General features: G+C 69.4%; 55 protein-coding genes (1 of these 55 only partly in view). 24 read left to right on the top strand and 31 right to left on the bottom strand.

From position 1 onward, the window contains the following. The 3 genes from AC4FS2_RS00275 to AC4FS2_RS00265 form a co-directional block, all read right to left on the bottom strand. Positions 1 to 228: the beginning of a carbohydrate ABC transporter permease gene (locus tag AC4FS2_RS00275; protein ID WP_491175956.1), read on the bottom strand. It extends 657 nt beyond the left edge of the window; the window shows 228 of its 885 coding nt (coding positions 1-228); the start codon lies at positions 226 to 228; the stop codon falls past the left edge of the window. Next, a complete protein-coding gene (locus AC4FS2_RS00270) occupies positions 225 to 1166 on the bottom strand; it encodes a carbohydrate ABC transporter permease (RefSeq protein ID WP_491175954.1) in 942 nt (313 codons plus the stop codon). The genes AC4FS2_RS00275 and AC4FS2_RS00270 overlap by 4 nt, the downstream gene beginning before the upstream one ends. A 78-nt stretch (positions 1167 to 1244) precedes the next feature. Continuing rightward, complete coding sequence (locus AC4FS2_RS00265; protein WP_491154537.1) at positions 1245 to 2600, bottom strand: ABC transporter substrate-binding protein; 1356 nt, start codon at positions 2598 to 2600, stop codon at positions 1245 to 1247. 248 nt (positions 2601 to 2848) lie between these two features. On the opposite strand from AC4FS2_RS00265, the gene AC4FS2_RS00260 reads away from it, so the two are divergent. Next, complete coding sequence (locus AC4FS2_RS00260; protein WP_491175952.1) at positions 2849 to 3868, top strand: LacI family DNA-binding transcriptional regulator; 1020 nt, start codon at positions 2849 to 2851, stop codon at positions 3866 to 3868. Positions 3869 to 3880: 12 nt separating this feature from the next. Here AC4FS2_RS00260 and AC4FS2_RS00255 read toward each other — a convergent pair whose 3' ends face one another. Genes AC4FS2_RS00255 through xylA form a run of 4 tightly spaced genes read right to left on the bottom strand, consistent with a single transcriptional unit; the run spans position 3881 to position 8293 of the window. Further along, the gene (locus tag AC4FS2_RS00255; protein WP_491175949.1) at positions 3881 to 4990 is read right to left on the bottom strand and encodes a Gfo/Idh/MocA family protein; all 1110 of its coding nucleotides are present in this window, start codon (positions 4988 to 4990) and stop codon (positions 3881 to 3883) included. Next, positions 4969 to 5664 carry a ThuA domain-containing protein gene (locus AC4FS2_RS00250; protein WP_491175947.1) on the bottom strand — a complete coding sequence of 232 codons (696 nt, stop codon included), beginning with the start codon at positions 5662 to 5664 and terminating at the stop codon, positions 4969 to 4971. The genes AC4FS2_RS00255 and AC4FS2_RS00250 overlap by 22 nt, the downstream gene beginning before the upstream one ends. 41 nt (positions 5665 to 5705) lie before the next feature. Further along, the gene (xylB, locus tag AC4FS2_RS00245) at positions 5706 to 7103 is read right to left on the bottom strand and encodes a xylulokinase (RefSeq protein ID WP_491175945.1); all 1398 of its coding nucleotides are present in this window, start codon (positions 7101 to 7103) and stop codon (positions 5706 to 5708) included. Further along, a complete protein-coding gene (gene xylA, locus AC4FS2_RS00240) occupies positions 7103 to 8293 on the bottom strand; it encodes a xylose isomerase (RefSeq protein ID WP_491154544.1) in 1191 nt (396 codons plus the stop codon). The genes xylB and xylA overlap by 1 nt, the downstream gene beginning before the upstream one ends. A gap of 118 nt (positions 8294 to 8411) precedes the next feature. Between xylA and AC4FS2_RS00235 the strand changes: the two genes are divergently transcribed. Genes AC4FS2_RS00235 through AC4FS2_RS00225 form a run of 3 tightly spaced genes read left to right on the top strand, consistent with a single transcriptional unit; the run spans position 8412 to position 11300 of the window. Continuing rightward, a complete protein-coding gene (locus AC4FS2_RS00235) occupies positions 8412 to 9611 on the top strand; it encodes an ROK family transcriptional regulator (protein WP_491175943.1) in 1200 nt (399 codons plus the stop codon). 48 nt (positions 9612 to 9659) lie between these two features. Beyond that, positions 9660 to 9857, top strand: a complete 198-nt coding sequence (locus AC4FS2_RS00230; protein WP_491154547.1) for a hypothetical protein — start codon at positions 9660 to 9662, stop codon at positions 9855 to 9857. 42 nt (positions 9858 to 9899) lie between these two features. Beyond that, complete coding sequence (locus tag AC4FS2_RS00225) at positions 9900 to 11300, top strand: aspartate aminotransferase family protein (RefSeq protein ID WP_491154548.1); 1401 nt, start codon at positions 9900 to 9902, stop codon at positions 11298 to 11300. An 18-nt stretch (positions 11301 to 11318) separates the two neighbouring features. On the opposite strand, the gene AC4FS2_RS00220 is transcribed toward AC4FS2_RS00225, so the two are convergent. Next, on the bottom strand, positions 11319 to 11462 hold the full coding sequence (locus AC4FS2_RS00220) for a hypothetical protein (protein WP_491154550.1): 144 nt from the start codon (positions 11460 to 11462) through the stop codon (positions 11319 to 11321). A gap of 119 nt (positions 11463 to 11581) precedes the next feature. On the opposite strand from AC4FS2_RS00220, the gene AC4FS2_RS00215 reads away from it, so the two are divergent. After that, positions 11582 to 11911 carry a DUF7882 family protein gene (locus tag AC4FS2_RS00215; RefSeq protein WP_491154552.1) on the top strand — a complete coding sequence of 110 codons (330 nt, stop codon included), beginning with the start codon at positions 11582 to 11584 and terminating at the stop codon, positions 11909 to 11911. Positions 11912 to 11917: 6 nt separating this feature from the next. Here the strand turns inward: AC4FS2_RS00215 and AC4FS2_RS00210 are convergent, their stop codons facing one another. Next, positions 11918 to 12235, bottom strand: a complete 318-nt coding sequence (locus AC4FS2_RS00210) for a DUF7882 family protein (RefSeq protein ID WP_491154554.1) — start codon at positions 12233 to 12235, stop codon at positions 11918 to 11920. A 117-nt stretch (positions 12236 to 12352) separates the two neighbouring features. Between AC4FS2_RS00210 and AC4FS2_RS00205 the strand changes: the two genes are divergently transcribed. Then, on the top strand, positions 12353 to 12667 hold the full coding sequence (locus AC4FS2_RS00205) for a DUF7882 family protein (RefSeq protein WP_491154556.1): 315 nt from the start codon (positions 12353 to 12355) through the stop codon (positions 12665 to 12667). A gap of 1 nt (position 12668) precedes the next feature. On the opposite strand, the gene AC4FS2_RS00200 is transcribed toward AC4FS2_RS00205, so the two are convergent. Both AC4FS2_RS00200 and AC4FS2_RS00195 read right to left on the bottom strand, forming a co-directional pair. Beyond that, the gene (locus AC4FS2_RS00200; protein WP_491154558.1) at positions 12669 to 12920 is read right to left on the bottom strand and encodes a hypothetical protein; all 252 of its coding nucleotides are present in this window, start codon (positions 12918 to 12920) and stop codon (positions 12669 to 12671) included. 87 nt (positions 12921 to 13007) lie between these two features. Beyond that, the gene (locus AC4FS2_RS00195; RefSeq protein ID WP_491154560.1) at positions 13008 to 13553 is read right to left on the bottom strand and encodes a MarR family winged helix-turn-helix transcriptional regulator; all 546 of its coding nucleotides are present in this window, start codon (positions 13551 to 13553) and stop codon (positions 13008 to 13010) included. A gap of 165 nt (positions 13554 to 13718) precedes the next feature. Between AC4FS2_RS00195 and AC4FS2_RS00190 the strand changes: the two genes are divergently transcribed. Continuing rightward, positions 13719 to 14213, top strand: a complete 495-nt coding sequence (locus AC4FS2_RS00190; protein ID WP_491154561.1) for a MarR family winged helix-turn-helix transcriptional regulator — start codon at positions 13719 to 13721, stop codon at positions 14211 to 14213. A 100-nt stretch (positions 14214 to 14313) separates the two neighbouring features. Then, complete coding sequence (locus AC4FS2_RS00185; RefSeq protein WP_491154563.1) at positions 14314 to 15039, top strand: DUF72 domain-containing protein; 726 nt, start codon at positions 14314 to 14316, stop codon at positions 15037 to 15039. A 12-nt stretch (positions 15040 to 15051) separates the two neighbouring features. Here AC4FS2_RS00185 and AC4FS2_RS00180 read toward each other — a convergent pair whose 3' ends face one another. From AC4FS2_RS00180 to AC4FS2_RS00105, 16 genes are all read right to left on the bottom strand, one after another. Then, positions 15052 to 16236 carry an aminotransferase class I/II-fold pyridoxal phosphate-dependent enzyme gene (locus AC4FS2_RS00180; protein WP_491154565.1) on the bottom strand — a complete coding sequence of 395 codons (1185 nt, stop codon included), beginning with the start codon at positions 16234 to 16236 and terminating at the stop codon, positions 15052 to 15054. Positions 16237 to 16238: 2 nt separating this feature from the next. After that, positions 16239 to 16907 carry a methionine ABC transporter permease gene (locus AC4FS2_RS00175; RefSeq protein ID WP_491154567.1) on the bottom strand — a complete coding sequence of 223 codons (669 nt, stop codon included), beginning with the start codon at positions 16905 to 16907 and terminating at the stop codon, positions 16239 to 16241. After that, the gene (locus AC4FS2_RS00170) at positions 16904 to 17944 is read right to left on the bottom strand and encodes a methionine ABC transporter ATP-binding protein (RefSeq protein WP_491154569.1); all 1041 of its coding nucleotides are present in this window, start codon (positions 17942 to 17944) and stop codon (positions 16904 to 16906) included. Before AC4FS2_RS00170 ends, AC4FS2_RS00175 begins: the two co-directional genes overlap by 4 nt. Next, positions 17932 to 18774 (bottom strand): MetQ/NlpA family ABC transporter substrate-binding protein, encoded by an 843-nt coding sequence (locus AC4FS2_RS00165; RefSeq protein WP_491154571.1) that lies wholly within the window; start codon positions 18772 to 18774, stop codon positions 17932 to 17934. Before AC4FS2_RS00165 ends, AC4FS2_RS00170 begins: the two co-directional genes overlap by 13 nt. Positions 18775 to 18925: 151 nt before the next feature. Continuing rightward, complete coding sequence (locus AC4FS2_RS00160; protein ID WP_491154573.1) at positions 18926 to 19813, bottom strand: aminoglycoside phosphotransferase family protein; 888 nt, start codon at positions 19811 to 19813, stop codon at positions 18926 to 18928. After that, complete coding sequence (locus AC4FS2_RS00155) at positions 19810 to 20022, bottom strand: DUF3072 domain-containing protein (RefSeq protein ID WP_491155694.1); 213 nt, start codon at positions 20020 to 20022, stop codon at positions 19810 to 19812. The genes AC4FS2_RS00160 and AC4FS2_RS00155 overlap by 4 nt, the downstream gene beginning before the upstream one ends. Positions 20023 to 20187: 165 nt before the next feature. After that, positions 20188 to 21438 carry a D-arabinono-1,4-lactone oxidase gene (locus tag AC4FS2_RS00150; protein ID WP_491154574.1) on the bottom strand — a complete coding sequence of 417 codons (1251 nt, stop codon included), beginning with the start codon at positions 21436 to 21438 and terminating at the stop codon, positions 20188 to 20190. 3 nt (positions 21439 to 21441) lie between these two features. After that, a complete protein-coding gene (locus tag AC4FS2_RS00145) occupies positions 21442 to 22716 on the bottom strand; it encodes an endo-1,4-beta-xylanase (protein ID WP_491154576.1) in 1275 nt (424 codons plus the stop codon). Positions 22717 to 22860: 144 nt separating this feature from the next. Beyond that, positions 22861 to 23865 carry a Gfo/Idh/MocA family protein gene (locus tag AC4FS2_RS00140; protein ID WP_491154578.1) on the bottom strand — a complete coding sequence of 335 codons (1005 nt, stop codon included), beginning with the start codon at positions 23863 to 23865 and terminating at the stop codon, positions 22861 to 22863. Between the two features lie 46 nt (positions 23866 to 23911). After that, complete coding sequence (locus tag AC4FS2_RS00135) at positions 23912 to 24529, bottom strand: signal peptidase I (RefSeq protein ID WP_491154580.1); 618 nt, start codon at positions 24527 to 24529, stop codon at positions 23912 to 23914. Then, complete coding sequence (locus AC4FS2_RS00130) at positions 24526 to 25455, bottom strand: hypothetical protein (protein ID WP_491154581.1); 930 nt, start codon at positions 25453 to 25455, stop codon at positions 24526 to 24528. The genes AC4FS2_RS00135 and AC4FS2_RS00130 overlap by 4 nt, the downstream gene beginning before the upstream one ends. Beyond that, the gene (locus AC4FS2_RS00125) at positions 25452 to 26042 is read right to left on the bottom strand and encodes a hypothetical protein (protein ID WP_491154583.1); all 591 of its coding nucleotides are present in this window, start codon (positions 26040 to 26042) and stop codon (positions 25452 to 25454) included. The genes AC4FS2_RS00130 and AC4FS2_RS00125 overlap by 4 nt, the downstream gene beginning before the upstream one ends. Before the next feature lie 63 nt (positions 26043 to 26105). Further along, positions 26106 to 26678, bottom strand: a complete 573-nt coding sequence (locus tag AC4FS2_RS00120) for an alternate-type signal peptide domain-containing protein (RefSeq protein ID WP_491154584.1) — start codon at positions 26676 to 26678, stop codon at positions 26106 to 26108. Between the two features lie 388 nt (positions 26679 to 27066). Then, a complete protein-coding gene (locus AC4FS2_RS00115; protein ID WP_491154586.1) occupies positions 27067 to 28068 on the bottom strand; it encodes a sugar phosphate isomerase/epimerase family protein in 1002 nt (333 codons plus the stop codon). A 36-nt stretch (positions 28069 to 28104) separates the two neighbouring features. Next, positions 28105 to 29250: a Gfo/Idh/MocA family protein gene (locus AC4FS2_RS00110; RefSeq protein ID WP_491155695.1), complete on the bottom strand. Its 1146-nt coding sequence runs from the start codon at positions 29248 to 29250 to the stop codon at positions 28105 to 28107. 96 nt (positions 29251 to 29346) lie between these two features. Further along, positions 29347 to 30393, bottom strand: a complete 1047-nt coding sequence (locus AC4FS2_RS00105; protein WP_491154587.1) for a substrate-binding domain-containing protein — start codon at positions 30391 to 30393, stop codon at positions 29347 to 29349. Between the two features lie 322 nt (positions 30394 to 30715). On the opposite strand from AC4FS2_RS00105, the gene AC4FS2_RS00100 reads away from it, so the two are divergent. The 13 genes from AC4FS2_RS00100 to AC4FS2_RS00040 all read left to right on the top strand — a co-directional run bounded on the left by AC4FS2_RS00100 (position 30716) and on the right by AC4FS2_RS00040 (position 49684). Next, positions 30716 to 32191, top strand: coding sequence for a sugar ABC transporter ATP-binding protein (locus AC4FS2_RS00100; protein ID WP_491154588.1), 1476 nt, complete (start codon positions 30716 to 30718; stop codon positions 32189 to 32191). Beyond that, on the top strand, positions 32188 to 33249 hold the full coding sequence (locus AC4FS2_RS00095; RefSeq protein WP_491154590.1) for an ABC transporter permease: 1062 nt from the start codon (positions 32188 to 32190) through the stop codon (positions 33247 to 33249). Before AC4FS2_RS00100 ends, AC4FS2_RS00095 begins: the two co-directional genes overlap by 4 nt. Positions 33250 to 33368: 119 nt before the next feature. Then, the gene (locus AC4FS2_RS00090) at positions 33369 to 34547 is read left to right on the top strand and encodes an ROK family transcriptional regulator (RefSeq protein ID WP_491154592.1); all 1179 of its coding nucleotides are present in this window, start codon (positions 33369 to 33371) and stop codon (positions 34545 to 34547) included. Positions 34548 to 34953: 406 nt separating this feature from the next. Beyond that, positions 34954 to 36393, top strand: coding sequence for a serine hydrolase domain-containing protein (locus AC4FS2_RS00085; RefSeq protein ID WP_491154594.1), 1440 nt, complete (start codon positions 34954 to 34956; stop codon positions 36391 to 36393). Beyond that, positions 36390 to 37976 carry an ABC transporter substrate-binding protein gene (locus tag AC4FS2_RS00080; RefSeq protein ID WP_491154596.1) on the top strand — a complete coding sequence of 529 codons (1587 nt, stop codon included), beginning with the start codon at positions 36390 to 36392 and terminating at the stop codon, positions 37974 to 37976. The genes AC4FS2_RS00085 and AC4FS2_RS00080 overlap by 4 nt, the downstream gene beginning before the upstream one ends. 34 nt (positions 37977 to 38010) lie before the next feature. Continuing rightward, entirely contained in the window at positions 38011 to 39006 is a 996-nt protein-coding gene (locus tag AC4FS2_RS00075) for an ABC transporter permease (RefSeq protein WP_491154598.1), read from the top strand. A gap of 17 nt (positions 39007 to 39023) precedes the next feature. Continuing rightward, positions 39024 to 40820 carry a dipeptide/oligopeptide/nickel ABC transporter permease/ATP-binding protein gene (locus AC4FS2_RS00070; RefSeq protein ID WP_491175940.1) on the top strand — a complete coding sequence of 599 codons (1797 nt, stop codon included), beginning with the start codon at positions 39024 to 39026 and terminating at the stop codon, positions 40818 to 40820. Next, a complete protein-coding gene (locus tag AC4FS2_RS00065; protein ID WP_491154601.1) occupies positions 40817 to 41566 on the top strand; it encodes an ABC transporter ATP-binding protein in 750 nt (249 codons plus the stop codon). Before AC4FS2_RS00070 ends, AC4FS2_RS00065 begins: the two co-directional genes overlap by 4 nt. Positions 41567 to 41609: 43 nt before the next feature. Then, positions 41610 to 44969, top strand: coding sequence for a serine hydrolase (locus AC4FS2_RS00060; RefSeq protein ID WP_491154603.1), 3360 nt, complete (start codon positions 41610 to 41612; stop codon positions 44967 to 44969). Next, positions 44969 to 46117, top strand: coding sequence for a M20/M25/M40 family metallo-hydrolase (locus AC4FS2_RS00055; RefSeq protein WP_491154605.1), 1149 nt, complete (start codon positions 44969 to 44971; stop codon positions 46115 to 46117). The genes AC4FS2_RS00060 and AC4FS2_RS00055 overlap by 1 nt, the downstream gene beginning before the upstream one ends. Beyond that, positions 46105 to 46935 (top strand): GNAT family N-acetyltransferase, encoded by an 831-nt coding sequence (locus AC4FS2_RS00050; RefSeq protein WP_491154607.1) that lies wholly within the window; start codon positions 46105 to 46107, stop codon positions 46933 to 46935. Before AC4FS2_RS00055 ends, AC4FS2_RS00050 begins: the two co-directional genes overlap by 13 nt. After that, a complete protein-coding gene (gene menC / locus AC4FS2_RS00045; RefSeq protein ID WP_491154609.1) occupies positions 46932 to 48038 on the top strand; it encodes an o-succinylbenzoate synthase in 1107 nt (368 codons plus the stop codon). The genes AC4FS2_RS00050 and menC overlap by 4 nt, the downstream gene beginning before the upstream one ends. 17 nt (positions 48039 to 48055) lie before the next feature. Then, positions 48056 to 49684: a PucR family transcriptional regulator gene (locus AC4FS2_RS00040; protein ID WP_491154611.1), complete on the top strand. Its 1629-nt coding sequence runs from the start codon at positions 48056 to 48058 to the stop codon at positions 49682 to 49684. Between the two features lie 101 nt (positions 49685 to 49785). On the opposite strand, the gene AC4FS2_RS00035 is transcribed toward AC4FS2_RS00040, so the two are convergent. Continuing rightward, positions 49786 to 50718, bottom strand: coding sequence for an alpha/beta fold hydrolase (locus AC4FS2_RS00035; RefSeq protein WP_491154613.1), 933 nt, complete (start codon positions 50716 to 50718; stop codon positions 49786 to 49788). Positions 50719 to 50766: 48 nt separating this feature from the next. Between AC4FS2_RS00035 and AC4FS2_RS00030 the strand changes: the two genes are divergently transcribed. Next, positions 50767 to 51324 carry a TetR/AcrR family transcriptional regulator gene (locus tag AC4FS2_RS00030; protein ID WP_491154615.1) on the top strand — a complete coding sequence of 186 codons (558 nt, stop codon included), beginning with the start codon at positions 50767 to 50769 and terminating at the stop codon, positions 51322 to 51324. A 45-nt stretch (positions 51325 to 51369) separates the two neighbouring features. Here AC4FS2_RS00030 and AC4FS2_RS00025 read toward each other — a convergent pair whose 3' ends face one another. Then, a complete protein-coding gene (locus AC4FS2_RS00025; protein WP_491175938.1) occupies positions 51370 to 52320 on the bottom strand; it encodes a manganese catalase family protein in 951 nt (316 codons plus the stop codon). A gap of 240 nt (positions 52321 to 52560) precedes the next feature. Here AC4FS2_RS00025 and AC4FS2_RS00020 point away from each other — a divergent pair, with 240 nt between their 5' ends. After that, positions 52561 to 53892: an alpha-amylase family glycosyl hydrolase gene (locus tag AC4FS2_RS00020; RefSeq protein ID WP_491175936.1), complete on the top strand. Its 1332-nt coding sequence runs from the start codon at positions 52561 to 52563 to the stop codon at positions 53890 to 53892. Between the two features lie 20 nt (positions 53893 to 53912). Here AC4FS2_RS00020 and AC4FS2_RS00015 read toward each other — a convergent pair whose 3' ends face one another. After that, entirely contained in the window at positions 53913 to 54317 is a 405-nt protein-coding gene (locus AC4FS2_RS00015; RefSeq protein ID WP_491154619.1) for a hypothetical protein, read from the bottom strand. Positions 54318 to 54461: 144 nt separating this feature from the next. On the opposite strand from AC4FS2_RS00015, the gene AC4FS2_RS00010 reads away from it, so the two are divergent. After that, entirely contained in the window at positions 54462 to 54914 is a 453-nt protein-coding gene (locus AC4FS2_RS00010; RefSeq protein WP_491154621.1) for a hypothetical protein, read from the top strand. Between the two features lie 112 nt (positions 54915 to 55026). Here the strand turns inward: AC4FS2_RS00010 and AC4FS2_RS00005 are convergent. Continuing rightward, on the bottom strand, positions 55027 to 56100 hold a 1074-nt coding region (locus AC4FS2_RS00005), incomplete at its 5' end, for an acyl-CoA dehydrogenase family protein (RefSeq protein ID WP_491175934.1).

Here is a 56100-nt window from a genome sequence, read left to right as displayed (position 1 = left end):
GTCCTGGAACGTGAACAGCTGGGAGATGTTCCCGGCGTAGTCGATGACGTCGTCGAACCACAGCGCGCTCCCCCCGCCGAACAGGCCGGCCGCAGTCTTGGAGCTGTTGACGATCACCCACCAGAACGGGATGAGGAAGTAGACCACGAGGAAGCCGAGCAGGATCTGCAGCGGAAGGAATTGCCGGCGCGTGGCCGAGCGGCGTGATCGGTCGACTGCCGTGGTCATGAGAGAAAGCTCCCCCGCTTACGCGTGATGAACATGAAGAGGTACACGCATACGAACACCACGGCGCCCAGCGCGAACGAGATCGCCGAACCGTAGTTGTAGTTCGCCAGGGCGAAAGCCTGCTGATACGCGTACATGTTGGGGGTGAAGTCGGCGGAGATGGCTCCCGCCGCCAGGTAGCGGAGGATCTGTGGTTCATTGAAGAACTGCAACGTTCCGATGAGCGCGAACACCAGGATGAGCACCAGCGCCGGCGCGATGAGGGGGATCTTGATGCGCAGCACGATCTGCCACTGGCTTGCCCCGTCGATGCGCGCCGCCTCGTACAGAGTGGGGTCGATCCCCTGAAGCGCGGCGTAGAGGATGATCATGTAATAACCGGCCCACTGCCAGATGACGATGTTCAGCAGCCCGAAGAAGATCAGGTCGCGGCTGAGGAAATCGGGACCAGCGAGCCCGAACATCCCGAACAGCTCCGCCAGGGGACCGAAGCTCTTGCTATAGAGGAAGCCCCACATCAGCGCACCGATCACGGCGGGGATCGCGTAGGGGAGAAACACCATGAGCCGGGAGAACCGCGCGAACCGTCCGGTCACGATGTCGAGGATGAGCGCGACGGCCAGCGAGATGGCCATCTGCAGGGGGATCAGCACGAGCGAGAAGCGCAGGACGAACCAGATCCCGCCCAGGAAGCTGGCGTCCGTGAACGCCTTGACGTAGTTGCCGAACAGCACGAACCGGGTGCCCCCGATGAGCTGGTTCTGGAACAGGCTCAGGTACAGCGCGAAAAGCAGGGGCGCGACGAGGAACGCGAGGAAGACGATCGCGAACGGTCCGACGAAGCTCCAGCCGACGAGCGACTGCCGGCCTCGGCGTCGGGGACGCCGGGCGGGCGCGGGATCGGCACTGGTGGCGCTCTGCGCCAGATCAACGGTCATGGGATTCCTCCGGGGAAGCGGATGGACGCGACGCCGCGTGGGCGGGCCCGGTGTGCGGACCAGCCCACGCGGAGCGACTCACTCGACGGTGAAGCCCTGTTCCTCGGCGTAGGCGACGACATCCTCCTGCAGTTGGTCGGCGGCCTCCGAACCCGACACCGAGCCCTCGTTGATGGCCGCCAACTGCTCGGTGAAGGCGTCGAAGTAGTACTGACCGAACGGCGTGTAGGTCATGCCCTCGTAGGCGTTCGCCGCCGGCACATACACCTCCCTGTTCGCCTGCTGGCCCCCGAAGAACGGCACCTCGTAGTCCACGAACTCGGGGGAGTTGAGCGCGTTGAGGTTCAGCGGGAAGATGACCTGGTTCTGCCATCCGTCGGTGAGGGACGCCTCGTCGGCGTAGAGGCCGAAGGCGGCCTTCGCCGCCAGCTCGGGGTTGCTGGCCTGGCTGGTGACCGAGAAGGCCGATCCACCCCAGTTGACCGACACGGGATTGCTGGTGTCCCACTGCGGCAGCGGGGCGGTCTTCCAGACCCCCGCGTCCTGCCCCTCGCCGACACCCGCGCCGGTGAGGTATCCCGGCGCCCAGGCCGCCGAGATGTAGGTGGCGTAGTCGCCGCCGATGACACCGGAGATGTACTCGGGGGTGAACTGGTCCTGCGTGCCGACGAGGCCCTTCTCCACCAGCCCGGCCCAGTAGTCGAGCACCTTCTTCGACGCGTCGTCGTTGAGGGTGATGCCGATGGTCTCGGGCGAATCCGAGTCGTAGGTGAAGGGCTGGGCTCCGGCCTGGTACTGCAGCGCCATGAACGAAGCCGGGACGTTGGCACCCAGGTCGCCGAACAACGGTCCTCCGGCATCCTTGAGGGTCTGCGCGGCGGCTTCGTACTCGGCCCACGTGGTGGGCGGGGTGATCCCGTACTGATCGAAGACGTCGGCGCGGTAGATCATGCCCATCGGACCGCCGTCGACGGGAACGCCGTAGACCCCGTCACCGACGGAGACGTCCTTCCAGGCCCCCTCGCTGTAGTCGTCCTTGACGTCCTCGTAGCCGTAGTCGCTGATGTCGACGATCGCTTCCTGGATCTGGAAGGTCGGGATGCGATCCGCCTCGATCATGATGACGTCCGGGGCCCCCGTCTCGGCCGTGATCGCGGTCTGGAACTTGTCGTACTCGTCGCCGCCCTGACCGACGTTGGTCCAGCAGACCTGCACCTCGTCGTTCTGCTCGTTGAAGTTGTCGACGACGAGCTCCATGTTCGGGTACCAGGCCCACATCGTGACGACGGGCAGATCCTCTTTCGGGATCGTGTTGGTGCAGTTGGTGGCGTCGTTGCCGCCGGCGGTGTCGCCGTCTCCGCCACCGGTGCAGGAGACGAGGGCGGCCGCGAGCAGGACGGTGAAGCTGGCAGCAAAGACCGGCTTTGTCTTCACGGGATTTCCTTTCGGATGCTAAGACCTCTTTGTCAAGCAGGAACGCTCGTGCGCGAACGGCGTCCGGAATACCGGACATATACAACGTTGTAAGCAACGTTGTAGGAACACTATGGCGCGCCGCTCGCCAGTGTCAAGAGCCCGCTCGCATCGGCCGCGCACCGGCGGCCGGACGGTGATCGGGGGCCGTCACCGCAACCCATAGAGTGGGGATCTACAGGGCGTGAGGGGGATCGATGGGGTCGACGATGCATGACGTCGCCCGCCTCGCGGGGGTGTCCATCAAGACGGTGTCGAACGTCATCAACGACTACCCGCACGTCCGGCCCGCCACCCGCAGCCGCGTGGAGGCAGCCATCGAGCAGTTGGCATACCGGCCGAACGCCTCCGCCCAGGGCCTGCGCTCCGGACGGACGGGGATCATCGGCCTCGCCGTGCCAGCGCTCCGCGAGAACTATTTCGCGGAGCTGTCCGATTTCATCATCCGCGCCGCCGAAGCGCGAGGCCTCGGCGTCGTGGTGGAGCAGACGAACGGCGACCGCGAGGCGGAGCTGCTGGCGGTGTCCGGGGGGCGGCGCCGGTTCACCGACGGCCTGCTGCTCAGCCCGGTGCGCCTGGGTCAGGGCGATGCAGCCGTGCTGGACGTCGGCTACCCGCTCGTGCTCCTCGGCGATCGCATCTTCGGAGGTCCGACCGACCACGTCGCCATTCACAACACGGAGGCCGCGCGGGCGGGCGTGGAACACCTGCTGTCGATCGGCCGGCGTCGCATCGCCCTCCTGGGCGGCAGCGAGGACGCGGACGGGGAGCCCAGCTCGGCAAGCCTGCGTCTCCGCGGATACCGCGAGGCTCTCAGCTCCGCGGGAGTCGCGGAGGATCCCGCACTGATCCGGCCCGTCCTGCACTGGACCCGGGCCGCCGGTGCCGAAGCCGTGCACCAGATGATCGCCGACGGCGTGGCGTTCGACGCCGTCTTCGCCCTCAACGACACCCTCGGACTCGGTGCATTGCGCGCGCTCGCGGGCGAGAATCTGTCCGTCCCCGATGAGGTGGCGGTCTTGGGATTCGACAACATCGATGAAGCCCGCTTCTCGGTGCCGTCCCTCTCGAGCGTGGATGCGGGGAAGGAACGCATCGCGGAGATCGCCGTGGATCTGCTGCTCGAACGCATCGCCGAGAAGGGCCCGCGGCAATCGCCACGCACCGTGCAGCCGGAGTACACCGTCGTGGCGCGCGAGTCGACGGGCTTTCCGAGCGTCGACGCCTGAACGGCGCCGCTCCTAGGCGGGAACCGCCGACACGCCCCGCCATCGGTCCCGCGGGGTGAGCGGAACGAGAGCCGGCCGACGGACGGTGGAGGCGATGGCGATCCGTTCGCCGGATGCCGCCGAGCGGAGAAGGCCCTCCATCACCTCGAGGACGTGCATCGCCATGGCGCCGTGGGCCCGGGGGGTCTCGGTCGTGACGAAGTCGATGAGGCCGACCCCTCGCCCGGCCTCGGCGTACCCGGCGGACGGTGCCAGGTCGCTCCAGTCCGCGTCGCCGACGCGACGCAGCCGGACCACGCCGTCGAACAGATTGGGGTCGGGAACCTGGATCGATCCCTGCTCGCCGTGCACCTCGATCGGCGGGGCGGCGGTGCCGCCGCCGTCGAAGCTCATCACGACGGTGGAGACCGCTCCGCCGGCGTGCTGGAGGATGCCCGTCACGTGTGTGTCCACCGCAACGGGGATGGTCTCACCGGCACGGGAACCGGTGCGGATCGTCCGCTCGGCGCGCGTGCGGCTCGCGGCGCCCGTGACCGTGCTCACCGGCCCGAGCAGGTGCACCAGGCTCGTGAGGTAGTACGGACCCATGTCCAGGAGCGGGCCACCGCCGGGCGCGTAGTAGAAGTCGGGCGCTGGATGCCAGTGCTCGTGCCCGGGCGCCACCCAGGTGGCCGAGGCCGCCACGGGGCGGCCGATCGTCCCGGAGTCCACGGCCTCCCGGGCCGTCTGAATCCCGGTGCCGAGAACCGTGTCGGGGGCGCTGCCGAGCCGGCGTCCCGCGCGTGCGGCGGCATCCACCATGGTGCGGGCCTGCGCGACATCCACCGCAAGAGGCTTCTCGCCGTACACGTCCTTGCCGGCAGCGATCGCCTGGAGGGCGATGTCGGCGTGCGCGGCGGGGATCGTCAGGTTGAGCACGGTCTGCACCGACTCGTCGGCCATGAGGTCCCCGACCGAGAGGGCCTCGGCGCCGGCGACGGCCGCGGCGACGTCCTGCGCGCGGGCGGGGTCCAGGTCGGCCACGGCGGCGATCCGCACGGCGCCGCTTCCGGTGAGGGTCTCGAGGTACTGCCGCGAGATCACGCCGAGCCCGACGATGCCTACGCGGTGCGGGCTGCCCACAGCATCCCCCGTTCGATGATGGTGCGCACGTTCGGGTCGCGGAGCACATCGAGGCTGTGGCCGGGTGTGGCGACGAAGATCCGGCCGGCGCCCCACTCGCGCGTCCAGACCGCGGGACTCACGACGGGACGATGCCACGGGTGATAGGGGCGCACCGGATGCGTCGTGGTCGCGAGCACGTCGATCAGATCATCGTGCAGCACCCAGTACTGCTCGGTGTCGAGCGCGAAATCGTCGAGTCCTGCGGTGATCTCGTGCGCGCGACCCGCCGGGGTGATCTCCACCCGGTGCGGCAGGAAATTGTCGCGCTCGTCCCCCGGCCGTTCGTCCGGCCGTCGCCCCGGATGGGTGGCGAACTGACCGCCGATCAGGTGGAGGTAGTCGGTGGCGGCCCGGTAGGAGTCGGCGATTCCGCCGTGCCAGCCGGCGAGGCCTGTCCCGTTCTCGACCGCGGCGCGGAGCCCCCGGACGGCCTCATCGGAGATGGATGACATCGTCACGCACTGCACGACGAGATCGGTCTCGGCCATCGCATCGGCATCGGCGTAAACCTCGTTGCCCTCCTCCACGCGCACCTGGAAGCCCGACTTCTCGAGGAAGGGGAGGAAGAGTTCGGTGGCCTCGCGGGGATGATGCCCGTCCCATCCACCTCGGACGACCAGGGCGTTTCTCATGTCATTCCTCCTCCGCGGGGCCGTCCCCGGTGCGGCCGCCTTCAGCGCGCGTCGGCCGCGCGTGCCGCGGCGACGGCATCGTAGGCCGCGCGGACTTCGGGACGAGGATCGGATGCGGCGTCGCGCTCGAGGACGACCGGCCACGAGGGCCGGGTGCCCGTCAACGTCCACGCCGCCTGACGCGCCGCTCCCAGGGCGACATACTCCCCGGGAGCCGGTACGGCGACGGGAACATCGAAGACCTGCGCAGCGATACGGGCGACCGCTTCGCTGCGGGCCGCGCCCCCCACGAGGAGCACACGCTCGGCGGTGACGCCGAGCCCGCGAATCGCGTCCAGCCCGGTCGCGAGGCCGGCCAGCATCCCCTCGACAGCGGCACGGGCCAGGTTCTCGCGTGTGGTGTTGCCGAGCGACAGACCCGACATCGATGCGCGCGCATTCGGCAGGTTCGGGGTTCGTTCCCCCTCGAACCACGGGACGAGCACGACGCCGCCGGCGCCGGGTTCGGCCTGCAGGGCGAGGGCGGCGAGCTCCTCGTGCGACACACCGAGCAGGCGAGCGGTGACGTCGAGCACGCGCGCGGCGTTCAGCGTCGCAACCAGGGGCAGGTATCCGCCGGCGGCGTCCGCGAAGCCGGCGACCGTGCCGGTCGGATCGGCCACCGCGCGATCGGTGACGGCGAAGACCGTGCCGGAGGTGCCGATCGAGACGCCGACGTCGCCGGGCGCCGCATCCAGCCCGAGCGCCGCTCCGGCGTTGTCACCGGCACCGGGGCCGACGAGCACCCCGCCCGGCGTCGTTCCGGCGTTCTCGCCGGGCTCGAGCACCGTCGGCAGGACGGCATCGTGTCCGAGGGCGATGGCGAGCAGCTCACGGTCGTACCCGTCAGCGCCCCAATACGCCGTGCCCGAGGCGTCGGAGCGGTCGGTCGTCAGGGCGTCGAGCCGGGGATTCTCCGGCCCGAACCCGCGCAGGCGCCACGTGAGCCAGTCATGGGGCAACGCGACCGCGGCCACACGCGCCGCGTTGTCCGGCTCCGCATCCCGCAGCCACCGGAGCTTCGTCGCCGTGAAGGATGCCACGGGCACGATGCCCGTGCGCGCCGCATAGGCGTCCGGACCCACCTCGGCCACGAGGTCGGCGGCGGCCTGCGCGGAGCGCGTGTCATTCCACAGCAGAGCGGGCCGGATGACGCGCCCCGCCGCGTCGAGCGCCACCATCCCGTGCTGCTGCCCCGCGATCGACACCGCCGCGACGTCGTCGAATCCGCCCGCGTCCGCGATCGCAGTCTGGAGGGCGGTCCACCACGCTTCCGGATCGACTTCGGTGCCGTCGGGGTGTGCTGCCCGCCCTTCACGGACGAGCACCCCCGTGTCGGCATCGAGGATGACGACCTTGCACGACTGCGTCGAGGAGTCGACGCCCGCGACGAGGGGCATCAGCCCCGAGCGCCGAGGAGGTGCTCGGTCGCGAGCTGCTGCAGGCGCACGAACCCGCCGCCCTTGCCACCGAAGTACACCGACGCGTCGAAGTCCTCATAGGCGGAGCGGTCGGCGAGGAAGTCGTCGTAGCTCTCGCCCTCGTTGAGGGTCGGCGTCGACAGCTCGTCGACCTTGGCGGCGGCGAGCGCCTCCTGCACCTCGGGATCGGCACGGAACGCGGCGGCACGCTCCTTGAGGAGGAGGTAGGTGCGCATGTTGGCCGAGGCCGACTCCCACACGCCCTTCTCGTCCTCGGTGCGGGAGGGCTTGTAGTCGAAGTGACGGGGTCCGTCGTACGCGGGCACGCCGCCGGGACCGCCGTTTTCGAGGAGGTCCACGAGCGCGAACGCGTTGTGCAGATCGCCGTGGCCGAACACCAGGTCCTGGTCGTACTTGATGCCGCGCTGCCCGTTCAGGTCGATGTGGAAGAGCTTGCCGTGGTACAGCGCCTGGGCGATGCCGGCGGCGAAGTTCAGGCCTGCCATCTGCTCGTGACCGACCTCGGGGTTCACGCCCACCAGCTCGGGGCGCTCGAGCGAGTCGATGAAGGCGATCGCGTGGCCCAGCGTCGGCAGCAGGATGTCGCCGCGCGGCTCGTTCGGCTTCGGCTCGATGGCGAAGCGGATGTCGTAGCCCTTGTCGGTGACGTAGTCGCCGAGGAGGTTGACCGCTTCGCGGTAGCGCTCGAGGGCCTGACGGATGTCCTTGGACGAGTCGTACTCAGCGCCCTCGCGTCCCCCCCACATGACGAACGTCTTCGCACCCAGCTCGGCAGCCAGATCGAGCTGGCGGAACACCTTGCGGAGGGCGAACCGGCGCACCTGCCGGTCGTTGGCGGTGAAGCCGCCGTCCTTGAACACCGGCGCACTGAAGAGGTTCGTGGTGACCATCGGCACGATCAGTCCGGTGTCGGACAGCGCACCCTTGAGGCGATCGATCTCGGTCTGACGCTCCGCATCCGTGGAGCCGAAAGCGAAGAGGTCGTCATCGTGGAAGGTCAATCCGTAGGCGCCCAGCTCAGCGAGCTTCTCCACGGCGTGGACGACGTCGAGGGGAGGGCGCGTGGGGCCGCCGAAGGGATCGGTGCCGTTGTAGCCGACGGTCCAGAGACCGAAGGAGAACTTGTCCGCGGGGGTGGGGCTGGCCATGGGGTCGCTTTCGTCGTCGAAAAATGTTGCCGTACACAACCTATCGCCGCATCCTCGACCCGTCAACACACCTCGCGCGCCCCCTTTTACCGGCGCGGCAACAAACTACTCTGGTGCGATGACCACGCCGCGGACCGGGATCGAGCAGGTTCGTGCCGGCAATCTCGGTCGCCTTCTGCGGCGCGTGCACGTGAGCGGCCCCGCTTCGCGGGCCACCCTCACCGCGGAACTGGGCCTCAACCGCTCGACCATCGCCGACCTCGTGGGCGAACTGGTCGAACTCGGCCTCGTCCGCGAGGGCGCTCCCTCACCCGAACGCCGCGTCGGACGCCCGTCCCCCGTCGTCGAGACGCATCCCGATGTCGTCGCGGTCGCGGTGAACCCGGAAGTGGACGCGCTGGAGATCGCCGCCGTGCGGCTGGATCGCTCCATCCCGGTGCGCGAGCGCGTGGAGATGGACCACCCCCTCTCCCCCGAGGAGACCGCGAGCCTGGTGCGCGCGCACATCGAGCGATGGCTGTCCGGTCCGCTGGCAGGCGCCACGGTGAGTGCGGTGGGGGTCGCCGTACCGGGGCTCGTCCGTGAGGCGGACGGCGTCGTGCGCACCGCCCCCCACCTGGGGTGGACGGATGCGCCGCTGCGCTCCATGGTCTCCGAGGCGACCGGTCTCCCCGCGGTGGTGGGCAACGACGCGAGTCTGGGGGTTCTCGCCGAGCACCGGTTCGGGGCGGCGTACGGGATCGCCGACGTCGTCTACCTCAACGGTGGTGCCAGCGGCATCGGCGGCGGTCTGATCGTGCAGGGGATCGCCGTGTCCGGCGCAGGCGGATACGCGGGCGAATTCGGGCAGAATCGCCCCGGCATCGTCTCCGACGCCGACCGCCGGGCGCCTGCGGGCGTGCTGGAGGACGAGGTGAGTCGCGCCCGCCTCCTGGATGCGGTGGGGCTGGCCGCCGCGGATGAGCCCACGCTCGGCGCTGTGCTCGCCGCATCCACGGTGCCGGCCGTCGCGGACGAGGTCTCGCGCCAGCGCCGCATCCTCGCCACTGCGCTCGCCAATGCCGTCAATGTCCTCAACCCGTCGGTGATCGTGCTGGGCGGGTTCCTGGCAACGATCGCCGAGCTGGACTTCCCCGCCCTCACCCGGGCGGCTGCGGCACTGGCCATGCCCGCCAACGCCGAGGGCCTCGACATCCGCGTCGCCTCCCTCGCGGCCGATCGCCTTCTCATCGGAGCGGCCGAGGCGGCGTTCGAACCGCTCCTGGAAGATCCCGCGGCCGCAGCGTGGCGCGTCGCCGCCGCTACACCCCGCGGCTGAGCCCGGCAAGCCCTTCGCCCGCGGCATGCCCCGCGCCAGGCTGGAGGAATGAGCGATCCGAGCCTTCCCTCCTTGCCGCCCGACGTTCCGGCCTCGCCAGGCATCCCCGCCCCCGACGGTCCGGCCGAGCCGCTCGCCCCGTACCCTGACGAGCCCCTGGCCCCCTACCCCGACGAGCCCCTGGCTCCCTCGCCCGCGGAACCCACCCTCCCGCTCCCGGACGGCCCGAACCGTATCGCCGCGTAGCCGCGGCGCGGTAACGTCGCCGACAACGCCGAAGGGGGAGGCATGTCCACGACGACCGGAAACCAGCCGCGCACGGAGCACGACCTCCAGGCAGCCGCCCGAGACCACCTCTGGATGCATTTCGCCCGGCAATCGGTGATGACCGAAGGCCCGGGCGTCCCGATCATCGCCCGCGGCGAGGGCCACCACATCTGGGATGTGTCCGGCCGGCGCTTCATCGACGGACTGTCGGGGCTGTTCGTCGTGAACGCCGGGCATGGGCGGCGCCGTTTGGCCGAGGCCGCCGCCCGGCAGGCCGAGGAGCTGGCGTTCTTCCCGATCTGGTCGTACGCGCATCCCGCGGCGATCGAACTCGCCGAGCGTCTCGCGCACTATGCCCCGGGCGACCTCAATCGCGTCTTCTTCTCCACCGGCGGCGGCGAGGCCGTGGAGACGGCGTTCAAGCTGGCCAAGCAGTACTGGAAGCTGCGCGGGCGCCCCACCAAGCACAAGGTCATCTCGCGCGCCGTCGCCTACCACGGCACGCCCCACGGTGCGCTGGCCATCACCGGCCTCCCGGCGATGAAGGAGATGTTCGAGCCGGTGACCCCGGGCGGGTTCCGGGTGCCGAACACGAACTACTACCGCGCCCGCGACATGGGCTTCCCGGGATCGCTCGAGGAGTTCGGCGTCTGGGCGGCCGACCGCATCGAGGAGATGATCCTCTTCGAGGGGCCCGAGACGGTCGCGGCGGTGTTCCTGGAACCCGTGCAGAATTCCGGCGGATGCTTCCCGCCTCCGCCCGGTTACTTCGCCCGGGTACGCGAGATCTGCGACCGGCATGACGTACTCCTCGTCAGCGACGAGGTGATCTGCGCGTTCGGGCGGATCGGCGAGTGGTTCGCGTGCGACGCGTACGGGTACGTCCCCGACATGATCACGTGCGCCAAGGCGATGACGAGCGGCTACTCGCCCATCGGAGCCACGATCATCAGCGACCGCATCCACGAGCCGTTCGCGACCGGAACGGTGAGCTTTCCGCACGGCTACACATTCGCCGGCCACCCGGTCTCGGCCGCCGTCGCGCTGGAGAACCTCGACATCTTCGAGGAGGAAGACCTCAACGGACGCGTCCGTGAGTTCTCGCCCCTCTTCCGCGCGACCCTGGAGAAGCTGAACGACCTGCCGATCGTGGGCGATGTGCGCGGGGACGGGTACTTCTTCGGGATCGAGCTGGTCAAGGACAAGCAGACGCGTGAGACCTTCACCTCCGACGAGTCCGAGCGGCTCCTGCGCGGGTTCCTCTCCGGCGCTCTGCTGGATGCGGGGCTGTACTGCCGGGCGGATGACCGCGGCGACCCGGTCATCCAGCTGGCCCCGCCCCTCACGACCGGTCCGGCCGAGTTCGATGAGATCGAGCAGATCCTCCGGGGTGTGCTGTCAGAGGCCTGGACACGGCTCTGAGGCCCGGCGACGTGCGGCTCAGCCGAGGCGGCGGCCGCGGGGAATGAGCTCCCCTTCGACCACGTCGATCGCTGTCAGACCCGCGAAGGCGTCGTCGGCCGTGGCGGTGCCCTCGACGGGTTCTTCGTCTCCGGGGGCCCCCGGAATCTGGCGTGAGGTCACGGTCCTCGTCCTTCCGACACATCCAGCGTCGCAAGGGCGCTCATCCCGCGCATCCCCTTGACAGGCCCGCGCCGCGAGGCGTATCCGCCCGATGCGGCGCGCGGGCTAGGGTGGGCACCATGGGCACCATCTATTACGGCGGGTCGGGCACGCCGGTCCACATCGAGGATCGCGCCCTCGCACACCTGAAGGTCGTCATCGCCACGAAGCTGCGTCGTGGCGAGAGCTTCACGGTGTCGTGGCGCCATCCCGAAGACCAACCGCACGGCCGCAGCACGCTGTGGCTCCACCCCTCGATTCCGCTCCGATTCGTCTTCGACGACCCGGAGCCGGCGACGTTGAGTCGTCAGTGGATCGAGGAGCTGGCGGACTCGGCGAACTCGTCAGGTGGCATCATGCTCGTGGCGGAGCATTTCGACGTTCCCGCCCAGCACAGCGGACAGTCCTGAGGGGCGTCAGCCCTCTTCGACGAACGAGTCCTCGGAGGGCTCGGGCACGATCGTGAGACCGTTCGGGCCGCTCGCGACGAGCATGAGCTCTTCCACCCATGCGCGGTTGATGCGAGGGGTGCGGCTTCCGAAGAAGTGGAACTGGATCGGCACGGCGGGGTGCATCCAATAGCTCCGCCGACCGCTGCCGTCGCCGACCTCGACGTCGAACATGAACGACTCGGAGCGTCGGAGCTTGTTCATCACGACGATGCGAAGATGCGCCAGCGTGCGATCGTCGATGTCGACCGAGTTCGGCATCGTGTCGTAGATGAATCTGCCCATGCGCCGAGCCTAGCGCTCCGCAGCGAACACACCCGTAAGGATGGGGCCCGGATACGGGCGGCCGGGTCGGAGCGCAAGCCCTTCGAGGACATCAGGGGCGACACGTACCGTAGGGGCGTGGGAACGATCTTCTACGGCGACTCCGCCACCCCGATCGAGATCGAGGACCGGGCACTGGCTCACCTGAAAGTGGTCATCGCGACGAAACTGCGGCGGGGGGAGAGTTTCACCCTCTCGTGGGCGCATTCGGACGACGAGGAACCCGGTCGCAGCACCGTGTGGCTGCATCCGTCCATTCCGATGCGCTTCGTGTTCGACGACCCGGAGCCGGCCATGCTCAGCCGGACATGGATCGAGGCGCTGGCCGGTTCGGCCAATTCTTCGGGCGGGCTGATGCTCATCGCCGAACCGCCCGAGGGGCGCCCGTCCTGATTCAGAGCTGATCGAGGATCTCGCGCACGCCCTCCTCGACGGCCGTGGGGACCACGAGCGGTCGACCCGCCGTGAAGGCCTCCCACTCGCGGAGCAGGATCGTCTCGACGCGGGTGGAGGGGACAGCCGGATAGGCCACGCACAGGCGTTTCACGACCGCGCTGAACGAGGTCACTTCGACCCCTTCGATCTCCAGTACGGCTCCGTCCGCGGGGCTCCCGGCCGCACTGCCGTCCCTCCCCTTATCGTCCATGTCCACATCGTTCCACGCCGGTCAGGCAAACGCGAATACTCCGCTGCCCGCGGGACTATCGGCCTGGCGGGCGGTGCAGCGTGCTCGTCAGCTCGCGACTTCTGCATCGGGATGCTGCGAGTCATCCTCGTGCGCGTCGACCTGGTCGACGGCATCCTGCAGACGGGCAAGGGTGGCCACCACGATGGCGCTCTCCTCCGGCGTCATGTCCACCACGGCCGACATCATCCGCTCGTGCATCTTCCCCAGAGTCGCACGCACCTCGGCGTCGGACTTCTGCGTGGCCACGACCAGGATGCTGCGGCGATCGGAGGGGTGTGGAACGCGCGTCACGTGCCCCGACTTCTCGAGGCGGTCGATGATGGCGGTCGTGGAGGCGGTGGACACGCCCAGGTAACGCGTGAGCTCGCTCGGCGACACCGAGCGACCCTCCCCCGACGCCCGCAAGAGGTAGCGGAGAACCAGCAGCTCGTTCTCCCCCATCGACATGGATTCGCGGGTGCGACGCCGCATGGCGAGCTCGGCTGCGCGGTACACGCGGAAGGCTTGCAGCACCTCGACCGCTCGGCGCTTGCGGTCCTCATCGGTCGCGCCGTACCAATAGCGCGACGGCTCGGCCGGCGTTTCTTCCACGTGCGGCATCCTATGCCAGCGCCGGTGGGGCCCGTCCAGTCCGGGCGACTTTGCTGACAGCGGTGCGCAGGCCGCGGACCAGCGAGTACGATGTTTTGCATCATCAAGCTACTTGCTTAGCTCTTAAGTATCTCGTTCTGCTAGGTGGTGCCCCGAGGAGGTGTTGTGAGGCATACCGCGTCGGCGGATGACGTCGTAAAAGCTCTGGACGACCTGTCCAGCGTGGAGAAGTCCGTCGATCGCGCGACCCTTTCCGCACTGGGTATCGGCCCGAACGACGCTCGCGTGCTCCGCCACCTCATCGAGCTGGAGGCCAGCGGCGAGGAGGCGACCCCGCGCAGCCTGTCCGCGATGCTCGGCATCTCTTCCGCCGCGACCACGGCGCTGATCGATCGCCTCGTTCAGGCCGAGTGGGTCGAGCGGGAACCTCACCCGCAGGATCGGCGAAGCATCATCGTCCGGGCCACCGTCCCGGCCGGATCCCCCGCACGCCGGCTGCTCGCCGTCCGCCGTGTGGCCGTGTCCGTCGCCGCCGCACGGCTGGCCGCTCAGGAGCGGCGCACGGTCGTGGAGTTCCTCGACGACCTGCATCGCGCGGAGGAGCATTACCTCGACGCGGTGAACGCGACCGTCGGATCGGATGCGCAGCCCTCGCAGTAGCGTGACGCAGTAGCGGAACGCGGTAGCGCGGGAAACGCCCCCGGGTCAACCCGCTGCATCCGCGGCGTCGATCGGGAATGGTCGATGCGGGAGGACCTGCATGCACACACCGCGCGCGTGGATCGGGACGTCGGGGTGGAGCTACCCGCACTGGCGGGGGGTTCTCTACGAGCCCGGCACCCGCGACCAGCTCGCCCGGTACGTCCAAGAGTTCGACACCGTCGAGCTCAACACCAGCTTCTACCGCTGGCCGCGCCCCGAGCGCCTGGCCGCCTGGCGTGACCGGCTTCCGGCGGGGTTCCAGTTGGCCGTCAAGGCTCCCCGCGGGGTCACGCACGCGCGCAGCCTCACGCTGACACCGGAATGGCAGGAGAGGATCGCGGTCGGCCTGGCGGCGGTGGGCGATCGGCGCGGTCCGTTCCTGGCCCAGCTCCCCCCGAAGGCTGAGCGCGATGACGCGCGCCTCGCAGCCTTCCTCGAGGGGCTCCCCGCGGACTCCCGGCCGGTGGTCGAGCTCCGGCATCCGTCCTGGGTGGATGAAGAGGTCTTCCAGCTGCTCGAACGGCATGGGGCCGCGTACTGCGTGATGAGCGGTGCCGGTCTGCCGTGCGTCCTGCGGGCCACCGCATCCTTCGTCTACCTGCGCCTTCACGGCCCCGACGACACGCTCTACAACGGGTCGTACAGCCCGGACGCGATCGCGTGGTGGACCGACCGCATCCGCGAGTGGCTGGCGCAGGGCCTCGACGTGTACGCCTACTTCAACAACGATCTGGGCGGCAACGCCGTCCGCGACGCCCGGGCGCTGCGCGACGCGCTGGCGTGACACGGGTCGCTGTCACGGGATGGTCGTCCCGTCGGGCGCGGTGAAGGAATGAAGCCGCTCGATCAGTTCGGCGAGCGTTTCTTCGTCTCGCACGAGGCCGATGCGGATGTAGCCGCGTCCGCCCGGCCCGAACCCGTCTCCGGGGGCGACGGCGACCCGCTGCTCCTCGCGGAGGCGGCCGGCGAAGGCCACCGCATCCCCGCCGCCGGGCACGCGGACCCAGACGAAGAAGCTCCCGTCAGGCGCGGTGACTTCCCACCCGATGCGGCGCAGGCCCGCCACGACGACGTTCCGGCGACGCTCGTACATCGCCACCAGGTCGGCGACCGCCGATTGGTCCCCGACCAGCGCCGCGGCGGCAGCCTCCTGTGCGGCGCCGAAGAGGGTGCTGAACGCGTGCGCCTGGTAGCGCGATATGGCCGCGATGATCGACGCGTTGCCCGCCGCGTACCCCACGCGCCATCCGGCCATGCTGTAGCTCTTCGACAGGGTCTGCACCTCGAGCGTCACCTCGTGTGCACGATCGATGGCCAGCGCCGACAACGGCTGGTGACCGTCGAACCCGAGGGAGGAGTACGCGAAATCGTGCACGAAGGCCGCGCCCGTCCGGTGGGCGAAGGCGACGGCTCCCTCGAAGGTCTGCGGAACCGCCAGCGCGCCCGTGGGATTGTTCGGATAGTTCAGCAGCAGCAGCGACGCGTCGCTGAGGTCCGCCAAGGCGGCGAAGTCGGGCTGGTAGGCCGGCGCGGGGAGAGGGAGCGGCACGAGCCGCGCACCGGCCAGGCTGGTCGCCGACGTGTAGAGGGGGTAACCCGGGTCGGGCAGGACGACGTTCGTCCCGGGATCGGCGAGCGCCATGACGGCGGCCAGGAGCGCCTCGTGCGAGCCGTGGGAGACCGCCACCTCGGCGTCGGGGTCGACCTCCACACCGTGATCCTCCCGGTACCGGCGGGCGATCGCGTGACGCAGCGACGGCCGGCCGGCGTACGACGGATAACGGTGGTTGACCGGATCGGCCACTTCCCGCTGCATCGCCGCGACGATGTGCTCGGGCGTGGGGACATCCGGGTTGCCCTTGGACACGTCGATCATCACCGGCCCCGGCTGGGCGGAAAGCCGGGCGATCTCGCGGTCCATGCCGCCCCAGAAGTTCGGCGCAAGCGCCCTCACCCGCGCCGCGGGCTGGAAGGAGACCACGCTCACCTCCGCCGGAATCGCCGGGCGATCGAGGAGCCGACCATCTGGATGCCCTGGACCAGGACGATCAGCGTGATGACGGTGATCACCATCGCGAAGCCGTCATAACGCTGGTATCCGTACGAAAGCGCCAGATCACCGATGCCGCCCGCGCCGACCGTGCCCGCCATCGCGGTGGCATCGATCAGCCCGACCGTCGCGATGGTCACCGCGAGGATGAGCGAGCCGCGCGCTTCGGGGAGAAGGAAACGCCAGAAGATCTGCAGCGGTGACGCACCCATCGCCCGGGCGGCCTCGATCACCCCGCTCGGAACCTCCAGCAGCGAGTTCTCCACGAGCCGCCCGATGTAGGGGGCGATCATCACCGTCAGCGGGACGATGGCCGCCCACACCCCGATGCTCGTGCCGACGATGAAGCGGGTGAACGGGAGGATGGCGACCAGCAGGATGATGAACGGCAACGAGCGGACGATGTTGACCACGATCCCCAGCAGGAGGTTCAGCGGCCGGTGGGGCAGCACACCGCCGGGTCGGGTGATCGCCAGCACGGTGCCGATGGTGATTCCGAGGATCGAGCCCAGCGCGAGGGCCACCCCGAGCATCTGCAGCGTCTCGCCGAGCGCCTTCAGATAGATGTCGGGAGTGATGAGGGTCCAGCGGTCGCCGGTCACGCGATCACGTCCTTCAGGTCGACGACGCGCTCGGCCAGGTAGGCCCGTGCCGCCCGTACGCGGTCCGGTGCGCCGGTGACCTGCACGATCATCTGCCCGACCGTGTGGTCTTGGATCTCGGTCATGTCGGCATGCAGCATGTTCACCGACACGTCCAGGTTGCGAATGAGGTCCGACACGAGTGGCTGGGTGACCTCCTCGTCCAGCAGCAGCAGGCGCCACAGTCCGGCGTTCCCGAGGTGGTCCACGACCCGGCGGGGCAGCCCCTGCGGCACGACGGTGGAGACGAAGTCCCGCGTGATCTCTTCGCGCGGGCGGAGGAATGTGTCCAACACGCTCCCCTGCTCCACGACGCGGCCATCCGCCATCACCGCGACTTCGTGCGCGAGATCCTTGATGACGTCCATCTCGTGCGTCACGACGAGGATGGTGGTGCCGTACTCCCGGTTGATGTCGCGCAGCAGGTCGATGATCTGCACCGTGGTGGTCGGATCCAGCGCGCTGGTGGCCTCATCCGAGAGCAGGATGCGCGGATTGCGCACGAGCGCGCGAGCGATGCCGACCCGCTGCTTCTGCCCGCCGGAGAGTTCCCCTGCGAAGCTGTCGGCCTTTCCGCTCAGGCCGACGAAGTCGAGCACCTCCTCGGCGCGGGCGCGGGCGTCGGCCTTGCCTGCCCCGTCCAGGCGGAGCGGCAGGGCGACGTTGTCACGGACCCGGACGGTTTCCAGCAGGTTGAACTGCTGGAAGATCATGCCCGTGTGTTTCTGGGCGTCCCGGAGGTCGCGGCCGCGCAGCGCCCCCATGTCCACCCCGTCCACGGCGACGCGGCCGGAGGTGGGCCGCTCCAGCCCGTTCACCATGCGGATGAGGGTGGACTTGCCGGCGCCGCTGTAACCGATGACGCCGAAGATGGTTCCCTCGGTCACCTCGAGGGAGACGCCGCGAAGGGCCGCCGTGTCGGCGGCCCTTCGCGGGAACGTCTTGGAGACGTCGTCGAAGACGATCGTCCCCGAGCCCGCAGAGCTCATTCGAACCATGCGGGGAGGTTGTAACCGTCGTACTGCGAAGACGAGGTGATGTACTCGATGAACTCCGGGGACTCGTAGGCGGCCTTGAGCGCCTGGGCCCACTCGGAGTCCACATCTGCTCCTCGCACGGCCACGACGTTGGAGAACTCGAGCGGCTGGTCTTCCACGGCGAGGGCGTCGTCGTAGTCGAGACCACCGGAGATGATGAAGTTGCCCTGGATGGCCGCGTAGTCCACATCCTGCAGGGCGGGGACCTGCTGGGCGTTCTCGATCGGAGTGATGTTCAGGTTGTGCGGGTTGTCGGTGATGATCGACAGGTCGGCGGTGTTCGGGTCCTCGACGTCCTCGAAGTCGATCCATCCCACATCGCGGAGGATCAGCAGCCCGCGGTACAGGTTCGAGGGCGCATTGGGCACGGTGACGGTCGCGCCGTCGGGGACGTCCTCGAGCGACGTCTGCTTGCCGCCGAACAGGCCCATCCGCGGGGTGGGGATCTGTACCAGGGCGGCGTTGTCGATGCCCTCCTGGGCGTTGACGAACTCCAGGAACACCGGGTGCTGCATGATGTTGGCGTCGATCTCGCCGGAGTCGACCGCCACGTTCACGACGATGCCGTCGGTGAAGTCGACCGTCTCGACGTCGTAGCCGTCCTCCTCGAGGATCGGCACGATGCCGTCCTGGAACATCTCCAGGTACGGCCCGGGGTTGAACCCGACCTTGATCGTGGTCTTGTCGGCGGCCTCGGAACCATCGGAGGCCGGCGCCGATGCGCCCGCGCATCCGGTCAGCGCAAGAGCGAGAGCCGCAGTTCCGGCCAACAGGGTGCGGGGAATGCGCATGGGAGTCCTCTTTCGCCGTGCAAGGGGTGCGACCGCTGCGCGGCGCGTCGGGTTCGCGCGCCACTGCCGCTCCGCCACGCTAGAACGCTTGCCCTCATCCCCCGATTCGGGTCGTCATACGGTGCAACAATCCGTGCGTGGTGCGGGCGCTTCACACGCCCGAGAAGAGCACATCCAGCACGCGGCGGCCCAACGCGGCTTGCCCCGGGGGCTCGTTCGCGATCATGAGGAGCCCCTTCCACAGCGCCCAGCCCCGGCCGCGCGCCTCGGTGGCGTCGTCGAGGTCGAGGGTGCGGCGGAACTCGCTGCGCGCGTCATCACCGAACATCGTCCACAGCGGCACGACGTCGCAGGCCGGGTCGCCCACGGCGCTGCATCCGAAATCCAGCACGGCGGCGAGGCGGCCATCCCGGACGAGGAGATTCCCGCCCGCGACGTCACCATGCACCCAGACGGCGGCGCCGGTCATCTCCGCGCCCAGCGCGTCACGCCACAGCCCGGCAGCAAGGTCGCGCTCGCGGCCGGCGACGCGGAGAACCAGGTCGTGCATCTCGTCGTCCCAGCGGCTCACGGGTCCGCCGCGATACGCGCTGTGCGCGCCCGGCCCCGGAGCCTCGGTCGTGTCCGCAGATCGGACCGCGACGAGAAACGCGGCGAGGTCGTGCGCGAAACGAACCTCATCATCGACCTGCGCCTGGGATGCGGGGGTACCCGGCAGCCACCCGTAGACCGACCACGGCGCGGGGAAGCGATCCGAGGGCTTCCCGCGCCCGTGGACCGCCGGGATGGGCAGCGGAGCCGCATCCGCCAGCACGGGCAGCCACTTCTGCTCCTTCTCCACCTGCGGGACATAGCCCGCAGCGCTGGGCAGGCGCACGCTGTGGTCATCGCCCAGGTGGAACATGCGGTGGTCGTTGCCGCCCACCGCCACCGGACGCACCGGGAGGTCCGCCCAGTCCGGGAACTGCTCGACGAGCAGCTCCCGGACGAGAGCGGAGTCGATACGACGGGCGTCGACGCCGCGCGAACCGGGGCTCACTCGGCGCCGCGACCGGTCTTCTGCTGGAGGCGGTCGATGTGCTCGGACGCCTCGGCCTTGGTGATGTCGGCGGGGATCTCCTCGCCGGCCTCCCGCGCGAGAGTGTCGAGGTAGCTGCGCTGCGGGGCGGTCATCGGCTCATCGCCGGTGACCCAGTCGGAGGGGTCCTTCTCCGCTGAGGTGTCGGCGCTTCCGGTGGCGCCGAGCATCTCCCGGTCATCGTTCGGGACGGAGTCGTTCGGGACGGAGTCGTTCGGGACGGAGTCGTTCGATTCGGACATGCGTTCGATGCTAGGCGGCACGCCCGGATGGGACCGCGGGGGTTGACGAACGCACCGGGGCTCGGCATGCGACCGGGCCCCCGGCACGGCCGGCTACGCCCCGAGGCGTTCGAGGAAGGAATTGACGAAGCGGCGCTCGGGATCGAGGGAGGCACGCAGCTGCCGGAAGTCCTCCCAGCGCGGATACAGCCGCGGAAGGCGCTCGCGCGCGGCGTCCACGTCGAAGACCTTGCCCCAGTGCGGGCGAGCGGCGAAGGGCTCGAGAGCCGTCTCGATCCGCGGCAACAGCGCTTCCACCTCGGGCTGCCGCGACAGCCAGGTGAAGTGCAGGCCGACGACGTCGCCGCCCTCCGCGGGTGAGAGCCACAGGTCATCCCCGGCGACCGTGCGCACCTCGCACACCAGCAGGAGCGGCGCGATCGCTCCTGCGAGCGACCGGATGGCGCGCAGCGCACCAGCGGCGTGTGCCCGCGGCACCAGATACTCGCTCTGCAACTCGTCGCCGTTGGACGGCGTGAACTCGAGCTTGAAGTGCGGCAGGCGCGCCAGCCACGGACCGGGGACCCCGAGCTGTTCCGTGCAGTGCTCGGGGTCGACGCCCGGGAGCGGATGCCGTTTGCCCGGGGCGGGGCGGGCACCGAAGATCTCGTCGGGGGCCGGGGCCGCCGCATCCGCCCGCCGCTTCAGCCATATCTGGTCGACGGTGTCGGGGTCGCGCCAGGTCGTGAACAGGGACACGCTGTAGCCGAGCGCCGTGATCGCGTCATAGTGTTCCAGCGCCGCCTCCAGCGGCAGGCGCTCGTACACGGTCTGCGCGATGTCATAGCTCGGAACGATGTCCAGCTCCACCGCGGTGGCGACGCCCAGGGCTCCGAGGGAGACGACGGTGCCGGCGAAGTCCGCCTCGCCGCGCCGGAAGGTGCGCGTCTCGCCGTCGGCGAGGACGAGGTCCACCGCCGCGACCGCGGACGCAAGCGAGCCGACCTGGTCGCCCGACCCATGGGTTCCGGTCGCCACCGCGCCGGCGAGGGAGATATGCGGCAGCGACGCGAGATTGCCCAGCGCCCAGCCGGCCCGTTCGAGCTCGCCGGCGAGGTCGCCGTACCGCAGGCCCGCCGCCGCCCGCACCACTCGGCGATCGCTGTCGATCGACACCTCGCGGGGAAGCGATGCCACCGAGATCGCCAGCCCGTCGGTGTCGGCGATCGTGTTGAAGCTGTGCCGGCTTCCCAGCGGCTTGAGCTTCGCCGCCCCCCGCACAGCGGAGACAACACCGGCGATCGAGGTCGGCGATGCCGTCTCAGCGGCTGAATAGGTCAGATTGCCTGCCCAGTTGGTGCCCATCGTCTACCTCCCTGCACCCAGAAGAACCACGTCGGCCACCGAGTCGCCGGCCGGCAGCTCGACCTCGGCCTCCGCCGCATCCGTCGTCACCCGATACGAGCCGGCGAACCCTGACACCGCGACCATCCCATTGTCGTCGGATTGCGTCGGCGTGGGCGGGGTCCACCATTCTCCGCGGATGAGGGCGTGCAAGGCGTCATACGACGGCTTGCGTGAGCCATCGGCCCGCAGGAGGCCCGCCGGCGCCCCGAGCCACGCGCCGGCGTCGGTCACACCCCAGTAGGTGAGGGATTCGACCGCGGGATGGGCAAGGACGTTGCGGTAGTGGCGGACGATCTCCTCGGCCTGGCGCGCCTCGCCCTCGGGCGTTGACGGCCAGTCCTCCACGGCGTAGTCATTGAGGTCCTCGATGTCTTTCGGCATCAGCGCGCCGGAGAGGAGCGTCGTCTCGGTCACCTGCACCGGAAGTCCGAACCGCGAGAAGCGCCGCAGCACTTCGCTGATCTTCTCGTCGCCGCGGTAGCCCTGGTGCATGTGCGTCTGCACGCCGATCGCGTCGAGGGAAACACCGGCTTCGAGGCTTTCCGAGATGAGGCGCTCGTAATCGGCGGACCAGTCGAAGTCGTTCAGAACGAGTCGCGCATCCGGGTTCGCCGCGCGCGCCTCATCGAACGCCATCTGCACCATGCCGAGGCGGCCTTTGCGCTGCGCGAGCCGGGTGACGGCGTTCTCCTCTGCCGTGAAGACGGGGAGGATGACCGCTTCGTTGATCGCGTCCCACAGGTCGATGGTCCCCGCGAACCCGGTCACGACCGTGCGGATCCGCTCGCGGATGGCGTCCTCCACCTGGCGATCGTCGAGATCGAGCAGCCATGCCGGGGCGAGGGTGTGCCACACGAGCGGATGCCCCTTGACGGTCACCCCGCGGTCGGCGAACCACTGCGCGGTGCGCCGCAGCCGCTCGACGTCGGTATGCCCCCGCTTTGGCTCGTATCCGCGCCAGTAGAACGGCAGCGTCACCGCGTTGAAGAGGCCGAGATAGGCCTCCGCGAGGAGTTCGGGACCGACCGTGGATGCGCCGCCGAACACCTGCGCGGACCCCACCTCGTCGCCCGGCGGCGGCCCGCCGAGCCACTCGATGAGGTCGAACCCGATGTTGCCGAATCCGAAGGCGTGCCGTGTCTGCTCGACCGTGACGGGCACTCGGGAAAGGGGCGCACCGCGCTCGTCGGTCAGCCGGAGCCGGGCGTCGGCCGTCCGCGATCGCAGGTCGGACATGCGCGGTCTCCTTCGATCGGCCCCTGCCGCCCGGGGGAGCGGCTTTCTCAGCGTAGCCGCGCCGCCGGAGGGGATCGTCGTGGCGTTCCTGCCGTGGGTCGGTCGCGATCTCGCGCGTGACCGCGGACGGGAGGGAGCGTCCGCTCAGCCCGCCATCACGGCAGCCCGCCAGGCCGTCACCGCGGTGGCAACGGCACGCGTGTGCGCCCACGGCATCTCCGGCGCTTCCCGGCGGCCTTCGGCAAGGGCGAGGCTGACAGCATCCGCCTCGGCGGCCATCGGCTGGATCGAGGGCACCTCGATCACCGTGGGCTCCCCCTCGGCCGGGCGGACGATGATCGTGGTCGCACTCTCGGCCCGACCTCCCCACGCGTCCGGGAGCTCGATGGCGCCCCCGGAGCAGTGGATGACCGCACCGGAGGGCAGGTCGCGGACGATCGAGGTCGCGAGTGTTCCCTCGCAGCGACCGAACCGGATCTGCGCGACGCTGTCCGCATCCACGCCCGCCTCGATCCGCCCCTCGACCTGGCGAACCGCGATGTCGTCGTCGGCGACGGCGCCCGTGGCGAAGGCCACCTCGACGGCCAGCGACACGGGATAGCAACCGACGTCGAGGATCGCCCCGCCCGCGAGGGCAGGGTCGAACAGGCGCCCCGATCGCGTTCCGGCAGCGAAGCCGAACGCCGCCTCCACGCCCACGGGGCGGCCGACCGCACCGTCGGCGAGGACGCCGCGGAGGGCATCGGCCCACGGCCCGAACCGGTTCTTGAAGGCCTCGACGAACGGGCGATCAGCCCGTTCCGCGGCCGCGAGCATGCGCGCGACCTCCGCGGCGGTCGGTGCCGCCGGCTTCTCGCACAGCACCGCTTTCCCGGCTTCCAGAGCCCGGACCGCGAGGTCGGCATGCGTGGTGTGCACCGTGCCCACGTACACCGCGTCGATGTCGGGGCGGGCGAGCACGTCGTCGTATGTTCCCGAGAACTCAGCCCCCGCCTCGGCGGCGAAGCGCGCGGCGCGCTGGGGATCCGAGCTGCCCACGGCTGCCAGCATCCCGTGCCGGGACGCTCGGAGCCCGGCCAAGAAGTCGCGGCTGATCGCCCCCGGTCCGAGGATGGCCCATCGCGTGCGCTGCGGAGTCTTGCTGGTCACCCGGCCGATGGTACCCGGCCGGCCGGCCGGTCGCGGAGCGGCACCGTCACGCGGTCGGCGCGACCACAGAGGCTGAGGTGCGTGCGCGGCGACGCTTCGCCCGGGCGGCCGCGACGGTCGTGGCGATCGCATAGACGAACAGCCCGCCCGCCACGACGGCGACCACCACCACGCGGTTCGGCCCGTGCAACACGTTGTTGACCCAGCCGAGCATCGGGATGCTGTACCAGAGGGCTCCGCGGATCTGCACGGTCCGTACCGGCTCCGGGTCGTTCGCGTCGTTGTTGTCGCCCTTCGTGATGAACGTCAGTTCGCCGTCCACGTAGGTCTTCGACACGACGCGGTGGCTGACGACGGCCGCGTCTCCGGAGCGGATCTGGTACGTGATGACGTCGCCGACACGGATGTCGTCGACCGGCGTCGGGCGGATCACCACGAGCGTGCCGGGGGGCAGACCGGGCTCCATGGACTGGGTGAGCACGGTCATGGCTGTTCCGCCGACGAGGGCGGGCACGCCGATGACGGCTGCCGCCACCGCCAGCAGCAGCACGAGAACCGATGCGCTCAGCGACACGGCCAGATAGTGCACGAGACTGTGCTGTCGCGCATCCGTGCGTTCGGCCGCGCGTCGCGCACGACGGGAGGTCGGGGTTGCGTCGGTCATGGGCATTGCAGGGTGGGGAAGAGCACGCCGAGGTTCCAGGGCGTGGTGCGGGTGATGGAGATGGGCGCGGCCGTGACCGAGGAGGTCCCGGTGAACTTGTCCTTCGCCTCGACCAGCAGCGCGTACGTGCCGTTCTGCGAGAACTTGTAGCCGTCGAAGCTCACCGAGGCCGAGGTGCCGTCGACGCTCACGGCGGCGACCTCCAGGCCGGTGGCGGAGTCGTACACGCGGTAGGCCACGGCAGAGCCGGCGACCCGGTTCGCGGGAGCCGGCCAGCTCAGGGTGACGCTGCGGTTCCACCAGTTGCTGCTGCAGCTCACGGCGCCCGGTGCGGCGACGCGCCAGACGCTCTGAGTGATCGGAGGGGCCGTCGCCGTCGCCGTCCAGTTCGTTCCGACCCGACCCGTGACGGTGAAGGCCGCCGTCACGCTCTGGCCTTGGAGTGCGGCATTGGACGCGGTGGCGTCGCCCGTGATGCGGGTGGCGACGCAGACGGCGACGGTGGTTCCGGGCGCGATCGTCCGCGCGGCGGCGGGAAGAGCCGGCGCAGGGTCGGCGAGGGTGGTCGTGATGACGCCGGTCGCCGGCGGCGTTGCCGAACAGGTGCCGGTCCACAGCATGAGCGCCGTCTTCTGCGCGAGGGTGGCATTGCCGGTCACCGAGGTGGCCAACGCATAGGTCAGGGGCACGCGACCCGTGTTCGCGATGGTGAGGGTGCCGCCCACGGTGGATGAGGTGTTTCCTGCATACCGGTAGTTCGTGGCGAGCGCCCCGGCCTGAGTGACCGTCGTGGCCACGGTGGCGGAGGAGGCGCTGGCCGAGACCGACGCGTTGGCGATCCACACAGCGGCCGCAGCCCCGCCGCTGGCCAGCGCGACGAAGGTCGCGATGGCGGCGATGGGGGCCAGGAGGCGACGGCGGCTCATGGGTGGACCTGGGTTCCGGTGACGGTAAGGGAGAGGGCGGTGGATGCGGCGCCGGCCGCTCCTGCGGGAGCTTGGGCGGGCAGGCCCACGCCGATGCAGAGGGTGACCGTTGCTCCCGGAGCGAGCGTCGTGCCGAGGTTCGCGGCGGCTCCGAGGGGGGCGGCCGCCGTCGGCGCCACTTTACCCGCCGTGCAGTTCGCCGGCGACCCGGTGCCGGCCGACACGACGAGGGCCGAGGTGAAGGCGGTGGCCACGGTGGAGCCGCTGATGCCCTGCAGCGAGAGCGTGAGCGGCGTCGTTCCGTCGTTGCGCACCGTGGTCGTGCCCCACACCGTCTTTCCCGGATACAGATCGGTGGCGGTGAGGGAGAGCGGCGTGAGCGACAACGCAGCCGACCCGGCGGTGACCGTGGAGGTCGAAGCGGCAGAGGCGCTGGTGGCCCACACCGCGAAGGTGCCGCCGCCGGCCAGGACGCCGATCACGATCGCCCCTGCCGTACCGAGCGCTGCCAGCAGCATCCGCGTGGGCGCGAAGGCCCGGCGCTTCTGCTCTGCGCGACGCGAGGCGCGGGTGGGGTGGGAGTTCATTGTGATCCTCGTTCGGCGGGGTGGGCGTGTCGCCCACCCGACGGCGGTGGTGGCTGTCGTGGATTACGCGGTGGCCTGGGTCAGCGTGACGGTGAGGTCGCTGAGGTTGACGGCGCCGTTCATGGCGTCGTTGTTTCCACCGGCGGTGTCACCGGCGGGGAAGGAGATCGTGACCGACACGGTGACGGTCTCGTCGACGACGCCGGTTCCGGGGGCCACGGTGAAGGTCGGGCCGGTGCCGGTGATGCCGGTGCCGCTGGCGGTGAGGGTCGCGTTGGAGAGCAGGTAACCGGCGAGCGCCTGGTCGGCGGCGTCCGTGACGTCGGCGGCGACGATCGAGCCGCCGGTGAGACCGAGCGTGGCCTGGATGCTGTCGCCCTCGGCGCTGACATCCATCGTCTTGGTGTAGGTGAGGGTGTCGCCCGGGGCGATGGAGTAGCCGTCGAGGGCGATGGTCGAGCCGTTCGCGGTCCAGGTGCCGGCGACACCGGAGTCTGCGACGACCATGTTGCCGGCGGCGATGGTCGCGCCCTGCGTCGTGGCGGAGGCGTTCCAGCTGGCGAATGTTCCGGCTCCACCGAGGAGGAGGGTCACACCGGCGGCGGTGGCGATCGAGGCCTTGAGGAAGTTCTTCATGAGAGTGTCCTTTCGCGGCAGCGGCCGCTGGTCGGGGTGAGTGTCGTGGGCTTTCCCGATCCGGTTCGGACCGTTTCCCTGGCGACAAACATCAGTCTCCGCCCCCCGCCGCAACGTACCGGCCCACGAAGGACCAGGGCCTGCACAGCGTTACCGCAAGCCCTTCCCGGCCGAAACGGGCCAACCTCAACGCAAGCGCAACGTGACCGCAGGTTCCGCATAGGAGCGCTCCCATGAGCCCGAATCGTCGCGCATTGCACGTCCTCGCTTCCCACCCCTGCGCAATGTGCTCGCGCGAGTGCACGACCTCCTGCCGAGCGCACGGCCTTGCAGCGCCATCAGGCCGTGCACTCGGCACGAAGCCGTGCAGTCGCGGAGGACCGCGGGATCAGCGCGTGCTGAAGGCCGCGTCGAACGCCGCGGTGGGCGCCTCGAACGCGTTGCTCTTCACGAAAGCCAGCGCCTCGGGGGCACCGACGAGCCGGTCCATGCCGGCGTCCTCCCACTCGACCGAGATCGGACCGTCGTACCCGATGCTGTTCAGTGCGCGGAAGGCGGCCTCCCACGGCACATCACCGCGGCCGGTCGAGACGAAATCCCACCCGCGCCGGAGGTCCGCCCACGCCAGGTGCGACCCGAGCCGACCATTGCGTCCGTTGCCGATGTTCATCTTCACGTCCTTGCAGTCCACGTGATAGATCCGGTCGCGGAACTCGAGGATGAAATCGACGGGATTCAGCTGCTGCCAGACGAAGTGGGAGGGATCCCAGTTCAGGCCGAACGCTTCACGGTGGCCGATGGCCTCCAGTGTGCGGACCGTGGTCCAGTAGTCATAGGCGATCTCGCTGGGGTGCACCTCGTGGGCAAACCGCACCCCCACCTCGTCGAAGACGTCGAGGATCGGGTTCCAGCGGTCGGCGAAGTCCTGGTAACCGGCGTCGACGGCCTCCTGCGAGACCGGCGGGAACATGGCGACGTACTTCCAGATCGACGACCCGGTGAAGCCGACGACGGTTTTCACGCCGAGCTTGGCCGCGAGACGCGCGGTGTTCTTCATCTCCTCGGCAGCCCGCTGGCGAACACCCTCCGGGTTCCCGTCGCCCCAGACCCGGTCGCTCAGGATGTCGCGGTGGCGCTGGTCGATCGGGTCGTCGCACACCGCCTGGCCCTTCAGGTGGTTCGAGATCGCCCACACCTTCAGTCCGTACCGCTGCAAAAGGTCGAGCTTGCCCTGGACATACTCCGCGTCATCCCAGCGCCAGGGATCGAGGTGGTCTCCCCAGCAGGCGATCTCAAGGCCGTCGTAGCCCCATTCGGATGCGAGGCGGGCGACCTCCTCGAACGGCAGGTCGGCCCACTGGCCGGTGAAGAGAGTGATGGGTCGCGTCATGGCGATTTTCCTTCCAGGGAAGCGAGGGATGGGGCGTCAGTGGTCGACGGGAGTCCAGGCGCTGCCGGCGTCGGAGCTCCGTTCGACGGCATCGAGGACGCGCTGCACATGCAGACCGTCCTCGAACGAGGGATGCGGCTGCACCCCGTCGTGGATCGACGTGACGAGGTCGTACACCTGATGGGTGAAGCCGTGCTCGTAGCCGAGCATGTGACCGGTCGGCCACCAGGCTGCGGCGTACGGGTGGCCGGGCTCGGTGACGAGGATGCGCCGGAACCCCTGCTCCGTGGCGGGGAGCGTCGCGTCGTAGAACTCCAGCTCGTTGAGGCGTTCGAGGTCGAAGGCGATCGCACCGAGCGAGCCGGAGATCTCCAGTCGCAGGGCGTTCTTCCGGCCCGTCCGAAAGCGGGTCGCCTCGAACGAGGCGAGCGCACCTGAATCCAGCCGCCCGGTGAAGAGGGCGAGGTCGTCCACGGTGACGGCGCCGCGCTCGGTGGAGGCGGTGCCCGACAGCCCCACACCTTCACCCAGAAGCGGACGCTCGGTCACGAGCGTCTCGAGGATGCCCGACACGGTCGTCACCTTCTGGCCGGTGATGAACTCGGTCAGATCGATCGCGTGCGCGCCGATGTCGCCGAGCGCTCCGGAGCCGGCCAGATCCTTGTCCAGCCGCCAGGTGAGGGGCGCCTCGGCGTCGAACAGCCAGTCCTGCAGATACTCCGCGCGCACCTGACGGATCTCGCCGATCCGCCCCGCCGCCACGAGGTCGCGGGCGAAAGTGGTCGCCGGCACCCGCCGGTAGGTGAAGCCGACCATGGAGCGCACCCCGGTGGCGGCCGCGCGCTCGGCGGCGGCTGCCATGCGCTCGGCCTCGGCGACCGAGTTGGCGAGCGGCTTCTCGCACAGCACGTGCTTGCCGGCCTCGAGTGCGGCGATCGCGATCTCGGCGTGCGTGTCGCCGGGCGTGACGATGTCGACGAGGTCGATGTCATCGCGCGTGATGACCTCCCGCCAGTCGGTCGCCGCTTCCGCCCAGCCCCACTTCCGGGCGGATGCTTCGACAGCTGACGTGTTGCGGCCGACGACCACCGACATCTCGGGGTCCAGCGGAAGGTCGAAGAACCGGGGAGCGACGCGCCACCCTTGTGAGTGCGCGGCACCCATGAAGCCGTGGCCGATCATGGCGACGCGAAGCGTGTTGGTCAACGCAGAGTCCTTCCGGAGGTGGATATGGGGCGCCCGCCGAGTGATCGACGGACGCCCCACGCGAGGTGCGGTCTACTCGAACGACAGGTCGATGAAGTCGGCGACGTTCTCCTTCGTGACGACGGGGGCGTCGAGCACGATGCGGTTCGCGACGCTGGGTGTCACGATGTCACCCATCGTCTTGCCCTGGGCGATGAGACGCGCCAGCGCCACGCCGTCGGCGGCCTGGGTCGACGGGTAGATGACCGTCGCCTTCAGCACGGAGTCGTCGGCTTCGATGGCCTCCATGGCACTGCGGCTACCGGCGCCGCCCATCATGAAGAACTCGTCACGCCCGGCAGCGTCGATGGCCGCGAGAACGCCGACCCCCTGGTCGTCATCGTGGTTCCAGATGGCGTCGATCTGCGGGTTGGCCGAGAGCAGCTGCGAGGCGGCGGTCTCGCCGCCGGCGACGGTGAAGTCGGCGGCCACGCGGGCCGACACCTCGAGGCCGCAGTCCTCCAGGGCATCTGCGAACCCTTGGGAGCGATCCTGTGTCAGCGGCAGCGAGTCGATGCCGGCGATCTCCGCGACGACGGCGTCGGCATTCTCGCCCAGCTCCTCGCAGACATAGGTGCCGGCGCTGACGCCCATGCCGTAGTTGTCGCCGAGCACCGTCGTGCGCGCGGCGAACGGACTCGAGAACTCCCGGTCGACGTTGATGACCGGGATGCCGGCCTCCATCGCCTCGATGGCGATCTCGGTCAGCGCGGCGCCGTCGGTCGGAAGCAGCACGATGGCGTCGACACCCTCGTTGATGAAGGTCTCGACGGCCGCGATCTGGGCGATCGGGTCGTTGGTGCCTTCGGCGACCCGCAGATCGACGTCGTCGAAGCTGTCGCCCGCCGCGATGGCACCGGAGTTGATCGCGCCCAGCCAGCCATGGTCGGCCGCGGGTCCGGAGAACCCGATGACGACGGTGTCGCCCGCCTCCGCGTTCTCTTCGGACGAGGTGCCCTGGTCGACGACGGATTCCTCGTCCGCACCTCCACCGGTACAGCCTGCGAGAAGTCCGGCGGCAGCGACGATCGCGGTGCCGGTGAGCACCAGTCGCGTGCGCGCCTTCAGATATGAGCGCATGTTGTTCCTCCTTGAATGTGATGCAGCTTCTTGCGACAGGTGGAACGGAACCTGAGGGGAGCTGCCCGCACTCATGGAGTCCACGCTGACGCGACTCACCGTAACAGAAGGAGATCACGAAGAGGCATCTTTTGTTTTTCCGCCGTCAGAAGTGCCGATGACCGCGGTATCGGGGCGAGCACCGACGCGTGCCGGTGCAGAGACGTCCCGTGCACGCCGCTGAGTGCGCCGGATCGGACCCTCGTCATCCCGCTCCCCGGCGTGTTATGTTCACTGCGTGATCAAAGATGACCATTCATCGGCATTACTCTCCGTTCGGGGTGTGACGAAGTCGTTCGCCGGGGTACGCGCGCTCCGGGGGGTAGACCTCGAGGTCGCCGCGGGCGAGGTGCACTGCGTGCTGGGCCAGAACGGCGCGGGGAAGTCGACGCTCATCAAGACTCTCGCCGGTGTCCACCGCCCGGATGAGGGAGAGATCCGCTGGCGCGGGGAGCCGGTGGACATCCCCACTCCCGAGTCGGCGATCGAAATGGGCATCGCCACGATGTACCAGGAGCTGGACGTCGTGGACGGCCTGACCATCGCGGAGAACATCTTCCTCGGCCACGAGGTGGCCAGCGGCGGGTTCACAAGGCGGGCGGAGGCGGCGAAGCAGAGCCGCGCTCTGCTGGGGCGCCTCGGTCACAGCAACCTCGCGCCGAACACCGAGGTCGGCTCGCTCAGTGCGGCCAACAAGCAGATCGTGAGCATGGCTCGGGCACTGTCGCACGACATCAAACTCATGATCATGGACGAGCCGTCGGCCGTGCTCGACTCCGAAGAGGTCAAGAACCTGTTCGGAGTGGTGCGGGAACTGACGGCGGCCGGCATCGCAGTGGTGTACATCACCCACCGCCTCGAGGAGATCCGCCAGATCGGCGACCGGATCACCGTCCTCAAGGACGGCCGGACGACAGCAACGGGCCTCCCGGTCGCGGACACCCCGACAACCGAACTCATCCGTCTCATGACCGGCCGCGAGGTGGCCAACGTCTTCCCGCCTGCGACGCCCATCGCCGCCGATGCGCCTGTCGTCCTCGACGTCGCGGACCTCGGCCTGGCGGGCGTTTTCGCGGATGTGTCCTTCACCGTGCGCGGGGGCGAGATCGTGGGGCTGGCCGGACTGGTCGGCTCGGGCCGCTCCGAGATCCTCGAGACCGTCTACGGCGCCCGGAAGTCCACCGCCGGCTCCGTCCGCGTGGGCGGCGAAGTGCTCCGGCGCGGCTCGGTCGTCGCGGCCGTCAACGCCGGCATCGGGCTCTCGCCCGAGGAGCGCAAGAGTCAGGGCCTCGTCCTCGATGAGCCCATCTTCGTCAACGTGACGCTGTCGTCGGTGTCCCGGTTCGCGAAGGCCGGCTTCCTCGACGAGCGCGCCGAGCGTCAGGTCGCGCGCGAGCAGATCGAGGCGCTCGAACTGCGACCCGCCGACCCCGACCGGCCCGCCTCCACGCTGTCGGGCGGCAATCAGCAGAAGATCCTCCTCGCCCGATGGCTCGTGCACGGAACGCGCGTGCTGCTGCTGGACGAGCCCACCCGAGGCGTCGACGTCGGCGCGCGCTCGGAGATCTATCAGCTCATCCGCCGCCTCGCCGCGGAGGGCAACGCGCTCGTGATCGTCTCCAGCGAGATCGAAGAGGTGCTGGGGCTGGCCGACACCGTCCTGGTCATCGCGGATGGACGCGTCCTCACCACTCTTCCCGCCTCCCAGATCGATGAGCACGGTGTGCTCGATCTCGTCATGAAAGGAACGGCCGCGTGAGCGAGCAGACCCCGTCGGGGACCGGAGCCGGGCAGACGGCGACCGAACCGCCCCCCACCACGAGCACCACCGCGACCGAGCCGGTTCCCGCCTGGCGGCGCATCCTCTCCGGCTCGGTCGGACGCAACCTCGGGCTCGTCGTGGCGCTGCTCGTCCTCGTGATCGTCGGCGCCGTCACCGCGCCCGACACGTTCCTGAGCGTGAGTAATATCCTCACGATCCTGCGCGCAGCCTCGATCATCGGCGTCGTTGCGATCGGCATGACCCTCGTCATCATCGCGGGGGGCATCGATCTGTCCGTCGGCTCGGTGCTCGGGCTGGCTTCGGTCGTGGCATCCCTCGCCGTCATTCAGGACCTCTCCGAAAGCCTCCACTGGATCGTCATGGTGCTCCTCGCCCTGGCGGTGGGCCTCGGGGCGGGTCTGATCAACGGGGTCGTCATCGCGTACGGCAAGGTCGTGGCCTTCATGGCGACGCTCGCGATGCTCGTCGCGGCACGCGGTTTGGCCGAGATCCTGGCCAACCGTCGCACGCTGCAGGTGGGAGACCGCGACTTCATCACCTTCATGAACCTCGACATCCTCGGCGTCGACATGCTGATCTGGATCTTCGCGATCGTCGCCGCGCTCGGCTGGGTGGTGCTCAACCGCACCACCTTCGGCCGTCGCACGGTCGCGATCGGCGGAAACCGCGAGGCGGCGCGCCTCGCGGGCATCCCCGTCAAGCGCCACACGATGTGGCTGTACGCGATCTCCGGCCTGTGCGCCGGTATCGGCGGAGTGATGATCCTGGGGCGCACCACCGCGGGCACATCCACGCACGGCATGCTCCTCGAGCTCGACGTCATCGCGGCGGTCGTCGTCGGCGGCACGCTGCTCGCGGGTGGGCGCGGCACGATCACCGGTACGGTCTTCGGTGTCCTCATCTTCCAGACTCTCACCAACGTTTTCGTCCAGAACAACCTGTCATCGTCGGTGCAGAACGTCGTCAAGGGCGTCATCATCGTCGTCGCGGTGCTGCTGCAGCAGCGCTTCGCCCGGCCCACCGGGAGGGGGTGAGCCGGCGGCTCGGTGCCACCGACTTATGATCGATCAGTGGCACCGGGCCGTGGCATCCCGTTGAAAGGCCGGTGACTTCGGTACCGGCGAGCGCCGAAGTCCAACGAAGCAGGGTGAGCATGAGCATCGATTCCTCCAGCGGGATCTCCGGCGTCACGCAACTGTTCCAACTTCTGCGGGATGGCGTGCCCCGCACGCGTGCGGAACTGGCGAAGTCCACCGGACTCGCCCGGTCGACCATCGCTGCCCGCGTGGACGAACTGATGCGCATGGGCCTGGTCACGCCGATCGCGGAGACCGTCTCCACGGGTGGTCGACCTCCGTCCCTCTTCGCGCTCAACCCGAGCGCACGCCTGGTGCTTGCCGCCGACATCGGAGCCTCGCACGCGACCGTCGCAGTCACCGACCTGGCCGGCTCCACCCTCGCCGCGCACAGCGCTCCCCTGGACGTGACGCTGGGACCGGTCCCGGTGCTCACCTGGCTGGTCGAGAACGCCATGGCCCTCCTGGATCAGCTGGGGCGGTCGACGAAGGATCTCGCCGCCATCGGCGTCGGCATCCCCGGCCCGGTCGAGCACTCCACCGGGCAGCCGGTCAATCCTCCGATCATGCCGGGATGGGATCGGTTCGATGTTCCCGGCTGGGTGCGGCAGCATCTCGACGTGCCGGTGCTCGTGGACAACGACGTCAACATCTCCGCCCTGGGTGAGTGCGCCGCGGCCTGGCCGGGGATCGAGCACCTCCTCTTCGTGAAGGTCGCCACCGGCATCGGCGCGGGCGTGATCTCCGGCGGCACCCTGCAGCGCGGCGCCCAGGGCATCGCGGGCGACATCGGCCACGTACAGGTCGCGCGCGGCGCGGACGTGCCGTGCCATTGCGGCAACCGCGGATGCCTCGAAGCGCTGGCGTCCGGACCGGCCATCGCCCGCGCACTGACCGCGCAAGGGGTTCCTGCCGACAACGGCAACGACGTGATCGCTCTCGTCAAGCGCGGCAATATCGACGCCATCCAAGCCGTGCGGCAGGCCGGACGCGACATCGGCGAGGTCCTCACCACGTGCGTCAGCCTCATGAACCCGTCGGTCATCGCGATCGGCGGCTCGATGGCGCGCGTCGGAGAGCACCTCATCGCCGGTGTCCGCGAGATCGTCTACACCCGCTCGACGCCGCTGGCCACCGAGCACCTGGCGATCGTGCAGTCGGTGGCTGCGCAGAACGCCGCCGTCCTCGGTGCGAGCATGCTGGCCATCGAGCACGTCCTCTCGCCGGAGACACTCGAAACGCTGGTCAGCGCCTGACGACAGCATCCCGCTCCTCACTGCCGCCCCGCGGCGACGCAGACGCTCAGGCGTCGATGAGCACCTCGACAGCGTCGAGCTCGGGGAATCCGATCTCCGTACCGAAGCTGCCGGCGCCGACCACGGCGCGCGCGCAGGACGGGGTTTGGGGCGCTTTTCATGCTTTGGGGCGCGCCCCCGCGCGCCCCAAAGCACGCATCTCGCCCCAAACCCGAATGGCGTGGGGCGGCAAGGCACCTCGGGACCACTTCGCCGCGATCGTCGAGCCCAGCGAGCCACCCGCGGACGCTGTGCAAGCCCCGCCGTCGGGGGATCGCACTGCGTTCGTCCGGGCTGACGAACGGGGTGCGCCATTTATGTCGGGCTGGACGGAACGCCCGGGTCGCAGCCTTCCTAGAGTGAGGCCATGCCCACCCTCGGAGGCCTCGCTGACTTTCTGCAGACCGAGCTTGTCGCGCGCGCCCGGGACCGTGGGGTCCCCGGCGCGGCGATCGCCGTCGTCGCCGATGGGCAGATCATCGATGCCGCCGCCGGGGTGCTCAGCACCGCGACGCAGGTGGAGGCGACTCCCGAGTCCGTCTTCCAGATCGGGTCGATCACCAAGGTGTGGACGGCCACTCTGGTGATGCAGCTCGTCGACGAGGGACTTGTCGAGTTGGACGAGCCCGTGCGCACCTACCTGCCTGAGTTCGTCCTCTCCGACGACGCCGCCGCATCGGGCATCACGGTACGTCAGCTCCTGAGCCACCGTGCCGGGTTCGAGGGCGACATCCTCACCGACACCGGCCGCGGAGACGACGCCATCCAGACATATGTCGCCACGCTCGTCGACGTGGCGCAGGTCTTTCCTCCCGGTGCCTTCTTCTCGTACAACAACGCGGGCTACATCGTGTTGGGCCGCCTGGTCGAGCACCTGCGCGGGACGACCTGGGAACAGGCGGTCCTCGATCGCATCGCGGGGCCGCTCGGACTCGAGCGCGTCTCACCCAGTCCGTATGAGGCGATCCTCCACCGCGCCGCGGTCGGTCACGTGGGACCCGACGCGGACGGCGTGGAGACCCCGGCGCCGATGTGGGCGCTCGCCCGGTCCAACGGACCGGCCGGATCAATGCTTGCCATGACCGCGCGCGACCTCGCCGGTTTCGCGCTCATGCACCTGACCGGCGGCTCCGTCGGGGGCGACGGAGCCGCCGTCCTCTCCCCCGAGTCCGTCCAGGCGATGCAGCGCACCGAGGTCACGCTGCCCACACTCGCCGGAATGGGCGTCGCGTGGGGACTCGGCTGGGAGATCTACGCCGAGGGCGCCCCCCGAGTGGTCGGCCATGACGGCAACACCATCGGACAGGCGTCCTTCCTGCGGTTGGTTCCGGAGGCCGGGGTCGCGATCGCGCTGTTGACGAACGGCGGAGACGGCATGGGACTGTTCCACGACCTCGCCGAGCCGCTCCTGCGCGACCTCGCCGGCGTCGAACTCCCGCACTCCCCCACGCCCCCGGCCGACCGCGCGGACGTGGATGCGAGCCCCTTCGCCGGCGTGTACTCCAACACCATCGTCGACATGGTCGTTTCGCAGGACGACGCCGGACGCGTGTGGCTCGAGCAGCGCCCGAAGGGGGAGCTCGCCGCCCTGCAGTCCGCATCCCGCAGCGAGCTGGTGCCCTTCGGCGAGAACTCCCTCATCCTGCGCGAGCAGATGAGCGGCATGCATCCGGTGTTCGCGTTCCTCAACCCCGACGACGAGGGTCGCCCGAGGTACATGCATTACGGCCGAGCCATTGCGCGCTCGACCGACAACGACGTTCCGCGCACCACCCGCCCGATCGCCGCCCAGGAGGAATTGCAATGACATCCACTCGCACTGCCATCGCAGCGGTCGCCGCTGCGGGCATACTCAGCCTCACCCTCGCCGGATGTACCGGCGGAGGTGGCGGCTCCGGCGACGGCGCGCCCGTGGAAGGCGGCACGTTCACCCAGATCCTGCCGGCTGACCCGGGCGCTCTCGACCCGCAGATGTCCGCCGGCAGCGCGTTGTTCGCGCTCAGCAAGTTCGCCTACGACTCCCTCGTGAGCGTGGACGCGGATGGCGAGATCCTCAGCCAGCTCGCCACGGACTGGAACGTCGAGGGGCTCACCGCGACCCTCACGATCCAAGATGGGATCGTCTGCAGTGACGGCAGCGACTTCACCGCACAGACCGCGGCCGACAACCTCAACTTCATCGGCAACCCGGAGAATCAGAGCGCCCTGCTCGGGGCCTTCCTCCCGTTCGGCGTCACCTCGGTCGCCGACGGTGACACCGTCACGATGACCCTGACCGATCCCGCCCCGTTCCTCCTGCAGGGTCTGGCGAGTCTGCCGATGGTGTGCGACGCGGGCCTCGCCGACCGCACCGTGCTGGCCGATTCCACCCTCGGCACCGGCCCCTACGAGCTGACCGAGGCCGTCCCCAACGACCACTACACCTTCGAGGTGCGCGACGAGTACGCGTGGGGCCCGGATGGCGCCACCGTCGATGAGCCGGGCATCCCCGCGACGGTGAACGTCCGCGTCGTCACCGACGAGACCACCGCCGCGAACCTGCTGCTGTCGGGCGAGGTCAACGCCGCCCAGATCGTCGGACCCGACGTCGACCGCGTCCTGGCTCAGGACCTGTTCTCACAGGACGCCGTGGAGCTGTCGGGCGAGCAGTGGTACAACCAGGCCGAAGGCCACCCCACGAGCGACCCCGCGGTGCGCATGGCTCTTACCCAGTCGATCGACCTGGAGGAGCTGGCCTCGGTCATGACCGCCGGAAACGGCAGCCCCGCCACCAGCCTCGCCGTGGTGCAACCGGGCGGATGCTCCTACGACTCCGTGAGCGGATCTCTTCCGGCCTTCGACGCGGACGCCGCTGCAGCGGCACTCGACGCCGCGGGCTGGGTGCCGGGGGCCGACGGCGTGCGCGTCAAGGACGGCACGCGGCTGAGTCTGCTGTTCCTCTACGACAACGCGTTCGGCGCCTCGGCGGCGGCAGCGGCGGAGCTCGTGATGAGCGCCTGGCAGGAGATCGGCGTCGAGGTCGAGGGTAAGCAGCAGGACGACACGGTCCTGATCGACGCCCTCTTCAGCACCGGCGACTGGGACGTGGCGTGGGTCTCGGTCAACGTCAACAACCCCGACCAGCTGATGGGCTTCCTCTCCGGAGCACCCGCCCCCGAGGGAACGAACTTCGCGAGCATCGACAACGCCGAGTACCAGGCGGCGATCGCGGAGGCGCTCCAGTTGCAGGGTTCGGACAGCTGCCCGAAGTGGCAGGAGGCCGAGACGGCGCTGTTCCAGGCCGCCGACGTCGTCCCCTTCGCCAACAACCCCATCCGGATGTTCGGGAACGGCGCCGAGTTCACGTGGTTCGGCGAGCCGCAGCCCACGACCATCCGACTCCTCGGCTGACCCGGGCGCGCCCGCGATCTGAAGGACTGATGCGATGACCACGGCGACGATCCGGCTGGCGGAATCTGCGCGCAACACCGCCGATCACCGGTGGGTCCGGTTCGCGGTGCGGCGCACGGGCCGCCTGCTGGTCTCGCTGTGGGTCCTCATCACCGCGGCGTTCCTGATGATCCACCTCGTCCCCGGCGACCCCATCCGTGCGGCCATGGGCCCGAACGCCTCCGCTGAGGTCGTGGCCGCACGGCGGGAGTCGCTCGGGCTGAACAACCCGCTCTGGCAGCAGTACCTCGACTATCTCGGCGGGTTGTTCCGGGGCGATCTGGGGGTGTCGATCGGGTCGCAGCTGCCGGTCGCGCAGACGATCGCGCAGCGGTTGCCGGCCACCGCTGTGCTTGCTGTCCTGGCCTTCGTCCTTGCCATGCTGATCGCGATCCCGATCGGCGTGGCCGTCGCGATCGCGACGCGGCGCGGCCGGGGGCGTGGCCTGGAGCTGGGCTTCACGTCGACGAGCGTCTTCCTCGGCAGCATCCCGGAGTTCCTTCTCGCCGTGGCGCTCGTGGCGGTGTTCGGTGTGCAACTGGGCTGGCTGCCGGTCGCGGGGCGTGAGGGGCCGGCGTCCTACATCCTCCCGGTGCTCGCCCTCGCGCTGGGGCCCGCCGCCGTGCTGGCTCGGATCGTGCGGGTCGAAGTCCTCGCCGTGCTCGATACGGACTTCGTCCGCACCGCGCACGCCAAACGTCTCCCCGCCTGGCGGGTCAACCTCCGGCACGTGCTCCCGAACGCCGTGACCGCCACACTGACGCTGGGCGGACTGCTGCTGAGCGGTCTCGTGGCCGGGACGGTGCTGGTGGAGACCGTCTTCGCGTGGCCCGGGCTGGGCACCACGATCGTCAGTTCCATCCAGACCAAGGACTACCCGCTCGTGCAGGGCACGGTGCTCGTTTACGGCATCGGGGTGCTGCTGGTCAACACGGCGGTCGATGTGGCACTGGCCGTACTGAACCCGCAATCGACAGTGGCGGAGAGCTGATGCGCACGCTCCGGAAGATGATGCGGACCCCGCTCGGGGCGACCGCGCTCGCGCTCCTCGCGCTCGTGCTGGCCGTCGCCGTCTTCGCGCCCCTCGTCTGGGGCGCCCAGGCCGACACCACCGACACGGGCGATCTGCTGGCGGGTCCTTCGGGCGAGCACTGGGTCGGAACCGACAACCTCGGACGCGATCTGCTGTTGCGAACGCTGGTCGCCACCCGGCTCTCGGTCGTTCTCGCCCTGCTCGCCACCGTCGTCGCGGTGACCGCCGGGCTCGTGCTCGGGGTCGCTCCCCTGCTCCTCGGTCGCGTCCTCGGTCGACCGGTCACGTGGTTCACCGGCATCGCCGTTGCCTTCCCCGGCCTGCTGCTCGCGCTCTTCTTCGCCGCCATCTTCGGCAGCAACTCCGTCGCTGCCGTCTTCGCGATCGGACTGGCCGGCGCACCCTCCTTCGCCCGGCTCTGTCAGAACCTCATCTCCGGCATCGAGGCGCGGGACTTCGTCGCTGCGGCCCGCGTCGGCGGCATCGGCCGGTTCCGGGTGCTCACCCGCCACGTCCTGCCCAACATCGGTGAACCGCTCATCGTCAACGCGACCATCGGCGCCGGTGGCGCGCTCCTCGCCTTCGCGGGCCTGTCGTTCCTTGGCCTGGGCGTCCAGCCTCCCGAGTACGACTGGGGCCGGCTCATGATGGACGGCGTCCGCAGCATCTACATCAACCCGCTCGCCGCCCTCGTGCCCGGGGCCGCGGTCGTGATCGCCGGGCTCGCGTTCAACCTCACGGGCGAGTCCGCCGCGCGCACGCTCGGCGTCGGTGACGAGCTCTTCCTCGGCCCGAATGCGTGGCGGCGCCGGAAGTTCCGCCCTTCCCCCACGACGCCGACGACCGGGCACACGGACGAGCACGAAGGTGCGGTGCTCGAGGTGGAGGACCTCCGGGTGACGCTGCCCGGCGCGAACGAACCGGTGCAAGCTGTGCGGGGCGTGACCTTCTCCATCGGCACCGGCGAGATCGTCGGCATCGTCGGCGAGTCGGGATCGGGCAAGACGATGACCGCCCTGGCGGTCGCCCAGCTGGTTCCCGAACCGTGCCGGGTCGAGGCATCCACCCTGCGTTTCCTCGGCACCGACCTGCTCACCACACCCAAGGGACGACTCCGACGGTTGCTGGGCACCTCTCTCGCGATGGTCTTCCAAGACCCGATGTCGTCGTTCAACCCGACGATGCGCATGGGCGATCAGCTCGCCGAGGTCGCTCGGGAGCACGCCGGAATGAGCAAGCGCGCCGCCCGCCGGCTCGCGGCCGATCGCATGGCCGCGGTGCGCATCACCGACCCCGAACGACGCGTCCGGCAGTATCCGTACGAGTTCTCCGGCGGCATGCGACAGCGCGCCATGATCGGGATGGGCCTGATGGTCACTCCGCGACTGATCGTCGCAGACGAGCCGACCACGGCGCTGGATGTGACCGTGCAGCGCCAGGTGCTGGATCTGCTGCGGTTGATCCGCGACGAGAACGGCGCGTCCATCCTCTTCATCAGCCATGACATCTCGGTCGTCGCCGAACTGTGCGACCGGGTGCTCGTGATGTACCACGGCGAGATCGTGGAGGAACTTCCCGCCGCCGACCTGGAGAGCGCGACGCACCCGTACACGCGCGCGCTCCTCGCGGCGGTGCCGCACATGGGCACTCCGCTGGATCGCCCCCTCGCCACGACCCCGGACAAGGCGGCGACCACTGACACCATCGAGACCCCCGCCCGCCCGGCGGTCGACGACCCGACTCGGGAGAACGCGGGAGTGACCACGACATGAGCGAACTCCGTTTCGACAACGTCACCGTGCGCTACGGGATCGGACGGTCTGCCGCGACCGCCGTCGAGGACGTCTCCCTCACCGTGCCGGAAGGCTCCGTCGTGGGCGTCGTCGGCGAATCCGGCTCGGGGAAATCCACCCTGGCCCGCGCCGCCGTCGGCCTCGTCCCGGTGCAGGCGGGCAGCATCACCGTCGGCGGCCAGCCCGTCCCCACCCGCGGACCGCGCCCCTTGCAGATGGTCTTCCAGGACCCGTACTCCTCGCTGGACCCCCGCATGACGCTCGGGGCCAGCATCGCCGAGATCATGCCGGCGGGGATGAGCCGCAAGGAGCGCGCGGCGGAGACGGCGCGTCTGCTGAGACTCGTGCACCTCGAACCCGAACGCGCCGACACCTATCCCGCACGTCTCTCGGGCGGGCAGCGCCAGCGCGTCGCGATCGCCCGAGCGCTGGCCGGACGCCCCCGGGTTCTCATCGCGGATGAGATCACGTCGTCGCTGGACGTGCTCATCCAGGGTGCGATCCTCAACCTCATCCGTGAGCTTCAGGCCGAACTCGGCCTGTCGATGCTGTTCATCTCGCACAACCTGGCGGTCGTGCGCTACGTCGCATCCCGGGTCGCCGTCATGCACGACGGGCACCTGGTCGAGGAAGGCCCCACGGCCGAGGTGCTGGGCGATCCGCGCGACGAGTACACGCGCGAGCTTCTGGCGGCCATCCCCAGTCCCATTCGGTTTACGCCCTGATTCATCGAGCCCCACGAATTCATCGAGACCAAAGGAGCCTCCTGTGACCCGCAGAATGCGCATCGACGACACGCTCGCGCTCACCATCCCGAGCCAGCCTGCCCTGTCACCCGACGGGAAGCGCGTGGTCTACGTCCTCGGGGGCGTCGACGCTGCGGCGGATCACGCGACCAGCGCCCTGTGGGTCGCCGAGGGCGGAACGACTCGCCCCCTCACGCGCGGCAGCAGCGACGCGGCACCGGCCTTCTCGCCGGACGGTTCGACGCTGGCGTTTCTCCGCGACGGCCAACTGTGGACCCTCCCGCTGAGCGGCGGTGAACCGCAGCAGCGCACCTCCCTGCCCCTGGGGGCGGGACCCGCGGTCTGGCGCCCCGACGGGTCGCAGATCGTCTTCACGGCCCCTGTCGACCCGGCGGCGAGCACGGACGAAAGCGACGAGGACCGTGCGGCGCGCAACGGCTCCCCTCTCGTCACCGATGGCATCGACTACCTCGTGGACGGCGCCTGGTTCGTCCGCGGTGTCCGTGCCCAGCTGCACCTGCTCGACCTCGTCACCGGCGAGGTCAGCCAGCTCACCGATGGGAACGCGGATGCGGGGAGCCCGGCCTGGTCGCCCGACGGCGACACGGTCGCCTATGCCACGCGACCGCAGGGGCTGGATGACCTCACCTACCACTCTGCCGTGCATGTGCTGACCCCGTCCGATCCTGCCGCTCCCCCGCGCCTCCTGGCGTTCACGGACGGATACGCCGGCACGGTGTCCTTCACGCCCGACGGCACAGGCCTGCTCGTCGTGGGTTGGCCGGGCGACCCGGAGGGCCTCGCCGGCCTCTTCGCCGTCGACCTGGCATCGGGCGAGCTGACCGAGCTGTCGGCATCCCTCGATCGCAACGTCATGCCCGGCGCCCCCGCCTACCCCGGTGCGGTTCCCCAGGTGACCGCCGGCGGCGACGTGCTGTTCGCGATCCGCGACCGCGGATGCACCCACCTCTATGCCGTTCCCCTGTCGGGCGGGTCGCCGCGCCACCTCTACGGCGCGGAGGGTGAGGTCGTCAGCGGACTGTCCGTGGCGGGCGACACCGCCGCGATCGCGCTCGGCACACCGACCTCGTTCGGCGAGATCGTCCGCCTCGACCTCACGACGGGGGATGCCACGGTCCTCACCGCGCACGGCTCCGCACCCGAGGGGGCCGAGCTGTTCGTCCGCGAGTCACGGGAGTTCACCATCAGCGACGGCACCGTCGTCCAGGGCTGGATCGTCCGCGACCCCACGGTGGACGGGCCCACCCCCCTCCTCGTGGACATCCACGGCGGCCCCCACAACGCGTGGAACGCCGCCGTCGACGAGATGCACGTGTTCCATCAGGAGCTCGCGACTCGCGGATGGACGATCCTGATGATCAACCCGCGCGGAAGCGACGGCTACGGGGCCGACTTCTGGAAGGCCGTCTACCGCGGGTGGGGCGTCGCGGACGCGACGGACTTCCTGGAACCGGTGGACGAACTCGTCGCCGAGGGCCTCGTCGACGCCGACCGGCTGGCGGTCACCGGATACAGCTACGGCGGTTTCATGACCGCGTACCTCACGGGGCACGACGGGCGATTCAAGGCGGCCGTCGCCGGCGGCATCGTCTCCGACCTGGTGAGCATGGGCGGCTCGAGCGATGACGCCCACCTGCTCAATCTCCACGAGATCGGCGTGATGCCCTGGGACTCCGTCAACCGCGACCAGCTCGCCGAGATGTCGCCGTACACGGCGGTCGATCAGGTGTCGACGCCGACCCTCGTCCTCCACGGCGAGAAGGACCTCCGCTGCCCCGTCGGGCAGGCGCAGCAATGGCACTACGCTCTGCGCGAGCGCGGGGTGCCCACACAGCTCGTGATCTACCCCGGGGGCAGCCACATCTTCCCGCTGCTGGGAACGCCCAGTCACCGAGTGGACTATGCCCGCCGCGTCGTCGACTGGGTGGAGCGGTACGCCGGCTCGACCTCCGGACCGCGGCCCGCGGCCATCGACGCCGGCCATTGGCAGCGGCGCCTGGACGTGCTCGCGGAGCGCCACGGGGTGCCCGGCGCCCAGCTGGGCATTCTGCGACACAGCCCCGATAGCGCGGATGACCTCGTGGTCCTCGGCACGGGCACGCTCAACCGGAACCTTCCCGAGGGTTCCGGCCGTGTGACGGCGGACTCGGTCTTCCAAATCGGGTCCATCTCGAAAGTGTGGACCGCCACCGTCGCGCTGCGACTCATCGAGCAGGGTCACTTCACGCTGGACACACCGGTGAAGCAGATCCTCCCCGACCTGCAGCTGGTCAACGACGAGCTCACCCAGGGCGTCACCATCCGCCACCTGCTCACGCACACGAGTGGCATCGACGGCGACGTCTTCACCGACACCGGTCGGGGGGACGACTGCCTGGAGAAGTACGTCGCCCTGCTGTCGGATGCGGCCCAGAACCACCCGCTCGGTGCCACGTGGTCGTACAGCAACTCGGGATTCGTTCTGCTGGGGCGCGTCATCGAGGTCGTGACGGGAAGCGTCTGGGATGCCGCGATGCGGGAGCACCTGTTCGCTCCGCTGGGCCTCACGCACACGGTGACCCTTCCTGAGGAGGCGATCCTCCACGCCGCAGCCGTCGGCCACGTCGATGACGACGGTGTTCAACTGGTGGCGCCCGCCTGGGCGCTCCCCCGCTCTCTCGGCCCTGCGGGGCTCATCACGGCGCGCGCGGCCGACGTGCTGGCGTTCGCGCGTCTGCACCTTGCCCGCGGGATCGCGGAGAACGGCGAGCGCCTCCTGAGCGAGGACGACGTCGCCGACATGCGGGCCTTCCATGTCGAAGTTCCCGACAAGCAGGTGCTCGGGGACTCGTGGGGTCTCGGCTGGATCCGGTTCGATTGGAACGGCGAACGCCTCTACGGCCACGACGGGAACACGATCGGGCAGGCGGCCTTCCTGCGCATCCACCAGGATTCGGGCGTCGCCGTGACGCTCCTGACCAACGGCGGGCACGGGCGCGACCTCTACCAGGACCTGTACCGAGAGATCTTCGCCGAACTGGCCGGGATCGAGATGCAGCATCCCGTCCAACCGCCCGCCGAGCCGGTGGATGTCGACATCACCCCCTATCTCGGCGTGTACGAGCGGGAATCCGTGCGTGAAGAGGTGTTCGTCGGCGACGACGGCCCGATCCTTCGCACCACGGTTCTCGGCCCGCTGGCGGAGCTGGTGCCCGACCCGGTGGACGTCTACCCGCTCACCCCGCTTCGCGAAGGCGTCTTCGCGCTCCGCGAGCCCGGCGCGCAGACCTGGATGACCGCGACGTTCTACTCGCTGGAAAGCGGCGAACAGTACCTGCACTTCGGCGCCCGCGCGACGCCGAAGGTTCCGAGCCCCGCCTGATGGACGCTTCGTCGCCCCTCGCGGAGGCTCTCATTCCGGTCCTCACCGAGGACGGGATCATCGCCACCATCCGTGAGCTCGTGGAGTGCGAGTCGCCGTCGAACGACCTTCCTGCCGTCGCCGCGTCCGCGGACCTCGTGGCGCGGCTCGGCTCCGACCTCCTCGGCGCGCATCCGGAGCGGATTCTGCGAGACGGTCGATCGCACCTCCTCTGGCGATTCGGAGGTGAGACGACGGTGCTCGTCCTCGCCCACCACGACACCGTGTGGCCCATCGGGACGCTGGAGCGGCTCCCGTTCGCGGTGCACGACGGCGTGCTCACCGGGCCCGGGTCCTTCGACATGAAGGCGGGCCTGGCGATGGCGCTGCACGCGGTGGCCGGCCTGACAGACCGGGATGGCGTGGCGATCCTGGTGACCGGCGATGAGGAGCTCGGCTCACCGAGTTCTCGCGGGCTCATCGAGGCCGAAGCACGCGGGGCGCGCGCCGCGCTCGTGCTCGAGGCTTCCGCCGACGGCGCATTGAAAACCGAGCGCAAAGGCGTCGCCCTGTATGACGTGGTTCTGGCCGGCCGCGCCGCGCACGCCGGCCTGGAGCCCGAGAACGGCGCGAACGCGACGCTCGAACTCGCCCACGTGACCCTCGCCGCGGCGGCCCTCGCGGACGACGCGAAAGGGACGACCGTCACCCCCACCGTGGCCGCCTCCGGCACGACGAGCAACACCGTTCCCGCCGCCGCACGCTTGTCGATCGACGTCCGGGCTCGGACAGCCGCCGAGCTGGAACGAGTCGACACGGCGCTCCGCGAATACGTCGCGGTGACCCCAGGCACCAGCATCCGGATTCTCGGCGGGATCAACCGCCCCCCGCTGGAAGCGGCGATGTCGGCGGCACTGTTCGACGCCGCCGCGGAGATCGCCGCCGGCCTCGGCTTCGCGCCGCGGGAAAGCATCGCGGTCGGGGGCGCCAGCGACGGCAACTTCACCGCCGGCATCGGCGTGCCGACCCTCGACGGTCTGGGCGCCGTCGGCGGCGGCGCGCACGCCGAGAACGAGCATGTCCTCGTCGCCGAACTCGTTCCGCGCACACAGCTCCTCGGAGAGCTGATCGCGCGGATCTCACGGAAGGAAGAACCATGGAACAGGTGATCCAGGCCGACGCCCTGGCCGCCTCCGCTGTGCACGACGCCGAGCGCGCCGCACACGAAGCCGGCGTCACCGTCCGGGAGCTCACCTCCATCCCCGACCAGGCCGCATCGGTGCGGCTGCTGTCGGAGATCTGGCGGCGCGGCGCGGAGAACCCCCCGGTCCCCACCGAGCTGCTGCGCGCTTTGGGTAAGGCCGGCAACTACATCGCCGGCGCCTACGCCGACGATGAGCTGGTGGGGGTCGCGATCGCGTTCCACGGAACCCCGGAGCGGCACGCGCTCCACAGCCACATCGCGGGAGTCTCGCCGGCGCACGCCGGGCGTTCCGTCGGTTACGCGTTGAAGCTGCATCAACGGGCGTGGGCGCTGCAGCGCGGCATCGAGGTCATCGAGTGGACATTCGACCCGCTCGTGGCCCGCAACGCGTACTTCAACATCGTCAAGCTCGGCGCCCTCCCCGTGGAGTACCTTCCCAACTTCTACGGCGAGATCCTCGACGGGGTGAATACCGACGACGAGACCGATCGGCTCCTCGTGCGGTGGCAGCTGCGCAGCGCGCAGACGGCGGCCGCCGCGGCAGGCACACCGCGTCGCCCCGACCCCACCGCGCCCGGGGTCGTGTCGGTGGCGGTACCACCGGACATCGTGGAGATCCGGCGGGAGGACCGCGCCCTCGCCCACTGGTGGCGGACCACCGTGCGCGATCGGATGACGGCGCTGCTGGATGCGGGCGCCCGGGTGACGGGGTTCGACCGAAACCTCGGGTACGTCCTGCAGGAAAAGAACGCCGGAGACCAGGAAAAGAAAGAGACATCGTGAAGATCGAGGGCTTCGAGCTTCGGCGGGTGGCCATGCCGCTCGTTTCACCGTTCCGGACGTCGTTCGGCACTCAGACCTCCCGCGACATCCTGCTGATCAAGGCGGTGACGGATGCCGCGGAGGGCTGGGGTGAGTGCGTCACCCTCCCCACGCCGGTGTACTCCCCCGAGTACACCGAAGCCGCCGTCGACGTTCTGAAGCGCTTCTTCCTGCCGGCACTGGGCGCGGCGGAGCTGTCCGGCGCGCACATGGTGAACGAGGTCCTCGCCCCCTTCAAGGGACACCGGATGGCCAAGGCCGCACTGGAGATGGCCGTTCTGGATGCGGAGCTCCGTGCCGAGGGACGCTCCTTCGCGCGGGAGCTCGGCGCGGTGCACGATCGGGTGCCGTCCGGGGTGTCGGTCGGGATCATGGACGAGATCCCCCAGCTCCTGGATGCGGTCGGCGAGTACCTCCACGAGGGGTACGTGCGTATCAAGCTCAAGATCGAGCCGGGGTGGGACATCGACGTCGTCCGCGCCGTCCGCGAGCGCTTCGGAGACGATGTGCCGCTCCAGGTCGACGCCAACACGGCGTACACCCTCCGCGACGCGCAGCATCTGGCGCGTCTGGACGAGTTCGGGCTTCTCCTCATCGAGCAGCCGCTCGAGGAGGACGACGTGCTCGGCCATGCCGAGCTGGCCCGGGTCGTGAAGACACCCATTTGCCTGGACGAGTCGATCACCTCGGCGCAGACCGCGGCCGCCGCCATCCGACTCGGGGCGACGAGCATCATCAACATCAAGCCGGGCCGCGTCGGCGGTTATCTGGAGGCACGCCGCATCCACGACCTGGCCGCGGCGCACGGCGTGCCGGTCTGGTGCGGCGGCATGGTCGAGTCCGGCATCGGACGCGCCGCGAACGTGGCGCTGGCCGCCCTCCCCGGCTTCGCCCTTCCCGGCGACGTATCGGCGAGCGACCGGTTCTACCGCACCGACATCACGGAGCCTTTCGTCATGGTCGACGGGCACCTCGCCGTGCCGCAGGGACCAGGGCTCGGCGTCACGCCGATCCCCGAAATCCTCGACGAGCTGACCACCGCCGTCGAATGGGTGCCGGTGTGAGGTCTACGCTCCCGGATATGAGTCCGGGAGCCCGATCCACCTGGGGACGCGTCCTCACCGACCTGGGCGTGACGCTCTTGGAGGTCGCCTACGGGCGCATCGAGGCCGACCGGCCCGTGGGCGGCGTCGTCATCCACGACCCCGTCGATGAGCCGGTCTATCCGGAGAACTCGATCGTGCTGGGCATCGGCGTGCACACCGCCGAGGACCTGCCCCCGTTGCTGACGACGGTCGGACTCCGGGGAGGTATCGCGCTCATCGTGCGGTCGCCGGTCGAGGTGAACGACGACGTGCGCGCGGCGGCGGATACGGCGGGGGTCGCCATCCTCGGACTCGCCCGCGGGGCCACCTGGACGCAGCTCGCCGCGCTGCTTCGCTCGGTGCTCGCCGAGGAGGACATCGGCCACACGCAGTCGGAGTCGCTCGAGGGGATACCGGCCGGCGACCTCTTCGCCGTCGCCAACGCGATAGCCGCGCTGTTGGATGCGCCGATCACGATCGAAGACCGGTCATCCCGTGTTCTGGCGTTCTCGGGACGGCAGGACGAGGCAGACGCCTCCCGCATCGAGACGATCATCGGGCGACAGGTCCCCGATCGCTATGCCAACGCACTGGCCGATCTCGGGGTGTTCCGCGACCTGTACCGCAGCCACGAACCCGTCGTGGTCGACCCCGTGCGTCTGGGCGAGGGGGTCACCACGCAGCGCGTCGCGATCGCCGTCCGCGCCGGTGACGAGGTGCTCGGCTCGGTGTGGGCAGCCATGGACGGACCGGTGACGCCCGAACGCGCCGCGACCCTCCGTGAGGCGGAGAAGCTCGTCGCCCTGCACCTTCTGCGGGTGCGTGCGGGAGCGGATGCGGAACGGCGGCTGCGAGCGGAACTGGTCAGCCGGGCGATCGAGGGCGGCCCCGCAGCGCGGGACGCGCTCAGCCGACTCGGTCTCGCCGGAAAACGGGTGAGCGTTATCGCAGCCGCCGCGCTGCCGGGCAAGAACGAGACCGGGTCGGTGCGGGCGGACCGCGAGCTCATCGCGTCCCGCGAGCGGCTCATCGACGCTCTGGCCATGCACCTCTCGGCGGTGCAACCGGGTGCCGCGGTGGCCTTCGTCGCGGACACGGCCTACGGCATCATTCCCGTCACCGATGCGGCCGCCGAGGAGCGGTCGGCAGCACTCGCGGAAGACTTCCTGCAGCGCGTGGGAACCCGCATCCCGGCGGTCATCGCGATCGGCCACGCCGCCGACGACATCGCCGGGATCGCGCGCTCGCGGGCGCAGGCTCGCCGGGTCCTCCGGGTGCTGACGGAGCGACCCGGGGGTGGGCGGGTCGCTCGGATGGCGGACGTGGAGACGGAGTCGCTCGTCCTCGAACTACGCGACCTGCTGGCTGCACGCGGTGACACCACAACGGGATTCCTGGCGCGCCTCGCGGAGTACGACCGGCGCAACAGTGCACAGCTCGTCAGCACCCTGGCGGCCTGGCTCGACAGCTTCGGGGATGTTCCGGATGCGGCGGCGGCGAGCTTCATCCACCCGAACACGTTCCGCTACCGGCTCCGCCGCGTCGCGGAGGTCGGCGAGATCGACCTGAGCGATCCGGATGTGCGGTTCTCCGCGATGCTGCAGCTGCGCATCCGCCGCGACTGATGCTGCGATCTCGCTTCGGACCGCCGGGACGGCTGGAGTGATCGTCGGGTCGTCGAGTGCGGTGATCGATCCGGAGCAGAAGCGCCCGGCGCCGAGCGCGATCAGGCCGCGAGGAAGCCGAGCAGCGCTGCGGTGAACGCCTCCGGCGCCTCCTCCGGCACGAAGTGACCCGACCCGGGGATGACCAGTTCCGTGACGTCGGCCGCCACGATGCTCGCCACTTCCGCCACCGAGGCTCCGCTCGCGTACTGCCCACCCACAGCGAGCACCGGCATCGAGAGTCGCCCGCGCTGCTGCCACGCGATGATCTGTTCCGAGGTGGCGTCCGATCGGTAGAACTCGAAGCTCGCCCGAAGAGCGGCCGGGTCGCGCAGCGCGTTCACGTACAACTCCACCGCGTGCGGGGCGATGGCATCGGGCGAGGCGGCCTTCGACGCGAACTGGTGGCCGAAGTACACCTCCTCCCGCCCCCGCACCATCTGCTCGTTGATGTCGCCGAGGCGGTTGAAGGCGAAGTGCCAGAGGAACTCGTTGGTGGGCTTGTCCATGAACAGCGGCGGCGACGGACTCAGCCCGGGCAGAATCGCCTCCGCCAGCACCAGCTTCGTCACCCGATGCGGATGGGCAGCGGCCAGCACATACGCGACGATCATGCCGAGGTCGTAGCCCGCGACGGCGAACGTGTCGTGCCCGAGCGCCGTCATGAGGCCCGCCATGTCCTCCGCCAGCGTGGCGCCGTCGTAACCGTCGCGCGGCTTGGCACTGGCCCCGACGCCGCGGAGGTCTGCCGCCACGACGGTGTAGTGCTCGGCGAGAGCGGGCATAATCAGTCGCCAGCCGTACCAGAACTGGGGCCAGGCCGGCAGAAGGAGCAGGGCGGGCCCCTGCCCGCCGACAACGGCGTGGATGCTCACGCCGTCCACGTCCAGCGTGTGACTGGTGAAGGTCTCCTCGAATCCGGCGGGCAGATTGCCCACATGGTCAACCGTGAACGTCACGTCGTACTCCGATCCGTATGTGGAATCTTTATCCACATAGAACTTATGGGTCGAGTGGATAACTTGTCCAGTTACGCTTTCGGTATGGTGACGGCTCTTCGGCGCGACGCGGCGCACAACCGCGACCAGATCCTGCGCGCCGCGCGGGCGATGGTCGACGGCGGACAACCCCTGGTCTTGAATGATGTCGCCAAGCGGGCAGGTGTAGGAGTCGGGACGACCTACCGCAACTTCCCCACGCCCACGTCGCTGCTCGAAGCAGTCGCGCAGCCCCGGCTCGCCGAACTCATCGCAGCGGGCGAGCGAGCTCTTCACGATGATGAGCCGGGGTCGGCGTTCTCGAGTTTCTTGTCCACCATCGTGCGCGCGCAGATCATCGACGCGTCGTTGCCCCCCGTGAATGCGGCTGTGCACGACGAACTCGAAGAGACGACGCAGCTCAAGGCACGGCTGCGCGAGGTGGGGGCTGAGCTTTTGGACCGCGCCAAACGCGCCGGGGACATCCGGGATGACCTCGCCTACGGCGATGTGGTGCCCCTGGCCTGTGGGCTCGCGCACGCCGTGCGCGCCGGCGCTCCCGGCGATCCGCTCGATGCCGCGGATCGGTACACCCGCATGCTGCTGGCGGGCCTGCACCGCTGAGCAGAAGCGCCCGCCGCTCGCGCGGCGGGCGCTTGCCGAACGCGCTCAGCTCATTTCGCCGAAGGTGCGGTCGATGTCCGCCATCTCCATGGCTGCGGTGGCTTCGATGAGCTCCTGCAGCTCGGTGTCGGCTCCCGGAGAGAACTCCTCGAACCGCTCCGGGGCGATGGTCATCGGCACCCCGACAGGCGCCTGCTCGCTCGCATCGAGCTTGGTGCCGTCGTTCGAGGGCGACATTCCCTGGAAGATCTTCCCCGCCTCGGAAAGGTTCGTCAGGTCGAAGGAGAACTGCTTGCTCTGCAGTCCCATCTCCAGCAGGCGAGCCACCTCGGGGAACTTCTCCGCGTTGGTCTTGGGGATGGGAAGCGACGTACGCCAGTTGACGCCGAGGGTCTCCAGCGCCTTCGCGTACGCGTTCTCGTGCGCCTGATCGCGAACGATGAGGTACGAGATCGTGCTGCGGGCCGTCTTGTTGTCGGTCATCTCGTACAGGCGGCACTTCTGCAGGCGCCCGGTGGACTCCAGCATCAGGTTGTAGAGCAGGTCGAGTACCAGGTTGCCCGAGTTGTAGACATAGGTGCCTACCCATGGGTTGCCGGCGGCATCCACCGGCAGCGCACCCTGAGCACCCACGAGGTAGTGGTGGATGTTGCTCTCGTGCTTGGCGATCTCCAGCGGGATCGAGCCGCCCGCGCCCGGCTTGTCGAGCGGGTCGGTGAGCTTGCCGTTGTAGCGCGGCGACCCGTCCAGCAGACGCGAGATGGTCGTGCCGATGAGCTCGACGTGGCTGATCTCTTCGGTGCCGATGCCCTGGATCAGGTCCTTGTACGGCTTTGCGGACGGGCCGCGGAAGTTGATGCTCTGGAAGAGGTACTGCATCATCGTGCGTATCTCACCGAACTGCCCGCCAAGGCCCTCCTGGAGTGCGTTTGCGGCCGCGGGATCCGGCTCGTCCTGCTCGATTTCGTTGATCAGTTGCTGAACGTGAAAGTACATGAGGCCTCCGAAGCGGTTGGTCCTCTCAGCCTCGTCGCATCGACACATAACCGAGACCCTCTCGCCTTTCCGCCGGGTGCCGAGTACCCTCCGACCTACATCTGCGATGAGTCTCGATTGTCGGTGTCCTCGACGGCTGTGACGATCCCCCGACGTGCGACGCCCGAAGCTGCTGGTGCTGCGTCAGGATCAACCAGGCACGTGAGCGGCGAAAGCAGCGCAGTCGCCTAGCCTGCTGTCATGCAGTCTTCGCGTGCGGAATGGGTCGAGCACGTGATGTGGTGGCACGTCTACCCACTCGGATTCGTCGGAGCATCCATACACCCCCGCGGCGACGACGATCGAGAGCTCTCACACCGCCTGAGCCGGATAGAGGCGTGGCTGGATCATCTGATCGGTCTGGGTCTGAACGGGCTGCAGCTCGGCCCGGTCTTCGCCTCCACCACCCACGGATACGACACGACCGACTACTTCCGGGTGGATCCCCGGCTCGGCGACGAAGCCGACCTGGTCGCGCTGATCGACGCCGCGCACGCGAAAGGCGTTCGGGTGCTGCTGGACGGTGTGTTCAATCACGTCGGCCGCGAGCATCCCGCCTTCGCCCTCCTCGAGCAGGATGGCCCGGACGCCCCTACCGCGAATCTGTTCTCGGTCCGCTGGGACGGCTGGGCGCCCGGCGATCCGGTGGACGCGGATGTTTTCGAAGGTCACGAGCATCTCGTCGCGCTCGACCACAACTCGCCGGCCGTCGAGGATCTGGTCGTCGAGGTGATGCAGTACTGGCTGGAACGAGGCATCGACGGGTGGCGCCTGGATGCGGCGTACGCCGTCGCACCCCGCTTCTGGGGTCGCGTGCTCCCGCGCGTGCGCGAACGGTTCCCGCACGCGTGGTTCACCGGCGAGGTGATCCACGGCGACCAGGTGGCGATCGTCACCGAGTCAACGATCGACTCCCTGACCCAGTACGAGCTGTGGCAGGGCATCTGGCACGGCATCGCCGACCTCAACCTGTTCGAGCTCGCCCACGCCATCGGACGGCACGACGATCTCCTGAAGACCTTCATCCCGAGCACCTTCGTCGGCAACCATGACGTCACCAGGATCGCCACGGCCGTCGGCGACCGGCACCTCCCGCATGCGCTGGCCGTGCTGTTCACCGTTGCCGGGACCCCGTCGGTGTACGCCGGGGACGAATACGGATACCACGGCACCAAGGAGGAGCGCGCGGGTGGGGACGACGCCATCCGCCCGCAGTTCCCGGCCCACCCTCCGCGACGCGAGGATCTCGAGCCGCAGGAACGCTCTGTGCTGGAGACGACCGAAGCCCTCATCGCGCTACGGCGCCGACGCCCGTGGCTCCACCGCGCGCACACCGACGTCGTCGAGCGCGCCAACACCACCCTGGTTCTACGTTCCGCCGCAGGTGACGAAGCGATCGTCACCGCACTCAACCTGGGCGACGAACCTGCCCGCTTCAGCGCCGCCGGCGCGATGACCGTGGAACTGGGACAAGGCGAGATCCGAGGCGGCCAGGTCATCCTTCCGCCTCACGGGTGGGCAGTCCTCGCCTAGCAGCGGACGCCCCCGTGTGATCAGCCGGCCGGATATGCCAGGAGCGATTGGCTGATCTTCTCTGCTTCCGGGTCGTTGCTCGCGGTCATACCGGGGTCGACGATTTCCACCCTGCTGCCGTCCGGCCCCCTGGCCTTCATTCCGACGCCGCCGCAGCCTGACCACGAGGGCTCATCGGCCGGGACGACGACGACGCACGGAGCATTGCTGTCCTTCGCCCGAACGAGGTAGTAGATCGTGCCGGCAGAATCTTCGCCGGCAAGCCGCGAGCTGTCGGCGTCCATGCGCGCTTCGGAGACGTCGAAAGGAATCTCATCCGCGGTCGTTCGATCCCGCTGGAACTCCGGAAGCTCGCCAGGAGCACTGCACCCACCGATGAGGAACAGGCTCCCCACCACCACCAGTGAGGTCGTCAGGCGTCTCATTCCGCGATCGTAGCCTCGCGGTCTTCGAGATGTCGATCAGCAGCGAGCGTCGCCGCCGGAAGTGCCGGATCCGCCTGTAGCGTTACCCCTCCAGGACATGCCGTTCGCGAGCGGCCCGATCCCGAGGACTGAGAGAGGTTCCCCATGGCCAAGAACAGCAAAGCGGAGAAGGCGGCCGGCGCAGCGCTGGATGCCGCAGCCGCAGCCGCCAAGGACGCCAAGCGCCTGAGCAAGACCCTCCCGAAGAAAATCGCGAAGAAGCTGCGGTCGCTGGCGGACGAAGCGAAGAAGGCCTCGCAGGCATCGAAGAAGAAGATCGCGCGCCATCCCCGGAAGGTCGAGAAGAAGGCGGCCGAGGCCACTGCCCGCGTCCAGAAGGCCGCGGACAAGGCTGAAGCCAAGGGCGCCGCGGAAGCCGCTCCCACCGAATCCGCGGCCCCTGCCGCCCTTCTGAACGAAGCTCTGAGCGCCACCCTGCCGACGACCGACCTGGCGTCACTCACGGTCGTGGAGCTGCGCGACCGCGCCCGGGCCGCGGGCCACAGTGGCTTCTCCCGCTTCACCAAGGCTGAGCTGATCGCCCTCCTGTCGTCCTGACCGCGTGCCGCGCTCCACGGGATCCCGCGGTCCCGCCGCGTGAGCGCCGGTGCCGAGCCGCAGATTCGGCCCCAGCCGTCAGGTTTCGCCCGGGCCCTCGCGGCTGGGTGGGTTACACGATGGGGAGGACGAATCGGGCCTCGTCTTCGCGGCCGAAGATCGTCTTGCCGTAGGCCTCGAAGCCGCTGGCGGCGAGGGTGTGGCCGTGGCGGCTGGCGGTGGCCTGGTCGCGCCAGACCCGCTGCAGGGACGCGGACTCGGCGAACCCGGCGGAGCCGTGCGCGGTCATCAGGTCGTTGATCATCGTGGTGATGGTCTCCACGACCCAGCCGGCTTTGGCGCGCATCTCGATGCGTTCCGCGTACGGGGCGTAGTAGCCGTCCTGGGCGCCCTGGTAGATGGTGTCGGCGACGTCGCGGGCGACGAGTTCTGCGGCGTTGAGCTGCACGGATGCTTTCGCGATCGCGCTTTGGAACACCGCGGAGTCGGACTGCTTGGCGTACCCGGTGTACGCGATCGCCTTGCTGTCGGCTTTGGAGATGACGTAGTCCAGTGCGGCGCGTCCCATTCCCAGGTGCGGGCCGATGAGCTTCATGAACAGCGACGGCACGAACACCGTCTGGTACGTGAGGTCGTCGTAGTTGCTGAGGTAACCACCCTCGACCGCGGCGGTGAGGGGGAAGATGCGGTGCTCGGGAACGAACACGTCCTCAGCGATCTGCATCACACTCGCGGTGGATTTCATCCCCGCGACATACCAGTTGTCCTCGACGCCGAGTTCGGAGGTGGGGATCAGGGCGAGACCGGCATCCACGACCTCACCGGCATCGTTTTTCAACGGCACACCCAGCAGCGACCAGTCCGCGTTCATGCTGCCGGTGCCGTAGCCCCACTTGCCCGTGACCCGGTAGCCGCCGTCGGCCCGCTGCGTGTCCGAGGTCGTGGCCAGCACGATCGAGATGAACGAGTTCACGCCCTTGTCAGTGCCCCACACGTCCTGCTGCGCCTGCTCGCTCATCAGAGAGACAACCCACGCACCGGAATCCAGGATGCCGTGCACCCACGCGATGCTGCCATCCCCCCGACCGATCGCACGCGCGACCGCGTGGCACTCGGCCGTGTTCGCGCCCAGACCCCCGAAAGCCGGCGGCGCGGAAATACCGAACGCACCCGTCGCGGCGACCGC

This window comes from Microbacterium sp. Z10_103, from assembly GCF_058310455.1.
Note: the sequence above shows the minus strand (reverse complement) of the source record. Positions and strands in the feature narration are given on the sequence as shown.

Bases quoted from the DNA above. Each gene is read 5' to 3' on its own strand.
- AC4FS2_RS00125 (WP_491154583.1), bottom strand. From the start codon at position 26,042: ATGAACTCCCACCCCACCCGCGCCTCGCGTCGCGCAGAGCAGAAGCGC.
- AC4FS2_RS00235 (WP_491175943.1), top strand. From the start codon at position 8,412: ATGACCACGCCGCGGACCGGGATCGAGCAGGTTCGTGCCGGCAATCTC.
- xylA (WP_491154544.1), bottom strand. From the start codon at position 8,293: ATGGCCAGCCCCACCCCCGCGGACAAGTTCTCCTTCGGTCTCTGGACC.
- AC4FS2_RS00080 (WP_491154596.1), top strand. From the start codon at position 36,390: ATGACATCCACTCGCACTGCCATCGCAGCGGTCGCCGCTGCGGGCATA.
- AC4FS2_RS00145 (WP_491154576.1), bottom strand. From the start codon at position 22,716: ATGTCCGACCTGCGATCGCGGACGGCCGACGCCCGGCTCCGGCTGACC.
- AC4FS2_RS00165 (WP_491154571.1), bottom strand. From the start codon at position 18,774: ATGCGCATTCCCCGCACCCTGTTGGCCGGAACTGCGGCTCTCGCTCTT.
- xylB (WP_491175945.1), bottom strand. From the start codon at position 7,103: ATGCCCCTCGTCGCGGGCGTCGACTCCTCGACGCAGTCGTGCAAGGTC.
- AC4FS2_RS00070 (WP_491175940.1), top strand. From the start codon at position 39,024: ATGATGCGGACCCCGCTCGGGGCGACCGCGCTCGCGCTCCTCGCGCTC.
- AC4FS2_RS00040 (WP_491154611.1), top strand. From the start codon at position 48,056: ATGAGTCCGGGAGCCCGATCCACCTGGGGACGCGTCCTCACCGACCTG.
- AC4FS2_RS00010 (WP_491154621.1), top strand. From the start codon at position 54,462: ATGGCCAAGAACAGCAAAGCGGAGAAGGCGGCCGGCGCAGCGCTGGAT.
- AC4FS2_RS00015 (WP_491154619.1), bottom strand. From the start codon at position 54,317: ATGAGACGCCTGACGACCTCACTGGTGGTGGTGGGGAGCCTGTTCCTC.
- AC4FS2_RS00250 (WP_491175947.1), bottom strand. From the start codon at position 5,664: ATGAGAAACGCCCTGGTCGTCCGAGGTGGATGGGACGGGCATCATCCC.
- AC4FS2_RS00085 (WP_491154594.1), top strand. From the start codon at position 34,954: ATGCCCACCCTCGGAGGCCTCGCTGACTTTCTGCAGACCGAGCTTGTC.
- AC4FS2_RS00270 (WP_491175954.1), bottom strand. From the start codon at position 1,166: ATGACCGTTGATCTGGCGCAGAGCGCCACCAGTGCCGATCCCGCGCCC.
- AC4FS2_RS00200 (WP_491154558.1), bottom strand. From the start codon at position 12,920: ATGGACGATAAGGGGAGGGACGGCAGTGCGGCCGGGAGCCCCGCGGAC.
- AC4FS2_RS00050 (WP_491154607.1), top strand. From the start codon at position 46,105: ATGGAACAGGTGATCCAGGCCGACGCCCTGGCCGCCTCCGCTGTGCAC.
- AC4FS2_RS00025 (WP_491175938.1), bottom strand. From the start codon at position 52,320: ATGTACTTTCACGTTCAGCAACTGATCAACGAAATCGAGCAGGACGAG.
- AC4FS2_RS00065 (WP_491154601.1), top strand. From the start codon at position 40,817: ATGAGCGAACTCCGTTTCGACAACGTCACCGTGCGCTACGGGATCGGA.
- AC4FS2_RS00105 (WP_491154587.1), bottom strand. From the start codon at position 30,393: ATGCGCTCATATCTGAAGGCGCGCACGCGACTGGTGCTCACCGGCACC.
- AC4FS2_RS00120 (WP_491154584.1), bottom strand. From the start codon at position 26,678: ATGAAGAACTTCCTCAAGGCCTCGATCGCCACCGCCGCCGGTGTGACC.
- AC4FS2_RS00170 (WP_491154569.1), bottom strand. From the start codon at position 17,944: ATGGTTCGAATGAGCTCTGCGGGCTCGGGGACGATCGTCTTCGACGAC.
- AC4FS2_RS00135 (WP_491154580.1), bottom strand. From the start codon at position 24,529: ATGACCGACGCAACCCCGACCTCCCGTCGTGCGCGACGCGCGGCCGAA.
- AC4FS2_RS00130 (WP_491154581.1), bottom strand. From the start codon at position 25,455: ATGAGCCGCCGTCGCCTCCTGGCCCCCATCGCCGCCATCGCGACCTTC.
- AC4FS2_RS00210 (WP_491154554.1), bottom strand. From the start codon at position 12,235: ATGGGCAGATTCATCTACGACACGATGCCGAACTCGGTCGACATCGAC.
- AC4FS2_RS00110 (WP_491155695.1), bottom strand. From the start codon at position 29,250: ATGATCGGCCACGGCTTCATGGGTGCCGCGCACTCACAAGGGTGGCGC.
- AC4FS2_RS00115 (WP_491154586.1), bottom strand. From the start codon at position 28,068: ATGACGCGACCCATCACTCTCTTCACCGGCCAGTGGGCCGACCTGCCG.
- AC4FS2_RS00055 (WP_491154605.1), top strand. From the start codon at position 44,969: ATGGACGCTTCGTCGCCCCTCGCGGAGGCTCTCATTCCGGTCCTCACC.
- AC4FS2_RS00020 (WP_491175936.1), top strand. From the start codon at position 52,561: ATGCAGTCTTCGCGTGCGGAATGGGTCGAGCACGTGATGTGGTGGCAC.
- AC4FS2_RS00150 (WP_491154574.1), bottom strand. From the start codon at position 21,438: ATGGGCACCAACTGGGCAGGCAATCTGACCTATTCAGCCGCTGAGACG.
- AC4FS2_RS00030 (WP_491154615.1), top strand. From the start codon at position 50,767: ATGGTGACGGCTCTTCGGCGCGACGCGGCGCACAACCGCGACCAGATC.
- AC4FS2_RS00155 (WP_491155694.1), bottom strand. From the start codon at position 20,022: ATGCTCGGCGCCACCGGAAGCGCCGACACCTCAGCGGAGAAGGACCCC.
- AC4FS2_RS00090 (WP_491154592.1), top strand. From the start codon at position 33,369: ATGAGCATCGATTCCTCCAGCGGGATCTCCGGCGTCACGCAACTGTTC.
- AC4FS2_RS00215 (WP_491154552.1), top strand. From the start codon at position 11,582: ATGGGCACCATCTATTACGGCGGGTCGGGCACGCCGGTCCACATCGAG.
- AC4FS2_RS00185 (WP_491154563.1), top strand. From the start codon at position 14,314: ATGCACACACCGCGCGCGTGGATCGGGACGTCGGGGTGGAGCTACCCG.
- AC4FS2_RS00230 (WP_491154547.1), top strand. From the start codon at position 9,660: ATGAGCGATCCGAGCCTTCCCTCCTTGCCGCCCGACGTTCCGGCCTCG.
- AC4FS2_RS00075 (WP_491154598.1), top strand. From the start codon at position 38,011: ATGACCACGGCGACGATCCGGCTGGCGGAATCTGCGCGCAACACCGCC.
- AC4FS2_RS00225 (WP_491154548.1), top strand. From the start codon at position 9,900: ATGTCCACGACGACCGGAAACCAGCCGCGCACGGAGCACGACCTCCAG.
- AC4FS2_RS00260 (WP_491175952.1), top strand. From the start codon at position 2,849: ATGCATGACGTCGCCCGCCTCGCGGGGGTGTCCATCAAGACGGTGTCG.